This window comes from Streptomyces sp. NPDC014656 (assembly GCF_043084305.1).
Classification (GTDB): domain Bacteria; phylum Actinomycetota; class Actinomycetes; order Streptomycetales; family Streptomycetaceae; genus Streptomyces.
Map to the genome: position 1 here is coordinate 166,051 of NZ_JBIBZN010000003.1, position 55,609 is coordinate 221,659.

Here is a 55,609-nt window from a genome sequence, read left to right on the forward strand (position 1 = left end):
CCGACGAGGAGGCCGTCGTCAGGGCCCCGCCGATCGCTGCGCCAGCCCCGCGCCCGTCCAGGAGGTCGAGCACCACGGTGACGGCGATGAGCGCCGGCAGCACACTGGCCGGCCGGAGCGTGAGGGGTCGCGCGTATGCCGGGCAGAGCCTGGGGCCGCTCAGCACCGGCGGCCGGGCCGCGTGTCCGGCGGCGGGCCGGACGGCTCCACCTCGGTGAGCGCGTCACGCTCGGTCTCGCCGGGATCGGCCGGGCCGAAGGCCCCGACGGGGGCGCGCAGTTCATCGGCCGTGTCGTCGCGCCGGCCGGCGGCCTCGACCCGTACCTGTTCCACTCGCCGACGAGCGGTCCCTGTTTCTCCGGAGGGCGCAGCAGCCGGGGCGGGGTGTTGCGCCGTCGACGACGATCCCCCGGCCGCATCGAGCGTCTCCAGGAGGGCGTAGCCGTATGGTGGTACGCCCTCTCCGCATGCCCTCCCGGAGCCGGCCGCCCACATTGCCCGGGGTCAGCGCGGGGCGAGGAGGCAGAATTCGTTGCCCTCCGGGTCGGCCAGAACCGTCCAGGGGATCGCGGACTGGTCGATGCCCGGGTCGGTGGCGCCCAGAGCGCGCAGCCGGGCCGCCTCCGCCGCCAGGTCGTCACCGGGGTAGGGGCGGACGTCGAGGTGGACTCGGTTCCACACGCTCTTGGGGTCGGAGGTGCGGACGAACTCCAGGTAGGGACCGACCTCCTTGGCGGAGCGCATGCGCGCGTGGTCGTCGGTGACTTCGTGCAGCGTCCAGTCCATCGCCGCGTCCCAGAACCGGGCCATCTCCCGCGGGTCGGTGCAGTCGACGACGACCGCGGCGATCGGCCCGGTGCCCCGATAGAGCGGACGAGGTTCCAGGACGCAGAACTCGTTGCCTTCCGGGTCGGCCATGACGGTCCACGGGACGTCGCCCTGGCCCACGTCGGCGGGCGTCGCGCCGAGAGCCTTCAGGCGTGCGACCAGCTCAGCCTGATGGGCGGCCGAGGTGGTGGCCAGATCAAGGTGCACGCGGTTCTTCACCGTTTTGGGTTCCGGGTGGGCGATGATGTCGACGCACACGGCGGCGGGGTCGGGGTACGCGAAGCCGGCGGGTTCGAGGTTGGTCACGCCGGGCCCCTCGCTGTCGACTTCCCAGCCGAGCGCCTCCGCCCAGAACCGGCCGAGCGCGGAGTGGTCCTGGGCCTTCATGTTGATCTGTACAAGTCGTGTCGCCATGCCGCAGATCCTAGAAGTCGCCGGCGGTCCGGGCCGTGGCGATCGGGCACACACGCCCAGGCGGCAGCGCACGGCCCTCGGCCGGAAGGGACGGGGACGGGGAGACGGCGCGGACAGGGGGAGGGGGGGGCGGACAGGGGGACGCGGACGGGCGGACGGGCGGACAAGAGGACGACGTGGAAGATCCCCGTTCCGGACTCCGCCCACGCGTCAGGTCGCGGTGGGGGTGTAGCGGGCTGCCGCGAGCCCGGCCATCGTCCGGAGTCTCCCGAAGTAGGAAGCGCAGTACTCCGAGTCGATCGGGGCCACGACCTTGTCGAGGTCGGCGATGCAAGCCCAGAGAACGGCAACGCCGTTGTCGTCGAGCCCACCGTTCAGCTCTTCCTGGACGAGGCCGGCGACGTCGGCGTCCAGGAGGATCAGTTCCACGCCCTCGACGGCAACGCCGCGGAAGCTGTCCGGGTAGAGGGCGCGCCGGTGTTCCTCCCACAGTCGGGCGAGTCGGTCCTCAGGCCGCGCCCCGCTCGCGCCGACGGCTGCCGCGTCCGTCGCGGAGGGTGGGCGAAGGAGCAGGGACACGGCGTCGAAGACGGCACGCACCGTGGCGACGGCCTTGACCGGGCCGAGAGCGGCACTCGTCACAGTGCCCTGCGCCAGCTTGTCGCGCAGCAGTCGGCCACGGTCCAGGTCGTCGGCGAGTCCGACCGGGACGAGCCCCGCGTCGACGGCCCGCTCGATGAGCACCTGGACCGGCTCATCGACGGCCAGACGCTCGGCGAGGGCGTGCTCCAAGGCGAACAGGGAATGCGTGACGGCAACGGTGGCGAACTCGTACCGGTAGTAGGAGTGCCGAATGAGTTCGCGGGACGTCTCCATCACGCTCATGAGGTACATCGACGCGCCGCCGGGCACGACCAGGCCGGCCACCAAGGCTTCCATGCCCGCGTAGTCGACAGCGACGTCACGGACGCGCGGGTCCGGTGCCGGCGCGGGGAGCGGGCCGGGCGACGGCGGAAGGATGTTCACCGGCGCAGTCTTGTCGGCCGAGGGCTCTGGCACCATCGGTTTTGCCCGGGACGGTCGGCGGCCGGTGCCATACGTCGCCACCGGCCCGCCCGGCTCAGCCCGGCCCGACTCAGTCCACCCGACCCGACCCGCCCGACTCAGCCCGCCCGACCCGGCCCGCCCGGCTCAGCCAGCCCGGCTCAGCCCAGCCCGGCTCAGCCCGGCTCAGCCCGCCCGGCTCAGCCCGGCCTCGAGAACGAGCCGTGGTGCTGGGCCTTCCTCCTCTGCCGAGAGAACCCGGGAGGTCGTGGACGTCCCGTGGGCGCGGCGCCCGGCCGCGGGGCTCGGCGGGGCGGGCCGTAGGGTTCTGCCTCGTGCACCAGCTTGAGATTTCCGACCTGATCACGGCGGTGGACCCGCGCAGCGGCCGTCGGATCCCGGTCCGGCGCGCCGAAGTGGTCCAGCGGCTCCTCGGGAGCGGAGACGAGCGCGGGTCCCGGATCGTCGCCGGGCTGCCCGCGGACCAGGACGGCGTACTCGACCCGCACGCCGTGGACCGCCTGCTCATCAGCGTGCACACCGAGCTCCAGCGCCTGAGCGAGGAGCTACGGATCGGCGAACGCCTGGTCCATCTGCTCCGCCCGCTCTTCGCCGCGATCCGGTCGGCCGGCGAGCGGCCCGGGCCGTACCGGCTGGTCGACGTCGGTTGCGGCTTGGGCTACACGGTCCGCTGGCTGGCGGCCACCAACGCCCTCGGAGCGGACGTCGAGCTGGTGGGGGTCGACCTCGACGCCGCGCTGGTCGGCGAAGCGGAGCGGCTGGCCCGGGCGGAGGGGCTCGGCTGCCGCTTCGTCCACGGAAACGCCTTCGACGTGCCGGAGGCGGCGACCGTCTACGTCTCCACCGGCGTGCTGCACCATTTCCGCGGGCCGGCCCTGGGCGAGTTCTTCCGGGCCCAGGCGGCCTCTCCGGCGCTCGCCTTCTGCCACTTCGACATCGTCGCGACCCGCCTGGCCCCCATCGGCGCCTGGGTGTTCCACCGCGCCCGGATGCGCCATCCCCTCGGCCGCCACGACGGCGTCGTCTCCGCGCGGCGCGCGCACAGCGACGAGACACTGCTGCGCGCCGCCGCCGCGCCCGGCATCCAGCCGCTGCTGTACGAGCCGCGCGGCTCGGTGAATCCGTTCTGCACCACGCTGCGGCCGGTCATCGGAGTGCGCCCGCACCTGGAGGCGCCGCTCCGTCTGGCGCTGGGGCGGGCCGCACGCCGGCTGGTCGGGCCGGAGCACCTGGCGGAGGCCGTCGGATGACGCCCGCGATACCGCTGGTGCTGCTCGGCCTGATCGACGCGTCGTTCAGCGGGTTCCGCGCCTACGCCGGCCGGGACGCCCGTATCCGCAAGCACCGGGCCACGGCGCGAGCGGCCCTGCGCGGGCTGGCCGTCGGGGCGGTCCTGCTGCTCGCCCCCGCGCTGACCGCCGTCCTCGTGCTCCTGACCGCCTCCGACCGGGCCGAGGCCTTCGGCACGCTGACCGCCGGAGGGCTCGGTTACCTGTTCCCGCTCGCCCTCTACACCGCCGTCGTGACGGTCTCGCTCGCGGCGTACCTGGCCCTGCCCTTCCGGGCCGCCACTCTTGCGGTGGTCATCGGCCTCGGCCCGCTGACCCTGCTGCGCCCGCTCGCCATCGCCGCAGCCTGCCTCGGCGCGCTCGTCAACGGGGGCGGAGCCCCGGCCCTCCTGGTCGGCGCGATCGCGGGCGCCGCCGTGCTGTGCGTCGAACCCGTGGTGCACCGACGCTGGTACCACCACGTGCGGTAGTCCCCTTGGGCACCGGGACGGCACGGCCCCGGCCCCCTCCCCTCTGGCGGCGCCTGCCCTGATGCGTCCGGCGCCGCTTTCCGGGAAGGACCTAGCGGGCGACCGAGGCCAGATCCTCCCCCGACAGGGAAGGGTCGGCCAGCAGGAAGCGGTGGACGGTCTCCAGGAGGGGCAGTTCGGCGGTCCCGGTGGCCAGGGCCACGTCCTTGGCGGCGAGGGCCACGGGGAAGTGGGAGCCGGTGGCGGTGACCCGGCCGACGGCGCCGCCGAGCGGCCCCGCCCCGAGGGTACGCAGGGCGAGGTCGCGGGGCAGACCGAGCGCGTCGGCGAGGGCGAGGCTCTCGGCGACCAGGGCGACCCCGCCGATGGCCGCGTTGATGAGGACGAGCTTGAGCGCCGCGCCGTCGCCGGGTCCGCCGCAGGCGGTGACCGTACCGAGCCGGGCGAGGACGTCCGCCACCGGCGCGGTGTCGCCGCCGGCCAGGATCAGCAGTTCGCCGGCGGCGGCACGGTCGACGCTGCCCATGACGGGCGCGTCGATCAGCGTGACCCCCTCGGGGAGGCGGGCGGCGAGCTCGCGGGTGGCGTCCGGGCCGATGGTGGAGGTGTCGATCCAGTGGGTGCCCGGGCGCAGGGCGGGGACCAGGAGGTCGGCGACGGCGCGGGCGGCGGCCGGGTCGGCCAGCATGGTGATCACGACGTCGGCGTCCCGGACGGCGTCGGCGGGGGTCTCGGCGAGGACGGCCCCGGCGTCGAGGAGCGGCGCGGCCTTGGCGGCGGTGCGGTTCCAGACGGTGAGCGGGTACCCGGCGTCGAGGAGGCGGCGGGCCATGGGCAGCCCCATGGATCCGAGTCCGAGAAAGGCGGTCTTCCGCGAGGCGGCGGCGGTGGTGTCCATGCGCCCGACGCTAGAACGCCCCCCTCCATGCGACAAGCGAATGTCTAGCATGGCATCCATGCTCCTGACGCATGCCTCGTACGAGGCCTTCCTCGCCGTCGCCCGCACCGGTTCCTTCACGTCCGCCGCCCGGTCCCTCGGCTACACGCAGTCCGCCGTCTCCCGCCAGGTGCGGTCCCTGGAGGAGGAGTGGGGGGCGGAGCTGTTCGAGCGGCTGCCGCGCGGGGTGCGGCTCACCGAGGCGGGCCGCGTGCTGTTGCCGCACGCGGAGGCGGTACGGGACCGACTGGCCGCCGCCCGGGCCGAGTTGGCGGCGCTGCGCACCCTGAACGGCGGGCTGCTGCGGCTCGGCGCCTTCTCCAGTGCGAGCGCCGCCCTCGTACCGCGCGCCCAGGCGGCGTTCCGGAAGCGGCATCCGGGGGTGGTGGTGACCAGGGTGGAGGGCCCGTCGGTGAAGCACCTGGGGCTGGTGGCGGCGGGAGAGGAGGACCTGGCGGTGGTCACCCCGGCACAGGGCACTCCCCCGCCGCCGGGGGTGACGCTCCACCACCTCCTGGAAGAGCCGGTGCTGGTGGCCCTGGAACACCGGCATCCGTACGCGGGCCGACGGGACGTGCGGCTGGCGGAACTGGCCGACGAGGAGTGGATCGTGGGCGACGAACGGCTGGAGGACACCTTGTTCCGTCCGGCCCTGGAGGCGGGCCTCCGCCCCCGCACCGGCCTCCTGGCCCAGGACTGGATCGCCAAACTGGGCGCGGTGGCGGCGGGCCTGGGCGTCACCCTGGTTCCCGCGCTGGCGGCGGCGTCGGTCCGCCCCGACGTCACCCTGGTCACGATCCACCCCGAGGACGTCCCGTACCGCCGGATCTGCGCGGCCGCCCCGAGCACGCCGACGGCGGCGGCGAAGGCCTTCCTGACCCTGCTCCGGGAGACGGCGGAGGAACTGAGCAAGGAACTCCCCTGAAAGGCCGCCCTACGCCGTACCCGGGAGCGCCGGTGAGGAGCGGGCGCCGGCGGTGGCGGCCCGTCGGTCGTGCGCCGAGGGGACAGCCCGCGTGTCCGGAGTGCCGAAGAGCCCCGGACGCCGCCCGGCGCGCCGGGTCCGGGGCTCGGGGGCAGGGTCAGGGGGCGGAAGCAGGGGCGGAAGCAGAGGCGGGATCAAGGGGCAGGTGGTCGTCGGCTGTTCCTCGGCTCCTCGTCACTCGTCGCCCGGGACCAGAGCTGTGCGGTCGGGAGGGGAGGGGTCGTGGGGCGGGTGGGGCGGAGGACCGCCAGGGCTTCGTCGACGCGATCGAGGTCGATGAGGTGCGTGGCCAGGCCGTGGCCGCTCCCGCCGCCCTGTTCCTGGAGGACGGCGGCGCTTCCGCGGTGCGTCCGGCATCGGCGAGGAGGCGTGCGATGTGCTCCGCCGCGTACCAAGTGCCGCCTTCGGGGTGGGCTCGCGCCCGTTCGACCGCCTCGTCCACCCCGCCGCGGGCGGCGATCAGTGACAGCCGCGTCCAGAAGACCTCCCGCTCGGCCTCGGGCCCGGTGGCGAGGGCGTCGAGGTGGGCCAGGCCGTCAGCGGGGCGGCCCAGGTCGAGGCACAGCTCGGACAGGGCGTGCAGGATCCAGTCGTCCCCCCGGTGGGCATCGGCCTGGGCCCGCATCATGTCGATCGCCTCGTCGCCCCGGCCGTGCCCGGCCAGCAGGCGTGCGCACGCGTGGGCCAGGTTCGGATCCCGGCCCGAGCGCCCGACGGCCTCCACGAGAACCGTCATCGCGCCCTCCGGGTCCCCGCGCTCCTCCAGCAGCTCCGCCAGCCGCTGCACGGCCTCCTCGTGCCCGTCGCTCGCGGCGTAGGCGCGCAGTTCCTCGATCCGGCCGTGTCGGGCCAGCAGATCGGCGAGGTGGTCCCGGCTGTCGATCGAGGTGATCTGCCGGCGCCCGAGCAGGGCGACCGCCTCGTCGACGCGGCCCTGGCGCTCGCGGACCGTGGCCGGCAGACCGAGCGCCGTATCGGAGTCGAGGCCACGGCAGCACCACGGGCCGTCGCAGTGGTGACCGGCCCGGACCCGGGCGGTGAGCAGCTCGGCGGCCTCCTCGTCGCGGCCGGCGACACCGGCGACGTCGACCAGAGCGGTGGCGAGCGCCCAGTCGTCGGCGTGCGGGGCCAACAGCGCGAAGGCCTCCTCGGCGCGGCCGTGCCGGGCGAGAAGGCGGGTGTAGGACTCCAGCGCCGCCGGGTGCCCGGCCTCCATGCGGATCCGGACGGTCTCGATCGCCTCGTCGGCCCGGCCCCATTCCTCCAGCAGCTCGGCCGCGGCTTCGACGGCCGTCCACCAGCCGGTCGCCACGTAGGGGGCGAGCAGTTCCCACGCGTCCGCCTGGCGGCCCTGCCCACCCAGCGACCGCGCACACGCCACCGCGCAGAACCACTCCCCGCGCCCGGCTTCCGATTCCACCACGGCGACGTGGCCCCGTTCGAGCAGCCGGGAGACCAGCTCCGGCGGGATGCAGCCGGACAGCGTCCGGGCCCGGTGGTCGAGATCAGCGGCGTCCACGGCCACGCACGATAGCGCCCGCCCCTGGAATTCGCCGCCTGCCCGTTCGGGCGCCTCGGGCGCCTCGGGCGCCTCGGGCGGAGAACGACGGGGACGGGGAATCCGCAGGCCCGACGCGTCCTCGCACTTCGGATTCGGCATTCGGCATTCGGCATTCGGCATTCGGCGCCGGTTCCCCCGATGGTTCGGCGAGTGCCGAACCGTCCGGCCCGTAGCGTGCGGTTTCCCGCGCGGGAGGTGCCCGCGCTCATGAGGCGGGAGGTCCCTGTGCCGGAGACGGACTTGAAACAGCAGCTTGCCGAACGGTTCCACCAGGTCAACGGCGTCCATCCGATGACCGATGCGGACGACGTGTACGTCAGCGCGCAGTTCGTCGTCCTGGAAGAACTGTGCGCCGGCCACGGTCGCGATGTCGACGAGGTCCGCCGTCTGATGCTGGGAGGGCGTCTGCCGCTCCCGGGATACCTGCGCTCCGACGGTGCCGAGATGGTGCCGGCCGACCTGTTCGCGCTCGCGGACGGGGCCGGCGGCGCGGAAGTGCTCGAAGCGTGGTTCACCGCTCACTGGGCCGACCCGGCCATCGGGAAGGCGGAGTGGAACGCGTATCTCAGCGGCCAGTACGTGTGTCTGCACTCGGTGACGCCGGCCACCATCCAGCGCAAGGAACACCTGACGGCCGCGATCGGTGCCGCGGCGAACGAGCCGGATGCCGGTTCCGCTCCGTGGCGTACGCGGCTGCACGCCCTGGTCGACGAACTCGACGCACTGGAACCGGACTTCACGGCCTACGACCGTCTTCGGTTCGGCGGCCCCACGTCCAGGGACACCTGCGTCGACGCCATGCGCGCCCGCTTCCCGCGCCCCTGACCCGGATCGCGGGGGGGGGGGAGGGCGGGCAGGCGGGGGCGGGGGAAGGCGGGGGCGACGGCGGAACGTCCGCCGGCCGGCGTTGTCCGGCAGGAGGCGCGCCCCCTCAGTTGTCTCGGATCCGACGGGCCTTGGCGACGAGTCTTCGAGACAGCTTCGGCCCTGCGCAGGCGTAGTCGATCAGCAGGTTCCGGTAAGCGGTGTTCGTGAGCTCTGGTGCCAGGGCGATCAGGGTTTTCAGGTCGCCGGACGAGCCGGCGAGGCGTGTGCGGTAGGCGGCGCTCGCCGCGCGCAGGGTGACTTCCCGGGGTTCGTGCTCCAGGCCCTGTGCGACGAGGCTCGCGGCTGCGGCGAAGTCGCCCTGCGCGGCACGCACGTCCGCCAGGTCCAGGTGGAGGGACCAGTTGTCGGGTTCTATGCGCAGGGCGTCCTCGAAGGCTCCGGCGGCCTGGTCCAGGTCACCCTTCACACGCCAGGTGGCCGCTCGTGCGACCGCGGTCCACATGACCCGGTCGACGGCATCGGCCCGGTCGCACAGGGCGAGGGCCAGTTCGTACCGGCCGCAGGCCCGGGGCAGTCGGGACATCGCGGCCAGCGATTCCGGAACGGGATCCCGTTCGGAGACCACGTCGATGGCACGGAACCAGGGCGCGAACCGCGCCCGCGTCTCGTCGCCGTCCAGGGCGTGGCCGTGGTCCAGCGTCCGCAGACACGCCTCGGCCATCGCCCCGGCGCTCACCGCGCCGAGAAAGCGCGCATCGCCGAACCAGGGCGCGTCGCCCCAGGCCACGTCGGGCCGCACGCCCGAGACCGAGCCGAGGGACATCACCGCGTCGTCCATGTCCCCGTCGAGGAACAGGAAGTACGCCTGCGTCGCCACGGCGCTCAAGGAACCGTCCTCGTCGAGGATCTCCTCCAGCTCCGGGCGCCGGTCCGCCCACAGCTCGGCAAGGGTCGCGTACGGCTCCGGTGCCGCCGGCGCCGAGGCCATCGCCCCCACCAGGAGCTCCACCGCGCCCGCCAGGCTTCCGCCGCAGTGCGCCATCACACCGGCGAGGCCGACTCCCGCCACCATTGATTCGTTCGACATCGCCAGAGGCTACCCGCGGCCGGCCCGCGGGGAGCACCATCGCTCGGAGAACAGCACCGCCGGCGGCGCCGCGTCCGTCCGCCGTTCGGGATCTCGGAGTCGTCCGCCGCCCGCGCCGGGCAGTGGACTCCCCTACTCGCCGGCGCGGGCCACGAGCAGCGGCTGGAAGAAATCCGTCCTCCTGCGGCGTCCGCCACTCAGGGACGACGGATCCGGCCTCGGTCGCGAGGGCCGGCCAGCCGGTTCCGGCCGAGTGCCCGGTACGTGGTCCGACGGGCCTGGACGCGCCGTTCTCCGCCTGCCGGGAGGAGGAGTTGGAAGTGCTCCAGGTCGTCGTGCTCGCCATCGGCATGCCGATGGCGATCCCGGTGCCAGTGCTAGTGCCAGAGCTGAGAGGTGACGGTTCGCTCTCCGCCGTCAGTGTCGTCAGCGCCGTCAACGTCGTCGACGGACCTACGGAAGCTGTGCTCCGCATCGCCGGTGTACGCGCGCCGGGCCGCCGCATGACGGCCCCGGTCTCCCCCAGGCGGCGGACCGGCCCGCCGGGGTGAACACGATGGCGAGCGGTCCCCACGGGCGCGGCCGGTGCCCACGAAAGCTCGGCGCGGAAGGCTGCCGCGGGAGGCCGGGCGCCGTACGGAGGGGTCCGCGTGCGGCGGTCGGCGGTCTACGCCGAGGCCGCACCGCGCAGGTACGTGGCCAGGACGGTCCGCGGTGAGGCGGTCTCGTCGATGGCGGTCCGGTAGAACACCAGAGATTCCGTGAGGGCGATCAGTTCCTCGACGTGCCCGTCCGAGGCGGGGAGTCCCGCTCCGGCGAGGGCCGACGCCGTCACCTGCCGGGTGAGGGCGTGCACTTCGGAGTCCGCCGTCAGCTTCGCTCGTACCTGGGGCGCGTCGTCGAGTTCGAGAATGAGGGCGTAACGGGCCCTCATGTCGTCGCGGCGGGACGCGAGGGTCTCGACGAGTCCCGCGATCAGCGCGGCGAGCTCGTCGACTTCGATCCGGCCTTCGCGCTCGAACCTCGCGTTCAGAGCCACGGCGAGTTCTCCGGCGTCGGCCTTCGAACGGGCGGCGAGCGCGTCGACGATGAGCTCCACCAGCGCGAGCCGCGTCTTCGCGTGATAGGAGGTCGACCCCTGGGGGATCCCCGCTTCGCGGTCGACGGCTCGATGGGTCAGGGCACGGACACCGTCGCGGGCGATGATGCGAATGCCGCTCTCGGCGATCGCCTCCCGTCGTTCACTGCCACTCGCCACGTTCGTAGACACCACTCGATGCTACAGGTGTAGAGTCCTCACCCAGAAGGCTCTACACCTGTAGTGGCACGGGGAAGCCAGGCCCGACCGGCTGTGGCGCAGACCGAAGGAGAGCGCGATGACCGGCTTCGTTCCCGACCCGGCCCTGTACCCCTTCGATTCGCGATGGTTCGACTCGTCCGCCGGGCGGGTCCACTACATCGACGAGGGGAGCGGGCCGGCGATCGTGTTCTGCCACGGCTCCCCCACCTGGAGCTTCCTCTACCGGCACATCGTGAGGGGGCTTCGTGACCGGTACCGCTGCATCGCCGTCGACTACCTGGGGTTCGGCCTCTCGGAGCGGCCGGCCGGCTTCGGCTACACGATCGCGGAGCACACGGCGGTGGTGGGTGAGCTGATCGACCATCTGCGGCTCGACGACTTCGTGCTGATGGGCCAGGACTGGGGCGGCCCCATCGGACTCGGCGCGGCGACCACGCGCGCGGACCGCGTCAAGGGCGTCGTCCTGGGCAACACCGCGTTCTGGCCGATCGAGCAGCCGGCGAACCTGGCGTTCAGCGTGATCATGAGCAGCCGCCCCATGCGGCGGCGCATCCTCGAACAGAACCTCCTCGTGGAGAAGTTCCTGCTCGGCCGGACGGGCCCTCACCTGACCAGGGCCGAGGCCGACCACTACCGCATGGCGCAGCCCACCAAGGAGTCCCGACGCGGACTCGCGGTCATGCCCGGCGAGATCCGTGCCGCTCGCCCACTGCTCGAAGACCTCGCCCGGGACGTGCCCGCCCGTCTGGGCTCCAAGCCGGCCCTCGCGATATGGGGCATGCGGGACATGGTGTTCCGCCCGAAGGCGTGCCTCCCCCGGATCCGCTCCGCGTTCACCGCACTCGAGGTCGTCGAACTCCGCCGGGCGAAGCACTTCATCCAGGAGGACGCACCGGACCGGATCGTGACCGCGATCACCGAACACTTCCCACGATGACGGATGGCGGGTGACGGACGGCGGGAAGCCGGCGGCCCGTACCCGTCGGGGCCCGGTCCCTCGGCAAGTCGCTTCCGGGGCGCGGGCGGACGGTGTACGGCGTTCCTCCCGGCCGGTTCCGTCACCGGGCTCGTCGAGGCCGGCTGCCCGTACAACCTCCGCTCCCGGTCGATCGTCATACGGGTCGGTCCGCGCGTAGGGGCGGGCCGACCCGTCTTCGTCTGGAGAGCCCGTGCTTCCTGTACGCGTAGCTCGGCGTCGTACCGCCGCTGCCGTCGCCACCGTCCTCGCCGTCACCCTCGGCGCCGGAGCGCTGACCGTCCCCGCCGCCGTGGCGGACTCCGCGCCCGGCACCGCCGCGGCGGGCGCGGAGGCGCGGGAGGCCGTCCCGCGGATGCCCGTGAACCACGTCATCGAGGCGGGTGGCGGCGCCGGGTTCTTCAGCACCTACTTCGGCGACCCGGGAGGGGTCGTCTGGACGAGCTACGAGGGCGGCACGACAGGCCTTCCCGCCGGGAGCTACCTGATGGCGGCCGGAGGCGACCTGTACGTCGACGAACTCTCCAAGAACGTGGTCGACATGGCGAGCGGGGCCCGCTACCGCCTTCCCGAGAACAACGACCGGGCGGTGGGCATCGCCGGACCGTACGCCTTCACCGCCCTCACCCTCGACTCCACCTCCACCTCCACCTCTACCTCTACCTCCGCCTCCGACACCGGCACCGTCACCGGTTCCGTTCCCGGCACCACTCTCTGGGCCCACACCGCCCAGGGCGCGCGCCTGATCACCGGACTGCCGGCCGGCGCCGGGGAGTTCGAGGTCCGGCCCGGCACCGCCGAGCACGGCGTCGTCGCCTTCACCGGCGCCGACGGCGCTCGGTACCACGGTCTCGTGGACCTCGAAGCGGGGAAGGTCACCGAGACCTACAGGACCCCGGCCGACGACCGGTTCACCGTCTCGGACACCCGGGTCGCCTGGGTGGAGGACGACGTCTCCGGCATCGACCGGGCGGTCGTCGTCACCCGGGGCGCGCCGGCCGAGCGGAAGCTCGTCGAACTCGGGCCGGCGGGTTCCCGGCCCGTGATCGGCCTGGTCGGCGACTGGCTCCTCGACGGCGTGGCCCCCCGGTTCGCGAAGAAGACCACGCCCTACCCCGGTCTGCGCGCCCGGAGCCTCACCGACGCCACCGCCGCGCCGGTCGAACTGCTCGACCGCTTCACGGAGCTGGTGCCGGACGGCAGCGGCGGCATGCTGGCCGGCGGCGGCCGGCTCGGGACAGGCGACGGCGCCTACCGCGTCGCCGCGGACGCGGACGGCAAGCCCTCCGCCGCCTTCGTCGCGGCCAACGGCTCGCCCACGGAGACGGCGGAGTCGAAGCCGGCCTCGGTGCCCACGGGCACGGTGAACCTGGATGACGTTCGGTTCGTCCCGTTCCACTGGTACCTGAACCACTGGGACTCGAAGGTCACGGTGCGGCTGCGGCACGTCCGCACCGGCAGGACCTACGACTGGGTGATGGACGGCTACGACGAGGCCGGCGGCTGGGACAGCGACTACCGCCAGGGCTTCCCCTTCGGCCCGTCGTGGTCGGGAACGCTCGGCGACGGGAACAGGTACGGCGGGCCCGACACCCGCATGGCCTACAACGGCGCGTACACCTGGGAGATGACCGCCGAGCCGTGGACCGGCGTCGGACCGGCCCTGAAGAGGTCCGGTTCCTTCACCGTCACCCGGTCGGCGAAGCCGCACGACTTCGACGACGACGGCGCGCCCGACCTGCTGGCCCGGGACGCCTCCGGTGTCCTCTGGTCGGACACCGGCTTCCGCGACAGCCGGTACCGCAGCGAGGTCGACGTGCCGAAGACCCGGATCGGCGGCGGCTGGCAGATCTACGACCGCGTCGAGGCCACCGGCCACATCGCGGGCTCCGCCCACGCGGACGTCGTCGCCCGCGACAAGGCCGGTGTCCTCTGGCTCTACCAGGGCAACGGGCTCGGCGGCTTCGCCCGACGCGTCCAGGTCGGCGGCGGCTGGCAGACGTACGACAGGCTCACCGGCGGCTCCGACTTCACCGGCGACGGCCGCCCGGACCTCCTCGCCGCAGACAAGACGGGCGTCCTGTGGCTCTACAAGGCCACCGGCAGCGCTGCCAAGCCCTTCGAGCCCCGGAAGAGGATCGGCTCCGGCTGGGGCGTCTACAACCAGCTCACCGCCACCGGCGACATCGCCGGCGCCGCCCCCGGCGACCTGGTCGCCCGCGACAAGGACGGCGTGCTGTGGATGTACCTCGGCAAGGGCGACGGCACCTTCACCCGGCGCAGCCTCATCGGCGGCGGGTTCGGGCGCTACGGCGAACTCGTCGGCGCGGGCGACTACGACAGCGACGGCAAGAACGACCTCCTCGCCTACGAGAGCGCCACCGGGAGGACGTACTACTTCTCCGGCACGGGCGGGCGTGACGTGCCGTTCCTCCTGGCCCGCGTCAGCACGACCCTCTACGGGGCGGGCTCGTACAACCTGTTCGGCTGAGCGCGGCCCCGCCCCCGGTGGCGGGCGACCCGCGGGCACGGCCCGCCCGGTACCCCGGGCGGGCCGTGCCCCGCGTGTCAGCGGCCGTCGGCCGGACTCGGCGGCTCGATCTCCCGCTTGAGGATCTTCCCGGTGGCTCCCTTGGGGAGTTCGTCGAGGAGCCAGACCACACGGGGGTACTTGTACGCGGCGACCTGGGCGCGCACGTACTCGCGGAGTTCACCGGGGGTGGTGGTGGCGCCTTCGTGGAGGGCGACGGCCGCGCCGACCTCCTCGCCGAGTTCGGTGTGGGGCAGGCCGACGACGGCCGCCTCGGCCACGTCGGGGTGCTCGTAGAGGACCTCTTCGATCTCGCGCGGGTAGACGTTGTAGCCGCCGCGGATGATCAGGTCCTTCTTGCGGTCGACGACGGAGAGGTAGCCGTCCTCGTCGACGCGGCCGAGGTCGCCGGTGTGCAGCCAGCCGTCCACGAGGGCCTCGGCGGTGGCGTCCGGGCGGTTCCAGTAGCCCTTCATGACGTTGTGGCCGCGTACGCAGATCTCGCCGATGCCGTCCTCCACGGCGTCCAGGCGGACCTCGACGCCGTGGAGCGGGGTGCCGACGGTGCCGGCCTTGCGGGGGAGGCCGGGGTGGTTGAAGGTGACGACCGGCGAGGTCTCCGACAGTCCGTAGCCTTCGAGGACGGGGCTGTCGAAGGCCTTCTCGAAGCCGTGCAGGACCTCCACCGGCAGGGACGAGCCGCCGGAGGCGCACAGGCGCAGGGCGGAGACGTCGTGGGTGCCGGGGGCGCGGTGGCGGGCGGCGAGGAGCGCGGCGAACATGGTGGGCACGCCCAGGAAGACGGTGACCCCGCTGGTTTCGAGGGCGCCGAGGGCCGCCTGGGGTTCGAAGCGGGGCAGCAGGGTGAGGCGGGCGCCGGCCGAGACGGCCGTGTTCATCCCGCAGGTCTGGCCGAAGGTGTGGAACAGCGGCAGGCAGCCGAGGACGACGTCCTGCGGCCGCAGGTCGAAGAGGTCGCGGGCGCACAGTTCGGTGTTGCGGGCGATGTTGTCGTGGGACAGCTCGGCGCCCTTGGGCTTGCCGGTGGTGCCGGAGGTGTAGAGGATCACGGCGGTGTCCCGGCCGCCGCCCACCGGGGCCGTGACAGGGTCGGGGTGGTCGGCGAGGAGGCCGGCGAGGGCGCCGGGTGCCACGGGGACGACCGCGGTGTCGCAGCCCTCGGCGCCCTTGGCGGCCTCGCCGGCGACCGCGTCGAAGACGAAGAGCAGCTTGGCGCCGGAGTCCTGGAGGTAGTGGGCGATCTCCCGGGCCTTCAGGAGCGGGTTCATCGGGACGACGACCGCGCCGGCCCGCAGCGCGCCGTAGTACAGGGCGGGGAACTCGGTCAGGTTGGGCAGCATCACGCCGACCCGGTCGCCGGGTCGCACGCCGCGGGCGCCGAGCAGGGCGGCGACGCGGCCGACGGTCGCGTCGAGCTCGGCGTAGGAGATCCGGGTGGTGCCCAGCTCGACGGCGGTGCGGTCGCCGTGCTCGGCCGCGCTGCGGCTGACGAGGTCGGCAAGGTTCATCGGGGGTCCTCTCGGGACGGTGAGGGGAGCGGGAGGTCGTGGGAGGCGGTGGGCGGGATGGTGGGAGGCGGTGGGCGGGGTGGTGGAGGGTGCGGCGCGGGGTCAGCCCCGCAGCGCGGACGCGAAGATCCCGGGCAGCTTGGCGAGGGAGGGCGCCGCGGTGAAGGCGGTGACGCGGCGGATCGTGGGGAGGGCGGTCCTGTGGGTGACGTAGAACGGCGGGCGCGGGGAGATCGAGGGCGATCCGGTGAACAGGCCGCGCGGCGCGGGGGCGAAGGGGGCCCGCAGCACGGTCTTCTCCACGTCCTCCAGCATGAAGGCGTTGTGTACGAAACCGATGCCGGAGCCGATGGCGCGCCGGGTGTGCCCGGGGTGGGCGCCCCAGGGGGTGTAGCCGAGCAGGAAGCCGATCGCGGACCAGCAGTTGACGCCGAGGGTGCCGTAGCGGAGGGCTTCGACGGCCTCGGTCACCTGCCGGGGGTGGCTCTTCTCGGTCCGGGGGTGGACGAGGAGGGTGGCGCCGAGGGTTCCGGGGAGGACGTCGTTGGCGAAGGCGACGGCCTCCTTGAGGAAGGCGCCCGGGTCGGCGCCCGGCAGCCGGACGACGGCGAGGGCGCTGCCGAAGACCTCGTCGGTGAGCAGCGGGTCGTTCCGGTCGGTGACGTCGGGGACGAGGAGGCGGCAGCCGTCGGAGCCGAGCACTTCGGCCTCCGGGTGCGCGGCGCGGACGGCGGCGAGGCGGTCCTGGGCGCCGGGGTAGTAGTCGGTGCGGGGCGGGAGGGCCCGCATCACGGCGCGTATCTCGGTGAGGAGCTTCTCCGTGCCGTCCCACTCGGCCGGCACGACGAGGACCTGGCTGGCGATGCAGTTGTGGCCGGAGTTGTTCATCTTGCTGGTGACGATGTGCTCGGCCTGGTGGCGGAAGTCGGCCGGGGTCCAGGGGCCGGGAGTGACGATGCAGGGGCTGACGCCGCCGAGTTCGCTGGTGAACTCCTTGTCGAGGAGGGGCGCGTCGTCGCGGCGGCGTTCCTCGGCCCGGTCGTCGGTTCCCCACACCAGCGCGTCGTGGGTGCGTTCGCTTCCGGTGACGTGCAGGGTGTCGATCCCGTCGTGGGCGGCGAGGTAGGCGCCCTCGGCGGCCCCTCCGGCGACGAAGCGGACCCAGCCGCGGTCGATGAACTCGGCGAACACGGCGGCGAAGTGGGGGCGCAGGTAGTCGTTGACCGGGTTCATCTTGGCGACGACGACCTGGTTCTCCGCGTACAGCTTGTGGAGGATGTCCAGGGCGGTGATCGCGGCGACGTTGCCCGCGCCGAGGACGAGGGAGACCCGGGGCCGGGGCGCCCGGCCCCGGTAGGGGGCGGCCGCGCGGTCGCGCACCTGGCGCGGGGTGGTGCCCGGCCGGATGCGCACCTCGGCGGTGAAGCCGTTGAGCAGGAGGCGGTCCCAGCCGGTGGCGGGGAAGACGTCGACGACGGTGCGGCCTCGGCGCTCGCGGACGGCGCGGGCGGGCAGGGGCTCCCGCCCGGCGGCGAGCCGGCGCAGCACGTGCAGCAGCGCGCCGACGTTCTGGGTCATGGCCCAGGGCGCGCCGATCCAGTCCTCGGCGGCGACGGGGGAATCGGGGCCGTAGCCCTTCGCGCGGGCGCCGGCCGCGGCCATCTCGGCGGCCCTGGCGGTGATGCGCGGCAGCATCCGCTCCAGCAGGGCGATGCGTTCGGCGAGCGGGGTGGCGGCCCAGCCGTCCTGGCCGGCGCGCAGGTCGGCGACGGCACGGTCGAGGGCGTCGGTGTCGACGAGGGGGGTGGTCACGAGGGCTCCAAGGGGGCGGTGCGGTTCACTTGCGAAGGCCGGGGCCGGGGCGGGCGGGGTCGAGACGGGCGGCGTCGCGGGCGGGGTCGACGAGGGTGAGCGAGGCGAGGGCGCCGAGGGTGAGCAGGGCACCGGAGAGGAGGACGGCGCTTTGGTAGCCGGCGTCGCCCTGGGTGTCGACGAACCTGCCGACGACGACCGGTGCGATCAGGCCGGCGGTGGTGACCACCGCGTTCATCGTGCCGAGGGCGCCGCCGCGACGGCGGGGCGGGGCGAGTTCGGCGACGGTGGTCGCCGCGATGGTGGCGTAGGAGCCCCCCGTGCCGAGGCCGAGGGCGAGCAGTGCCGTCTTCGCGGTGGTGGTGTCGGCGAGCGGGACGCAGAACAGGCTGACGGCGCCGATCAGGAGCATGGCGCCGCCGATCCGGCCGCGGGCCGTGCGGCTGCTGACGCCCCGTCGCATCAGCCGGCCGGTGAGCACCGCCTGGCCGAGCAGGACCACCGCCCCGACGGCCCACGGCGACACCACGAGCGTGCCGGCCGTGTCGGCCGAGTAGCCGAGCCCGTTGCGCAGGTAGGACGGGAGCCAGGCGACCATCAGGCCGACGATCCAGTAGCTGCTGAAGTAGGCGAGGGTGACGCCGGCCCAGGTCCGGGTGGCGAGGACGCGGCGGTACCCGGGAACGGCCCCGGCCGCCGTCACGGCCGGGGCCGGGGCCGGGACCGTGGCCGGGACCGGGACTGTGCCGGCGGGCTCCGGTGACGTACGCCTCGGGGGATCCGCGCCGGGGGCGGTGCCGGGGGTGCTGGAACCGCCGGGGACGTCGTCGCTCCGGAAGGGGCCGTCGCCTCCGAGCAGCAGCCACAGCACCGCCCAGATCGCGCCGACCGCGCCGACGACCCAGAGGGCGGCGCGCCAGCCGTGCTCCTGGATGACCCAGGTCAGGCCGGGTGCGGCGGTGATGACACCGAGGGTGACGCCGAGGGTGACCAGGGCGCCGGGGAGGTTGCGGCGGTGGTCGGGGAACCAGGAGAGGGCTGCCTGTTGGGCGACGGGGAAGGCGGGTCCTTCCGCCGCGCCGAGGACCAGTCGGGAGCCGATCAGGACGGCGAGGCCGCCGCCGATCGCCGGCGGGATCTGCGCCAGCGACCACAGCACGGCCATGGCCAGGAGGAGCCGGCGGGTGGGGACGCGGTCGGCGAGCAGGAGGCCGACCAGGGCGCCTGAGACGGAGAACAGCAGGAAGAAGGCGCTGTTGGCCAGGCCGAACTCGGTCGCGGTCAGGCCGAGGTCCGCCCGGATCTCGTCGGCCGCGAGACCGAGTACGGACTTGTCCGCGAAGTTGACCATCATGAAGACCACGAGCAGACCGGTGACGGTCCAGGCGCGGCGGTTCGGGTGCTTCGTGGCCGGGTGCGTCGTGGCCGGGTGCGTCGTAGCCGGATGCTTGGTGGCCGGGTGCGTCGTAGCCGGGTGCGTCGTGGTCGGGTGCGTCGTGGTCGGGGCGGCACCGCTCAGCGGTGGGGGGTCGGTCTCTGCAGCGGTCACGGGGTCCTCCGGGGGTGCCGGGCTGCGGGTGCGCGGGAGGGCTTCCGGCGGCGGGTGCCGCCGCCGGAAGCCCTGGTGGGGCGGGGGGTTGGGGCGAGGGGCTGGGGCGGAAGGGTGGAGCGAGGGGCGGCAGCGCGGGTCAGGACAGGGGGACGCCCGCGATGGCGATGCGCTCCATGACGCGGCGCTGCGGGAAGTAGTCGTTGACCGCGTAGTGCTGGGTGGCGATGTTGTCCCAGACGACGAGGGAGCCGGGCTCCCAGCGGAAGCGGATCTGGAACTCGGGGATGCGCGCCTGGAGGACGAGGATGTCGAGGAGGTCGCGGTTCTCGGCTTCGGACAGGCCCTTGATGAAGCGGGTGAAGGGCTCGTTGACGTAGAGGGTCTTGCGGCCGCTGCGGGGGTGGCGGACCACGACGGGGTGCTCGACCCGCGGCCAGTCGGCGCGGAAGGCGGCCTTCTGCTCGTCGTTCATCAGCGCGCCCCAGCTGGCCTCCCAGTCGTGGACGGCGGTGAGGTCCTCGATGCGCGCCTTCAGCTCCTCGGGCAGGTTGTCGTAGGCGGCGGCCATGTCGGCCCACATGGTGTCGCCGCCGGCGGCGGGCACCTCGACGGCGCGCAGGACCGCGCCGAGGGACGGGTTGGCCATGAAGGAGTGGTCGCTGTGCCAGATGTTCTTGTTGCCCGCGGCCTTGCCGTCCTTGGCCAGGCGGGAGATGCCGGCGTCACCGGTCTTCGGGAAGAAGGGGTTGGGCTCGGTGGGGCCCCAGACGGCGGAGAGGGCCTGGTGGTGGTCGGCGGTGAAGCCGTGCTGGTCCCGGAAGAAGATCACCTTCCATTCGAGGAGTGCCTGGCGCAGCTCCTCGGCGAGGTCGTCGGTGATCGGGCGGGTCAGGTCGATGCCGGTCAGGACGGCGCCGAAGTGCGGGGTCATCGGCTTGACGCCGAAGAGGGTGTAGGCGGTGGGGGCGGTCCCGGGCGCGGTGCGGTTCAGCTCGCGCCGCCCGTAGTGCATCAGGGGCTTGTCGAGGACGGGCCTGGGGGCGGAGACGGCGTCGGTGATCATGCGGTTCCTCTTCGGGGGAGGCGGGGTGGTGGGCCGGCGCGGCGCGACCCACGGCGGGCGGCGGCCGGGGGCAGCCGGGTAGCGGTGCGCGTGAACGGCGGCTCACCAAATTCGTTACCCGGAGTATCGATATTCGAGCGCGGCTCGGCAAGGGGGTACGGCCGAAAATGTGCGGGGCGTCCGCGGGGAGGACTCTCCCGCGAGGATCACCGAGTCCCTTGACGGCACGTGGTGCCACCTCATGGCACGCAGCGCCTTACGGGAGGAAGCGGGACCACTCCCCCGAAAACCCTTCGGCGCGCCCGACGTCCGGGGCGCGGCTGCCGAGCTTCGTCCTACCTGCCGCCCCGCGGACCCCCCGCTCCCCCGCGAGCCGCCCTCGGCCGCATGCGCCGCCGCCAGACCGGCCAAGGGGCCGGCCGGGATGCCTTGAAGCCGTCAGGACGACTGGGGGGCTTGACGGCTTCAGGGAGGCCGGGCGGCTTGACGGCTTCAGGGAGACTGGGTGGCTTGACGGCTTCAGGGAGGCCGGGCGGCTTGACGGCTTCAGGACGGCCGGGAGGCCCCGAAGGCCCCACCGCCCCCGGCGACGACCGTCAGTCCTCCGCTCCGACGGCCCGGGCGACCATGTCGACCACCGCGTCCACCAGCCCCGCGTCCGGCGCGTCCTGCTCCGCCAGCATGCGGAACAGCAGCGAGCCGGCGACGAGCGTCGCCGCCGCCGCCACGTCCGTGTCGGGCCGTACGTCGCCGCGGGCGATTCCGCGCTCCAGGATGCGCCGGGTCTCGCCGGTGACCCGGCCGGTGTAGGCGCCGTACGCGCTCCGCTCCGCGCCCGCCTCTGCCGCGGAACCGATCACGCCCGCGAGGAGCCGGTCGACGCCGGGCGCACGGTACTGCCGCAGCCGGGCGGTGAGCAGCTCCCGCAGCTCGTCCCGGAAGTTCCCCAGGTCCGGCACGGTCAGGGCGCCGACCCGGGCCTCGGCGGCCGCGATGACCAGGTCCTGCTTGGTGGGCCACCGCCGGTAGATGGCGGGCTTGCTGACCCGCGCCCTGGCGGCGACGGCCGCCATGGTCAGCTCCCCCATGCCGCGCTCCGCGACCAGCTCGACGACGGCGTCCAGCACGGCACCGGTCATCCGCTCGTCCCGCGGCCGGCCCGGCCCCTTGCCCTCGGTGTCCGCGCCGGACTGCCTGTTGGTCATGGCCCGACCCTACGAGGCGGACGGCCGGGCCCATAACCCGGCGCAGGGCGCCGGGAAACACAGGGCTCCGTCGGAATGTCCCGGAATATCCTCGCCGGTTTCCCGGCTGCCGCGCCCGAGCCCGCCCGGAGGTCTCGGCGCGGGGCCGTCGTCGCCTTGCGGGCTGTGGCCAGGCAGTTCGGCCGGTGGCCGAAGTCCCCGCTTCCGCGCTCAGAGCCGGTGCGCGGCCGTGATGTCCCGCTCCGGGTCCAGCGCGTCCGGGGCGTGCCGCGCAGGTCGCGGAGCCCGGCGTCGGAGATCTGGAACACCCCGCGTTACGGCTGCCATCGGTGTCGGGCAGGACGTGGAGGAGATCCAGGAACGACCGGCAGTCGGCGACGCGCACGGCGAGGTCCGGGCCGAACTGTCCGTCGACGGCCGTCTCCGCGCCGTGGCCGACGAGGAGTTCCCGGACCTCGGCCACACACTCCTCCCGCTGCCCCGTCGTGACGGGCTCGCCGCACTCGGGACCGAGCGGTTTCCGGCCGGACCCGGGACGTTCCGCACCGGAGGCCGCGGTGGGTCTCGGCACGGCTCGCGCAGGTCGCGGGCGTCGACCGCTCCCGTACGTTCCAGGTGATCAGGGCGGTGACCAGCGCGCCCACAGCCGGCGCGGTCACGGCCAGGGCCGCCACAGCCAGGACCGCCGAGATCCAGGGGCCCCGGCGCCGCGGCTCCAAGGCCGGGGCGGAGGCGGCCGCTCGGGGTCCCCTGCCGGCGGGACGGCCATGACGGTCGTGACGGCTTCGGTGGACGCGCCGCCAGACTGCTCCCGGCACGAGGACTGCGCCGCCGCGCCCGTGACCTTGGGCCCTTCCGGCCCTTCCGGCCCCTCCGGCTCTGAGGCACGCCGTAGCACCGAAGCACCGGAGCACCGGAACGGCTGGGCCTCTTCAAGACCGCCGTGCAGCGGGGACACAGCGCTGCCGAGGTCAGGCGGCCTGTCTCTCCGGGCCCGGCAGGCCGTCGCCGTGCCTCTGCTCGCGGCTTTCCCGGGTGCGTTCAGTCCAGGTCCGGGTGGAGCTCCGGGCGGGACTCCCACCAGGAGCGGTAGAAGGTGTTGCGGGGGACGCTGTCGAGGTACGCGAGTCCTGCCGCGCGGTACAGCAGCCGGGCCCGGTCGTCGGGGAGCGCGGATCGGTTCCAGGCGAGGCGGATGCGGCCGGTGAGCGGGTCGCCGGCCAGCGGGCGCAGTACCGTGCCCTCCGCGTGCGGTGAGGTCGGCTGGCTCAGGGAGACGGCCCGTCCGGAGGCGATCAGGTCGTAGCGCAGCTTGCGGTCGGCGATCCGGTAGCGCAGCTTCGGTGTGAAGCCGGCTTTGCGACAGGCGTCGATCATGGCTTCCGGGCCGCCGTCGTCGTCCTCGACGATCGTCAGCCAGGTTTCCTCCGCCAGGTCGGCGAGGTGGATCCGGTCCCGTCCCGCAAGCGGGTGGGCGGCCGACAGGCGTACGCACGCCGGTTCCTTGGGTATCAGGGTGCGTACCGCCATGCCGTCGGGGAGCGGCACCTCGTGGTCGGCGACCTCCCCGTACATGATCGCGTCGTACTGTCCGGCGCCGAGCATGCGGGTGAGGGTGGTCACCGACTGCTCGATGCCGGCCTCGATCTCGTGGCCGGGCAGTTCCTGCTCCAGGCGTCCGAAGAGCTGGTCGGTCAGGACGAGCAGGATGGAGCCGAGCCGCAGGGTCGGATGCGGTGCGGCGGCCCGGGCGCCTGCCGCGAGGGCATCCATCTCGCGCAGGACCCTGCGCGCCTTGGAGAGCACGAATTCGCCCAGTGGCGTCGGCTCCACACCGCGCTGGTCGCGGACGAACAGCTCTCCGCCCGCGGCGCGTTCGATTCGCCGGAGCTGGGCGGACAGGCCCGGCTGGGACACCCCGAGCAGTGCCGCCGCACGGCTCAGACTGCCTGCTTCCGCTATCCGGCAGACAGCTTCGAGATGTCTCAATTCCAGCTGCACGTCGGCAGCATATGCGGGGAGGGGGCTGACGGAGGGGGTCGGTCACTGCCCGGACGCCTCCTCGGACATCCGAGCTGACCGTCCCGACCGGGCCGACCGACCCGAGCGACCGACCGAGCGTCCCGAACGTCCCGAGCGGCCTGTCGGGTCCGGCGGCGCTCGTCGGTTCTCAGCCGGTGGGGGTCTTCTCGATGGTGCAGGTGGTGGAGGAGGCGGGGCACCAGTGCGTGCGGCCTCCGACGAGGCGGAGCTGCAGGTCGGCGTCGCTCATGCCGGCCCGGTCGAGTGCCGCGCGCAGGGCGGTGGGGGCGGGCTGGGGCGGGAGGCCGAGAACGCCGATGAGGACGACGCCGTTGCGGGCGTCGACCGAGGCGATCTGCCAGGCACCGGCGGAGGCCCAGCGGTCCGCGACGGGACGGGCGTCGGCCGCCAGGGCGCGGTCGCGGGCCACCGAGAGCGTGCCGGTGGTCAGCGGGACGGCCACGAGGAGGACCACGGCCGCCACCGCGACGAGGGTCCGGCCGTGGAACGCGCCCACCGTGAGCCCCGCGGCCCGTGCGGCGTCGCGGACGCGGTACGCGAGGAAGACGAGGGTGCCGGTGGCCACGATGGCGGCGACGTTCGTGGCGAACAGGAGCGCCGACTCCCCCGCGTCGTGGAAACGCCGCACCGTGAGCAGCAGCCCGGTGACGGCCAGCGGCGGGACGAGCGAAATGGCGATCGCGACCCCCGGCAGGGTGTCGGAGATGTCGGTGCGGATCAGGGCGAACGCGCCGACGGTTCCGGTGGCCAGAGCGGCGAGCAGGTCGATCAGGCGCGGGCTGATCCGCGAGGACACCTGGCTGTTGCTCGCGAAGGCGTCGGGCGGAGCGGCGACCCAGCCCAGCAGCATGCCGATCAGCACGACCGCCACCGCACCGCCCAGCACGAGCAGCGCGCTGCGCGTGACGTGCGCCCGGTCGGCCAGGACGAGCGCCAGCGCGGTTCCGAGGATGGGCGTCATCAACGGGGCCACGATCATCGCTCCGATGACCGTGGCGGTGGAGTCACCGACCACACCCGCGCTCGCGATGACGGCCGCCAGGATCAGCAGCACCCAGAACCGGGAGGCGCTGCGGCTGCGCCAGGCCCGCTCGATGAACAGGGCTTCGGCCATCCGCCGTGCGGCCGCCACGTCGACGCTTCCCAAGAGTGCCTGCCTTCCCGACCGGAGTGAGGGCATCACCCTGCCCCACCGGATCGGGACGATCTGTGACGACACGCCCTTCTTCCCGGAGTGGCGGTGCACGGCGGAGGCGACGGCCGGAGGCGATTGCCGGAGTTGATGGCCGGAGTCGATGGCCGGACCGGTGCGATGTCTGGATCCTGTCAGCCTCCGGCCAGGTCTGACGCCGCGATGGTGCCGGCGGGGCTCGTGTCGGGAGGCTCCGCGCGGGACGTCTCGCAGGCCGTTTCCACCGTGAGCCCGACAGCGGCGGGAACCACGCGGGCCGTGCCTGGTCCCGCGTGCGCGGGGAGCGGTGGGGAGCGGTCGCGGCGGCTTGGCGGCAGGCGCCACGACGCGTCGGTCAGCTCTTCCGGGACGGCGGCCTGGGTGCCGGGGGAACCGGGCCTGCGGTCCGGGCGGCGGCGCGCAGCGCTGCTTCGACCCGGCGGTTGTCGGTCATGGAGGCCGTGACGGCCGTCATCGCCAGGAGGAGGCCGGCGGCGGCGTACAGCGGGGTGCGGATGTCGTAGGTGGTGGCCAGCCAGCCGCCGAGGAACGCGCCGACGGGGGCGGCGCACATGGCCAGCATGCGGGAGGTGGAGGCGACGCGGCCCATGAGGTGGGCCGGGACGATCGCCTGCCGGAGGGAGGGCCCGAGCACCATCGTGGCGCCCATGCCGGCCCCGCACACGGCGAGCGCCCATCCGGCCGCGTACGGGTTCGGGGCGGCGGCCAGGCCCAGGATGGCCAGCCCTTCGACAGCGGCTGTGCAGGTCAGCGCGGTTCCGGTGCCGAGTTTCCGGCCCAGGAAGGAGGCGATGCCGGCACCGATGAGGCCGCCGGTGGCCTCCGCCGCGAGGAGCAGGCCGAAGCCGTAGGTGTCGATGCCGAGGCGGTCGTGCGCGAAGAGGGCGAGGACGGTCTCCACGGCGAGGAAGGCGACGTTCCCGACCGCCGGGCGGAGCGCGAGTCCCAGCAGCAGCCGGTTCCGGAAGACGTACGATGCGCCGGCCCGCGCCTGCCGGAGCAGCGACTCGTGGGTCTCCGGCACCGGCCGGGGCAGGGCGGGGAGCGACCGGACGAGCAGGGCGGAGACCAGGAACGACACCGCGTCGGCGAGCAGCGGAACCGCCCGCCCGAGCGCGAGCAGCGCACTGCCCGCGGGCGGCCCCGCGAAGCCGGACATGGCGGTCTGGGCTCCGCGCAGACGGGAGTTGGCTCGCTCCAGGAGGACGGGGTCCCGGCCTAGCAGATCCGGCAGATAGGCGGTGGCGGCCGTGTCGAAGAAGAGTCCGCCGAGGCCCAGCAGGAACGCGACGGCCGCGAGCAGCGGAATGCTCAGCACGTCGAACGCCGCCGCTGCCGCCGGTATCGCGAGCAGCACCGCGCGCGCCGCGTCCACGACCCACATCGTGCGCCGGCGGTCCCAGCGGTCCACCAAAGCGCCGCCCAGCACGCCGAAGAGCAGCCACGGCAGCGTCCCTGCGGCGGTGACGACGGCGAGCGCCATCGGATCCCGCGTCAACGTCAACGCGAGCAGCGGCAGCGCGGCGTGCGACACCCCGTCGCCGAGCGAGGACACCGTCTGTGCGGTCCACAGCCGTCCGAAACCGGTCGGCGACTTCCGGGGGTCCGACGTCATTCGGCGGCCCCTTCGGCCTGCTCGCCCGGCGCCGGGTGGAACAGCGCGAAGACGAGTGACGCGTCCGGCAGGGTCGGGTCGGACAGCTCCCGGTACTCGGCCACCAGGGCCCGCAGCCGTGCCCCCAGCTGCGCGAACTGCTCCTCGGTGAGCCGCAGGTGAGCCATCCCCACGTGCCGCTGGTCCACCGGCGACGCCTCCAGGTCCGCCACCGCGTGGCGCATCAGCACATCCGGCCCTCCCTCGCCCGGATCCGGCAGCGCGATCGTCCGCGCGGCCATCGCGTAGTACCGCTCGGTGACGCCCCGCACCTTCCGGGTCCGCACCACCTTCACCAGGCCGGCCCGCTCCAGCAGCCGCACGTGGTAGCTGGAACTCCCCTTCGCGAGGCCCACCCGCTCGGCGATCTGCGTGATCGTCGCCGGCTCGAAGCGGAGGACGACCATGATCCGGTGGCGCGTGAGGTTGGAGACGGCGCGCAACTGCTCGTCCGTGGTGACGTGAAACGTCTCGGGAAGGTCGTCGGAAGTCATGCGCCCAATGGTCAACGACTCTTGACCATTGAGCAAGGGAATTCCACGAAGACGCGAGCCCGCGTCCGCCTGCCGCACGCCGACGGGTGCGGCTGCCGCGAGTGCTCAGCGGGCGGTGCGGCGCGCGGAGTTCGCGTGCCACTCCCTGCCGATCGACCGCATCAGCGCCGGGTACACCCCCAGGTACCGGAACGGCTTGATGCCGAGCATGTACAGGGAGCCGAGACGGCCGTTGGGCTTCACCAGGACGGCCATCTGGCCGCGGTGTCCGCCGTTCCCGTCGGGGACCCAGCCGATGTGCATCACGCCGTGCATGGTCTTGTTGGCGTACTCGGCGGCCCACTCGTCGTGCGTCTGGAAGACCGAGGTGAAGGGGGCCGAGGCGAGGTCCGGCCCCGGGGGCGCCTCGCGCAGGTCTTCCGGAAGCCGGTCGCGGAGGGTCTCCACCCGGCCGCCGACGCCCGAGTCCGGCGCGTCCCAGCCGAGCAGTGCCCCGAGCTTCCAGCGCACCGCGAAGAGGAAACGGCCCACGGGGTTGCCGCCGTCCGGACCGTCCGTGCCGCCCGCCATCTGCTCGACCAGGTGGTGCAGGTCGTCGGGGCCGCCCGGAGTCGGCAGCGCCCAGAGGTCCTCGAGCCGGAAGTCGCCGGCGATCTCGTGGATCCGCCAGGGCCGGGACGTGTGGTCGCTCGCGGGAAGACGCAGCGCGTTCATGACGAACCCCTGTCTATACGGTGGCGTATAGATCGAGCATAACCCCTTCATATACGGCGCCGTATACTCGGGTCCGGAACGACGTGAGGGGAGACCTGGCATGGGTGCGATCCGCACGCCGCGGGCCCACTGGATCGAGGAAGGGCTGCGGGCGCTCGCCGCCGGCGGACCCGAGGCCGTCCGGGTCGAGGTCCTCGCCCAGGCCCTCGGCGTCAGCAAGGGCGGCTTCTACGGCTACTTCCGCAACCGCGCCGCCCTCCTCGACGAGATGCTCGACACCTGGGAGCGCGGGGTCACCGAGGAGGTCATCGAGCGGATCGAGCGCGACGGCGGCGACGCCCGCGAACGGCTCGGGCGGCTCTTCGACGTCGTCGGATCGGCCGACACCCCCGTGACCGCCGCGGGGGTCGAGCTCGCCGTCCGGGACTGGGCCCGGCGCGACGAGGAGGTCGCGGGCCGCCTCCGCCGGGCGGACAACCGGCGCATGGACTACCTGCGCGCGCTCTACGGCGCCTTCTGTCCCGACGAGGACGATGTCGAGGCCCGCTGCCTCATCACCTTCTCCTTGCGGATCGGCGACCACCTCATCGCGGCCGACAACGGCCCGCGCCCCCGATCCGAGGTCCTCGCCGCGGTCAGGGAGCGCTTGCTGACCCGTCCGGGACTCCCCGAGGACACGGCCGCCCGTCCGCCGGAACCGGCACAGGCCCCCTCGGGATGAGGGGCGGGGCCCTCCTGGTGCTCGTACGCCGTCCTGGTCGGTCGCCGTGATCAGTCGGCCTGGTGGGTCGCCCTGGTCAGTCGCGCTCGGACGACGGGTGGGTCGTGGCCAGGACGCCGATCTTGTCGATGCGGTGTTCGGGGTTGCCCTGGGCGTCGCGCCAGAAGTTTCCCGCCGCGTCGTCCTCCGGGGTGGCGCAGGTGGAGAGCGTGATCATGGCGCGGGTCGGCCGTTCGCCGGGCTTCCCGGGGACGGCGGCCCGCTGCTCGGCCAGCGAGCGGTCGGAGCGGAACGAGGTGGTGCGGGTCGCGACGATCCGGTACGTGTACGTGGCGCCTTCGGCGGTGACGCGCACCTCGTCGCCGACGTCGACGTCGGGCAGGTCGCGGAGCGGTCCCCCGGCGGAGAGCCGGTGGGCGGTCACCTGGTAGTTGCCGATGTCGCCCGGGCCGACGCCGCCGTGCTTCCCGTACGGGCTGGCCGCGACGCCCCGGTCCTGTATGCGGGTGCCCGCCCGGTCGTCCGTCCTCCCCTCGTACGGCACCACCCGCAGGTCCCCCACCCCGATCGAAGGGATGTCGAGCTCGGCGGGGCGCGGGCGCGGGGTGGGGGTGGCGGCCACCGGTTCGGGCGCCTCGGAGCCGCGGGCGGCCGGCGGCGCGACGGCGGCGGTGGACGCGGGTTCCGGCGAGGTGGCGTCCGAGGACGCGGCGGGAGCCCCCGCGCCGGAGGCGGCGCAGCCCCCGAGCAGGACCAGGAGCGCCGTCGCGGCGGCGGCACGGCGGGCTGGGCGGACGTGACGGGCACGGGTCATGGCTCTCGACCGCCTGAGGGTGGACGGCACCTGCGTGCTGCGACAAACGACGCACCGGCGGATCGTATTCCCCTGCCCGGACGGAAAGCGGCTCCGGCTCCGGCTCCGGCTCCGGCTCCGGCTCCGGCTCCGGCTCCGGCTCCGGCTCCGACGGTCGGCGGCGACGACGACGAGGACGACGGTGCGGAACCGGAGCTTCGGGGCACACGTTCTTCGAGCACCCGGAGCAGGAAGAGCCGGAGCGGGAAGAGGAGGACCGGATGGACGGCGTGAGCGGCTACTGGTGGGCGATCGCCGCGGTGGTCTTCGCCGCGACCCTCGTGGTGGCCGTCGTACTGGCCGTCCGGCTGTTCCGGGCTCGCAGGATGCTCGGCGACTCCGGTGTTCCGATGTCGCGCAAGGTGCTCTTCTGGGGCGCCCTGCTCTACCTGGTCAGTCCCGCGGACCTGCTCCCCGATCCCGTCCTCCTCGACGACATCGGCGTCCTGCTGGCGGCGCTGCGCTCCCTGCACCGGGCCGGGGCGCGGGTGCGGGCGGAGGAGCCCGGCGGAACTGCCTGACGGCACCGGGGCACCCGGAGCGGGTCACGGCCGTCCTGGCCCGGCGCGAGGCGCGCCGGGTGAGCCGTGCACACGGTTCGCCCGGTTCAGCGGCGGACGCCCGCGTACGCCGCCGGGGAGATGCCGCCCTCCGCGCCGGCGGTGCCGCCGACGGTCCAGATCCGGCCCGTCGCGTCGGTCGCCGCTCCGTACAGGTATCCGGCCCCGGGCGGTTCCTCGGTGCGGGTGAGGAAGCCCTGGGGGCCGGGCGTGAGGACGTAGTTGCCGTCCGGGTTGACCTCGGGGTTCATGGTCTCCCCCACCACCACCGGCCGGCCGGAGCCGTCGAAGGCGATGTCGTACAGCTGGCCCGTCTCTGCGGGAGTGCGGACGGTGCGCCACGCACGGCCGTCGAAGCGCACGATCACGGGTCGGCGCCACAGCTTCTCGTCCCTGATGTGGCCGACGGCCCAGACATCGTTCGCCGCCCGGGTCTCGATGCCGTCGAAGAGCGCCCCGTCGAGCGCGGGCGGCAGGCTCTGCTTGGTCCATGACGTGCCGTCGAAGCGGGAGACGCCGTCACCGACGGCCTGGAGGACGCCGTCGGGACGGGCCTCCAGCTGGGAGACCCAGTTGAGCCCGGTGTCCGCGGGCAACCGGGTCCAGTCGCCGCCGCCGTCCGCCTCCCCGCGGAACAGGGCCGGTACGTACTCCCCGGCCGCGTCGGCGTAGCCGCCGTACACCCAGACCGAGCCGCCCTCGTCCACGGCGACGGCGGACAGCGACGTCTCGCTCGCCCCCTCCGGGAAGGGCAGGGCGACCTCGCTCCACGCGGTGCCGCCCCAGTGCTGGAGCAGGGCGCGGCCCCGGTCCCAGTCCGTGTCGCCCACGGCTTCGTGGCGCGTACCGACCGCCCACACCTCGTCGGGCGCGCCGGCGGCGAGGTCGTCCAGGCGGCCGTGGTCGGCGGGCTGCGGGGGCGACTGCCAGCCCGTGCCATTCCAGCGCATGGCCACCGGCGCGAAGGGGCGGGTGGTCGCGTCGCTGCGGAAGCCGACCGCCCAGGTCGTGCCCCGCGTGGTCTCGACGTCGAACAGCACGCTGCCGTCGCCGCCGGACGGGCTGACGTCCCGCCATTTCCCGTCGTGGGCGGCGGCGGGCGAGACGGCGGTGGCGACGACGGCGGCCAGCCCGACGGCGAGGGCCGTGGCCGACCTGGGGAGCGTCAAGAACATGAGGGAACGTCCTCTGATCGGAGCGGAGGTGACGGTGTGTGCGGTCTCAGTACCTCCGACGCACCGGGCCCGCGGAAATGTTTCACCTCCCAGAGCGGTCGGGAGGCGGCCCCACCTTCGACCAGGTGGCGGGGCACGTCGGTCCCCGCGAGGGCAAACGCCATGTCTGACCTCCGACCTCCGACCTCCGACCTCCGATGCCGGGATACCCGCCCGCTTTCGCCGGTGTCAGAGGATGTTCCACCGCAGGAACGGATCCTCGCTCCGCAGCCCGGCCACACGGCGTTGGACCTCCTCCAGACCGGCCGGGGCGTGGTGGACCTTCCGCGCGTTCGTGGTGATCATGCGCAGTTCCCGGATGGCGGCGAGGGTCGGACGGCCGGGCCAGCGGGTGACGTCCCAGCCGTAGGCCCCGGCGAAGGCCTCGTAGTGCCGCTCTCCGTATCCGAAGCGCCTGCAATGGACCTCCACCGTGACCAGGTCCCATTCCGGCTGCCCGAACGCCACCGTGTCCCAGTCGCACAGGACGGCGCCGCCGTCGAGGTGCAGGGCGTTGCGGTGCTGCGGATCGCCCTGGATCACGCCCTCGGGGAGGGAGAACTCCACGGTGGCGAGGGCGGCGTCGAGCCGGTCGGCGCGGTCGCCCAGGAAGGCCAGTGTCTCCGGGGGCAGGCAGGTGATCGCTCCGAGCGAGCGCCGGATCGCCGCGAGGTCGTCGTGGGCGGGCAGGGCCACGGGCGGGGCCGGCAGGGTGCGGAGCGCGCGCAGCGGCGCGGCCAGCTGGTGGGCGGCGACGGGAAGCGGCGGCTGGGGCAGATGGCGCCAGAACGTGACGGCCTGCCCGTCGATGACGACCGGCTGCTCGACGGGGTGGAGGGGGACGGTGGGAAAGCCCGCGTCGGTGAGCCACCGGACGAACTCGACCGTCCGCGCGACGTCGTCGGCCCGGGACCCCTTCCGGGCGATCTTGGCGACGACTCCGTCCTCTTCGAGGAGGACGACCGCGTTGGTCTGTCCGCGCAGCAGACGGGTTCCGGAACAACCGAGCCCGACGGCGCCGGCCGCCCGTTCCAGGATCCGGTACATCTCGGTCTCGGTGAACCCGCCCGGGGCGTCGTGGGTCATGGGGTCCACACTCCCCGATCGCCGGAGGCGCCGTCAGTCCGTCCGGGAAGCAGGACGGGCCTCGCCGGCCGACGCCGTGGGACGACTCCCCGCGGAACGATGACCCGATCCCGGCCAGGGCCGTGCCCGAAGACCTTCACCGGCGTGGATACCGCGGGGACGGCGGGCGGTCACTCGTCCCAGTCCCAGGTGCCGAAGTAGGCCGCCGTCCCGGACCGGCGGGCTTCCATGACGGCGGTGAGCCTGGCGAAGTCCCGCTCCGGCATCAGTCCCCGCCACTGGGCGAGGGGCAGAACCCGGACCTCGTCGTGTTCCTCGGGCGCCAGGGTGATCCCCGCGAGCTGCCGTTCGGTGAGCCGGCCGCCGTCGAAGACCAGTCCTGACGTCGCCAGCGGCCATCCGGTGCCCGGCAGGCCGAACACGGCCGCCAGCAGCCGTGGCGGGCCGGTCACCAGCAGACCCGTCTCTTCCGAGGTCTCCCGCACCGCGGTCTCCCACGGGCGTTCGCCCGCCTCGCTGGTGCCTCCGGGCCACTGCCAGGGGTGCTCGGGGCTGTAGACGCTGTGGAGCTGTACCGGCCGGTCGTGCTCGTCGGTGAAGAACACGCTGCCGAACAAGGTGGCCTTGGGCAGCGTGGCCGCGTACTCCTCCGTGGAGAGCCAGGTGGAGCTCATGCCGTCTCCTCACCCGCCCCGGGGGCGAGCCGCGTCATCCTCATCAGAGCCGGGCTGCTCGCGAACCCCAGCGCCTCGTACAGCGGGGCCGCCTCCTCGCTCGCGTGCAGTTCGAAGAGCGTGGCCCCCTCCCGCCGCACGTGGTCCAGCAGCGCCGACACCGTCGCCCGGGCGTAGCCGCGGCGCCGGAATCCGGGCTCCGTCGCCACGACGTGGATGCGGGCGGCCAGTCCCCGGGGGTAGCGCGGGGCCGGCAGGAGGTGATGCAACAGGCCCAGGGCGCAGGCGGCGAGTCCGCCGGTCGGGGCGTCGACGACATAGGCGCGGGCGTCGCCCGCGGGCCCGAGCCGCCCCGCCAGCTGCTCGCGGCAGAGGGTGAGCCATTCCGCGTCGAGGGGTTCCGACAGGACGAACTCGGAGCGCAGCCGGGTGATCTCGCCGGCGTCGTCGGGCGTGGCCTGCCGGACCGCGCGAACCGTGGGGAACGGGCCGGGTGCGTGGGTCATGACCGGGTACCTCCGTCGGTCGGCCGGTGGGTGGGTGTGGGGGCGTGGAAGGGGCGTGCCGGAGTGGTGGCGGGAGCGTTCCGTACGGGGAGGAACGGCGGGGGCGTCATGGACGGCCCTCCCTGGGGCGGCGGGCGAGGGTGTGCACGAGGCGCGCCATGTCCCGTGTCGGGGAGCGCCAGGACGCGGCCCACTCCACCGCGGCCGCCGCCGCGTACGCGTCCTGGTCGGGCTCCCAGCCCACCAGGTGGTCGGTGAAGATCCTCACGCCCTGCCAGTGCAACGGCCTCAGCCCGTGACCCGCCGCCAGGCGGTCGAGGGCCTCGGCGGTGTCCCCCCGGCTGTGGATGCCGAGGTTGCCGAGGCTGGTGGTGGCGCCGCTCTCGATGAGCCGGAGCGCGGTCCCGTAGTCGCCGGCGAGGGCCTCGCGTACGCCGACGGCAGAGCGGTTCTTCGCGAGGATGCTCAACAGACCCCCGGGGGCGACGAGTTCGGTGAGGCGGGCGACCGCCCGGTCGGGCCCGTCCAGGTACATGAGGACGCCGTGGCAGCAGACCGCGTCGAACCGTTCCCAGGTGAAGGGGAGGGTTTCCACGCCGGCCTCGACCAGGCGCACGCGGTCGCCGAGCCCGGGCCGTGCGGCGAGGCGGCGGGCCGTGACGGCCAGCATGCGGGGGTCCGGGTCGGCGCCGGTCACGTGGTGTCCGGCGGCGGCGAGCCGCAGGGTCATCTCGCCGTTCCCGCAGCCCACGTCCAGGACCCGCACCGGGGAAGGGCCGAGCTCCGCGCGGAGGCGGCGCTCGACGAGGTCGTGGCGCAGCCGGCCGCGGGCGCTGTCGGAGTGGGCGGCGTAGGCGGCGCCGGCGGCGGCGAAGTCGGTCACCGCGACCGTCCCGTCTCCGTGCGGGGTCGGCCGGCGGGGGCGTCGCGCCCGCCGGGGTGCCGTTCGAGGCGGTCGGTGACCAGGGCGCGCACGTGGTCGGGGAACGGGGGCATCTCAGCACCTCACCGGGTTCGGGACGGAGGACGGGCGGTTGGGACGTCGACCGGCTCAACGACCGGGGCCCTCGTACCGAGCACATGTGATTCGGACGGTGTTCGAAGCCCCGGGACATGCGGGGCGGGTGCGTTCGCCGCGCGTCGGTCCGTGCGGGACGCGGGTCGTGGCCGATGCCGCGCGTGGCCGAAAAGCCGCTGCCGCGAGGGGGCGTCAGCCGATCTGTTCGGCCAGGGCGACGATGATGCCCGAGGGGCCCCGGAGGTAGCAGAGGCGGTAGACGTCCTCGTACCGGGCGACCTCGCCGAGGAGTTCGGCGCCGTGGTCGCGCAGGCGGGCGACGGTGTCGTCGATGTCGTCGACGGCGAACATGACCCGGTGCAGGCCCACCGTGTTCGGCGGCGGGTTGTGCGAGCCGTCGCCGATGGCCGCGGGGTGGTGGTACCGCGCGAGTTCCAGCTTGCCGTGGCCGTCCGGGGTGCGCATCATCGCGATGTCGCTGCGGACTCCGTCGAGTCCGACGGCCAGGTCGGCGAAGCGGCCCTCGATGCTCGCCCTGCCCTCGACCTCCATGCCCAGTTCGGTGAAGAAGGCGACGGCGGCGTCCAGGTCCTCGACGACGATCCCGACGTTGTCCATCCGCTGCAGCGTCATGACGGTTCTCCCTCTGTGGTGCGTGGCCCTTCGACGCCACCGGTATACCGGGCACGGGCCCCCGGCCCGTGCCCGACACCCGCGGGCCGGTCGGTTTCCGGAAGCCCGCACATGCTGAAGCGGCCTCCCCCACCGTCCCTGTGGGAGAGGCCGCTGCCGGGCGGCGGGCGGTACGCAGGCGTCCGCCGCCCGGGGCTGTCAGGCCGTCTCGGCGTGCTCCGCCGGGGTGGACGCGCCGGCCCGGGGCGGGACGCCCTCGGCCTTCTGTCCGGTGGCGGCGGATTCCTCGGCGAGGCGTTCCATGCCGCTCGTGGTCTTCAGCGGCTTCTCCTTGACGAAGAGGACGGCGACGAGCGCGAGGAGGGCGAAGGGGGTGGCGACGAGGAAGAGTTCGCCGGTGGCGACGCCGTAGGCGTGCTCCACGATCTCGCGGATGGGGGCGGGCAGGGTCGTCATGTCCGGTACCGCTCCGTGCCCGGCCGCGCCTCCCCCGGCGGGGACGCCCGCGTCCTGGAGGCCCTTGCTCATCTCCGCGGCCACCCGGTTGGCGAGGATGGCGCCGAGGACGCTGGTGCCGATGGTGCCGCCGAGGCTGCGGAAGAAGGAGAGGACCGAGGTGGCCGCGCCCAGTTCGGAGGCGGGCACGTCGTTCTGCGCGGCCAGGACCAGGTTCTGCATCAGCATGCCGACGCCGACGCCCATGACCGCCATGTAGAGGCTGAGCAGACCGAAGTGGGTGTCGGCGCCGATGGTGGCGAGCAGGCCGAGGCCGGCGGTCATCAGCACGCCGCCGGCGACGAGGAACGCCTTCCAGCGGCCGGTCTTGCTGATGAACTGTCCGGCGACCGTGGAGGACACCAGAAGTCCCATGATCATCGGCAGGCTCATCAGACCGGCGACCGTCGGGGACTTGCCCAGCGAGATCTGGAAGTACTGGGACAGGAAGACCGTGCCGCCGAACATGGCCAGGCCGACGAAGAGGCTGGCGACGGTGGTCAGGGTGACGGTGCGGTTGCGGAAGATGCCGAGCGGGATGATCGGCTCGGGCACCCGGGACTCGACGAGGACGGCGGCGGCGAGCAGGACCAGTCCGCCGCCGGTCAGGGCCGCGGTCTGCCAGGAGGCCCAGTCGAAGCTGTTGCCCGCCAGCGAGACCCAGATCAGGAGCGCGCAGACGCCGGCGACGATGAGGAAGGCGCCCAGGTAGTCGATCTTCGCCTCGCGGCGCGTGACCGGCAGCTTCAGGGTGCGCTGGAGCAGCACGATGGCGAGCAGGGCGAAGGGGACGCCGATGAAGAAGCACCAGCGCCAGCCGAGCCAGGAGGTGTCGACGAGCACACCGCCGATGAGGGGGCCCGCGACGGTGCCGACGGCGAAGACGGCGCCGAAGAGTCCGGCGTACTTGCCGAGCCTGCGGGGCGGGATGATCGCCGCCATCACGACCTGCGCCAGGGCCGTCAGGCCGCCGGCGCCGATGCCCTGCGCGACGCGGCTGAAGATGAGCAGCCCGACGTCGTGGGAGAAGCCGGCGAGCAGCGAGCCGACCACGAACAGGCCGAGCGAGATCTGCAGGAGGAGCTTCTGGTTGTAGAGGTCGGCGAGCTTGCCCCAGAGCGGGACCGTCGCCGTCATGGCGAGCAGTTCGGCGGTGACGACCCAGGTGTACGAGGACTGGCTGGCGCCGAGGTCGGCGATGATCCTGGGCAGGGCGTTCGCGACCACGGTGCCGGCCAGGATCGACACGAACATGCCCGCCATCAGGCCGGACATGGCCTGGAGTATCTGTCGGTCCGACATGGAGGTCGGTGGCGCCTGGACCGGCGCCGTCGTTGAGGTCACAACATCCTTCTCAAGTGGTTCGTTGTCCGGAGGACCGCTGGCGCGGGTGCGGGTCGCGGTGCTACGGGGAGGATCCGTTCGGCGGAGCGGGGGGTTCGGAAAGGCCCGCGGCCAGGTGCTCGAACGTCTCCCGGAAGACGTCGGCGAAGGGCGTCTCGGCCTGTCGCACGCACCAGTGCTCGACGGCGATGCGGACGGCGGTGCCGCCGACGGCCGCCAGGAGGCGGGGGTAGAGCGGCAGCGCGTGTCTGCGCTCCCGCTCCTGCGGTGACCCGTGGGCGGGGCGGTCCTCGGTGAAGAGCGGCGAGCCCGCCCCGACGCGCTCGGCGAGCGCCTCCGCGAGGAGGAGCTCGTCGGCCATGTGGGCGCCGAGGGTCCGGGCGAGCAGCTGGGGGTGGGTGCCGAGGACTTCCGCGTGGAGCCGCCACAGCTCGTGCTGCTGCTCGACCTCCTCCAGCTCCGCGGCCAGGGCCTCGCGGAGCGCGTCCAGCGGGGCGAGTCCGGCCGGGGCGGCGAGGACGGCGCGGCGGACGCGGGTACCGGAGTCCGCCCCGATCATCACGAAGACTTCGTCACGGGAGTCGAAGTAGTTGAAGAAGGTGCGGGTGGACACGCCGGCGGCCGCGCTGATGGCGTCGACGGTGACGTTCTCGACGCCGTGCTCGGCCGCCAGGCGCACGGCCGCCTCCGCCAGGGCGGCGCGTGTCGCCTTCTTCTTGCGTTCCCTGAGCCCGCCGCGGGCGGGCACCCCCTCTGCCATGCGTGCATGCTACGCAAAAATGCAGGGACTGCAAAAATTGCGCCGACCCCGCCCGGCGCCCGTCAGGGGGTGAAGACGGCGGGGCGCGGCGCCGCGGGCATGGCGGCGCCGATGAAGAAGCTGGGGTGCGGGGGCTGGTTGTAGGCGGTGTTCTGCCAGGCGAGGGCGGTGCGGTACTGGGTGTCGTGGAGCAGGGTGGTGATCCTGGTGGTCGTCGGGTGGGGCGTCGAGTAGATGCGCAGGGCGGTGTTGTCGCTGGTCCGCCAGACGACTTCTTCGCGCCAGTCGCCGAGGATGTCGCCGGAGAGGGCGGGGGTGGCCTTGGTGGTGTTGTTGGAGGAGACGCCGGAGCCGGTGAGGAGGCGGGTGTCGCCGGAGGGGCCGTACTTGTCGACGCGGGTGCCGTCGAGGAGTTCGCGGACGGGGTCGCCGTCCCACCAGGAGAGGAAGTTGACGCTGGACGGCTCCCGCCCGAGGGAGGCTCCGGCCGCCGATCGGAGGGTGGTGTCGGAGGCCGACCACGCCTCCGCGCCCGGGCTCCCGGCGTAGACGTCGCCGGCGACGCCCCTGCCGTTGTCGGCGCCCGAGGCCGTCTGCCAGAGGATCTGACCGGTGCGGGCGTCGGCCATCCACGAGCCCGGCCTGCTCTTGTCCTCGGAGACCTTGAAGTACTCCAGGCCCGGCCGGGAGGGATCGAGGTCGCCCACGTGGCCGGCGTCGCCGTGGCCCAGCTTGGTGGTCCACAGGCCGGCGCCGTCGTCGTCGACGGTCATCGCGCCGTAGACGATCTCGTCCTTGCCGTCGGCGTCGACGTCCGCGATCGACAGGCTGTGGTTGCCCTGCCCGTCGTAGCCCTTGCCGACGTTGGTGGAGGAGCTGGTGTCGAAGGTCCAGCGGCGGGTGAACCGCCCGTTCCGCCAGTCCCAGGCGGCGACGACGGTACGGGTGTAATAGCCGCGGGCCATGATCAGGGACGGGCGGGCGCCGTCCAGGTAGGCGGTGCCGGCGAGGAAGCGGTCGACGCGGTTGCCGTAGGAGTCTCCCCAGGAGGAGACCGTGCCGCGGGCGGGGACGTAGTCCACCGTGCCCATCGCCCTGCCGGTCTGGCCGTGGAACATGGTGAGGAACTCGGGGCCGGAGAGGACGTAGCCGCTCGTGTTGCGGTGGTCGGCCGCGGAGTCGCCGATCACCGCGCCGGTGCCGTCGCGGGTGCCGTCGGCCGTCTTCATCGCGACCTCGGCCCGGCCGTCGCCGTCGTAGTCGTACACCTGGAACTGCGTGTAGTGCGCGCCGGAGCGGATGTTGCGGCCGAGGTCGATCCGCCAGAGCCGGGTGCCGTCGAGCCGTATGCCGTCGACGATCGTGTTGCCGGTGTAGCCGGACTGCGAGTTGTCCTTGGCGTTGGTCGGCTGCCATTTGAGGACCAGGTCGAGCCTGCCGTCGCCGTCGAGGTCTCCGGTGGAGGCGTCGTTGGCCTCGTAGGTGTACGCCACCCCGTCCGGGGTCGTCCCGCCGGCGGGCGGCGAGATCGGCACGTCCAGGTACCCGGAACGGAACTTCAGCGCGGCCTCGGAGGCGGGCTGTTCGACGCCGCCGATCACGGCGCGGACCGTGTAGTCGGCCGAGTCCGACGCACCGGTGTCGAAGTAGTTCGTCGAGGTGGTGAGAGGCGAGGAGTTGACCCTGGTGGCGCCCCGGTAGACGTTGAACGCCACCTGGTCCGGGTCGGTGGCGAGCCAGCGCCACGAGACGAGGTTTCCGCTGCCCGTATGGGTACTGGTCAGCCCCCGGTCGAGGCGTTCCACCTGGCGGGCGGTGGCGGCGTGCGCCGTCCGCGGCAGGACGACGAGCGCGGAGACGGCGAGGGCGGCGGCCGTGACGCCGCACGTCAGGCGGCTCCTGGACCGGCCCCGCCCACGGAGGGGCGGCGGTGCGGGGCGGGGGCTGCGGTGTGCGTCGGTCATGGAGACCTCCGTGGCATGGGGGCGGTGTCCCTCGGGGCAGGAGGAGCGCGAAGGCCACCCCCGAAGGGCGTGGGAACGCTCCCATGCGGTGCGAGCGTAGGAAGGCACTGACGCCCGGTCAAGGTTCCTGTCGCATCTTGTTGTTCGCCGGTGTTCGGATTCGTGGCTTTCGGGTCGGCTGCTCGCACGACCTCGCTACCGCCAGGTCCGGCCCGCTCCCCGGCCCGCCCCCCGGGGCGGGTCCGCCGGCGGGTCAGAACTCGACCTCGTCGCGGATCAGGGGGCAGGTCATGCAGTGGCCGCCGCCGCGGCCGCGGCCCAGTTCGGCGCCGACGATGGTGATGACCTCCACCCCGGCCTTGCGCAGCAGGGTGTTGGTCTGGGTGTTGCGGTCGTAGGTGAAGACCACTCCGGGTTCCAGGGCGACGGCGTTGTTGCCGCTGTCCCACTGCTGGCGTTCGGAGGCGTACACGTCGCCGCCGGTCCGGACCACCCGCAGCTCCGGCAGGCCGAGGGCCTTGGCGACGACGTCGACGAAGGGGGTCGAACCCTCGTCGGTGATCTCCACTCCCGGTGCCCGGTCGGCGGGCCGCAGGGAGAAGGTGCGGACGGAGTCCATGATCGCCGGGTAGAGGGTGACGATGTCGCGGTCGGCGAAGGTGAAGACGGTGTCGAGGTGCATGGCCGAACGCAGCTTGGGCATGCCGGCCACGACGACGTGCTGGGCGGCGCCGTTCTCGAAGAGGGCGCGGGCCACCTGGGTGATGGCCTGGCGGGAGGTGCGCTCGCTCATGCCCATGAGGACGACGCCGTTGCCGACGGGCATGATGTCGCCGCCCTCGAAGGTGGCCCGGCCCCAGTCCTGTTCGGGGTCGCCCCACCAGACGGTGGCGTCCTCGAAGTCGGGGTGGTGGGTGTAGATCGCCTTCATCAGCAGCGTCTCGCCGTGTCGGGCCGGCCAGTAGAGCGGGTTCAGGGTGACGCCGCCGTAGAGCCAGCACGTGGTGTCGCGGGTGTAGAGCGTGTTCGGCAGGGGCGGCATCAGGTACTCCCGGGCCCCCACGCCTTCCCGGGCCAGTGCCGCGTATCCGGACCGGAAGTCGTCCGGCAGGTCGGCGGTGGACAGGCCGCCGATGAGGAACTCCGCCAGGGCGCGGGGGGCGAGGGAGTCGAGGAACGCCCGGGTCTCCCGCACGAGGCCGAGGCCGACCTCGTTGGCGGTGATCTTGCGGTCGAGGAGCCATTCCCTGGCCGCCGGGACGGACATGGTCTCCGAGAGCAGGTTGTGCAGTTCGACGACCTCGACCCCGCGCTGGACCAGCTTGTTCACGAAGTCGGCGTGGTCGCGCTGGGCGTTCTCCACCCACATCACGTCGTCGAAGAGCAGGTCGTCGGAGTTGGTCGGGGTCAGCCGGCGGTGGGCGAGGCCGGGTGAGCAGACGAGGACCTTGCGGAGCCGTCCCACCTCGGAGTGGACGCCCAGGGCGGGCTTGGCGGGACCGGAGTCGCTGGTGGTCATGATCGGCCTTTCTGGTGGCGCGGGACGGCGGTGGGGTCAGAGCTCGATCCAGCCGGCCGCCAGGGCGGCGACGCCCGCCACGGCACCGGCGACGGAGACGGCACAGATGACGGCCTCCCCCGGGGAGAACGGGCGGCGGTTCTGCTCCCGGCGGGTCTTCACGAACAGGAGGGTGGCGGGGGCGTAGACGATGAAGGAGACGAGGACGAACTTGAGCCCCGCGGCGTAGAGGAGGAAGGCCGTGTAGAGGGTGGCGAGAACGGCGACGACGAGGTCCCGGCGGGTCGTCCGTCCCGTCACCCCCTCCTGGCGGGGCCTCAGGGCGATCTTCACCGCGAAGCCGGCGGCCAGCAGGAACGGAATGAGGCTGAGGGCGCTGGTGAGGTCGAGGGCGAAGTTGAACGCGTCGTCGGAGAAGGCCGTGACGACGAGGACCACCTGGCTCAGGGCCGTCGTCAACAGCAGGGCCGGGACGGGGACGTCGTCACCGCTGGAGCGGCCGAGGAAGCGCGGCATGTCCCTGTCCTTGGCGGCGACGAACAGCACCTCCGCCGCCATCAGCGTCCAGGCCAGGTACGCGCCGAGGACCGACACGATCAGGCCGACGCTGACGAAGACCTTGCCCCAGGTGCCGACGGCCGCCTCCAGCACGCCCGCCATGGACGGCTGGCGGAGCTCGGCGATCTCGCTCATCGGCAGGACGCCGTACGACACGATGGTGACCGAGGCGAAGATCGCGAAGACGCTCAGGAAGCCCAGGACGGTCGCCCGGCCGACGTCCTCGCGGCGCCTGGCGTGCCGGGAGTAGACGCTGGCGCCCTCGACGCCGAGGAAGACGAAGACCGTGGCCAGCATCGTGCCGCGGACCTGGTCGAAGAGGGAGCCGGCGTAGTCCGCGCCGCCGAAGTTGTCCGCGAACACGGAGGGTTCGAAGAGGAAGAGCGCCAGGACGACGAAGACGAGGATGGGGACGAGTTTGGCGACGGTCACGATCCGGTTGATCGCCGTCGCCTCCTTCACTCCGCGCCGGATGAGCAGGAAGAAGCCCCACAGGCCCACCGAGGACAGGACGATCGCGAGGGCCGTGTCGCCGTCGCCGAGGGCGGGGGCGAGGGCGCCGACCGTCGACATGATGAGCACCCAGTAGGTGACGTTGCCGACGCAGGCGCTCGCCCAGTAGCCGAAGGCCGAGAAGAAGCCGAGGTACTCGCCGAAGCCCGCCTTGGCGTACGCGTACACGCCGGCGTCCAGGTCGGGGCGGCGTACGGCGAGGGTCTGGAACACGAACGCGAGCATCAGCATGCCGACGCCGGCGATGGCCCAGGCGATCAGCGCTCCCGCGACGCCCGTCTCCTGGGCGAACCGCCGGGGCAGCGAGAACACCCCGGCGCCCACCATGGACCCGACGACCATCGCGGTGAGGGTCACCAGGGTGAGCTTGGCCGTCGGCGCGGCTCCCCCGGAGACGGTCTCGGCGCCCGCCGGCACGTCCTTCTTCACGTGGACCCCCTCCGAGGAGCTGACAGACCGTGGCGCATGAGCGCCCGCCAAGACGAGAAAATATCCAGGTTTAGTATGTTTTGCTCACATATGGAGCCGCGTCGCCCGAAACTCGCGCGACGGTCGGGGCTTCACGCCGTGACGGCGCTCCTCACACGGACGTCCCGCTCGCGCCCTGTCGGGCCACGAGCGGGACGCCGCCGGCCGCTCCCGGCGCGGAGGCCGGGACGCCGGTCGCCGTGCCGGTCGGCCCGGCGGAGGCCGGGTACCGGGCGGCGGCCGTCCGGGGCGCTCCGGCCTCGCACCGCCCCGCGCCGTCCGGGGCGCGGGGCGGTGCGAGCCGGGCTCAGGCGGTGTGGAGCCGCAGGCCGTAGCGGGCGAGGATCTCGTTGACGGGCTGGAACCACGTCTCGCCGCCGGAGGAGCAGTTGCCCCAGCCGCCGGAGGTGACGCCCTGGGCCTGGTCACCGCTGAGGAACGAGCCGCCGGAGTCGCCGCCCTCGGCGCAGACGCTGGTCTTGGTCATCTGGTACACCGCGCCCTGGCTGTAGTTGACCGTCTGGTTCTTGGCCAGGACGGTGCCGCAGTGCCAGCGCGTGGTCGAACCGGAGCGGCAGACCGAGGCGCCCACCGGGGCCTCCGCCGAGCCGCGTACCAGCTGGTCGGGGACGGTGCCCCAGCCGAGCACGACGGGCACGGTCCACCAGCCGCTGTGGATCGAGACGTAGGCGTAGTCGTCGCCGGGGAACGACGAGCCCTGGAAGGTGCCCATCGCGGACCCGTCCCAGCCGCGCACCGCCGCGCCGGCCCGCCCGCAGTGACCGGCGGTCACGAAGCCGCCGTGCACGGAGAAGCCGATCGAGCAGCGGACGTTGCCCGTGTAGTACGGATCGCCGCCCACGGTGCCCGCCGCGTACGTGCGGGGCGCCTCGGCCGTCTCGGCGACGGTGACGGGGCCGTCGGCGCGGGCCCGGTCGACGAAGGCCCGCACGGCGGGGGTCTGCCGCTCGGCACGGACGACGTCGACCACGACGCTGTTGGTCCTCGGATCGACGTGCCAGCCGGCGACGCCGGCGGGCGCGCGGAGCGCGTCCAGGCGCGCCTTGGCGCGGTCCAGTTCGGCGGCGCTGTGCCGGACCAGCCGGGTGTCGGCGCCCAGTGCCCGCACCTCCGCCTCCTCGGCGCGGTCGGTCACGGCGACGACGAGCCGGCCCGCCGCCGGGTCGAACCACGAACCGCCGTAGGCGGCGCCGGCACGCTCCCTGGCCGTCTTCTCCACCTCGGCGGCCGTCTTCTCGGCGCGCAGCCGCGCTTCGGCCCGCTCCGCGGTCAGGCCGAGGTCCTGCCGCATCGCGTCGAGCAGCCCGGCGGACGCCGACGGCGGCGCGGCGCGCTCCGGAAGGGGGGCGGCGTTCGCCGAGGCGGCGCCGAGACAGACCGTCAGGAGCAGGGCGCCGATGGCGGCGCGCAGGGGGGTGGTGCGTTTCACGGGACCTCCTGGTGTGGGGGAATCCGAACGCTGAGAGCGCTCTCAGAGAGCGCTCTCAATCACGTTAGCGGCCCTCCCTTGTCAGGTCCATACCAACACCGGCCGTCCTTCGGCGCGGCCTCGCCGGAGGCCGGCGTCCTCCGCGGTGGCGTTCGCGCCCCACGGGCGCACCGTCGCGGCGGGCGGTGCCTCCGCCCCCGTCGTCTCGGAGCTCGACGGCCTAGACGTAGCCCCTGGCCACGAGCAGCGCGGCGACGCCGGCGGTGACCACGGCCATGACGGGCAAACAGACGGCGGGGGCCTGTCGTCTGCCGCCGGAGGCGAAGGCGGGGCCGGAAGCGGAGGCGGGGGCGGAGGCGAGGGCGTCGGCCGGTCCGGTCTGCCACCACATGAAAACCACGAGGAGGAGTACGGAGGCCGGGGCCAGGGCGACGGGCGCGCCCGTGAAGTGCGCGACGGCCCCGGGGGCGCCCGCGATCCCGTAGGAGGCGAGCAGCAGTCCGCGGCCGTCGAAGCGGGCACCGGCGCGGCCCGGGCGGTCCTGGACCCGGACGGCCGCTCCGATCAGGGCGACGAGGGCGAAGGGGATTCCGGCGAACAGACTGAAGTGCCAGTTCGGGTGCGCGGAGAGGAACCAGCCGGCCGGCAGGCCGAGCGCCGGGCCGCTGCCGGCGATCGCGAGGTGGGCCCCGAAGGCCCCGCGGCGCTCCCGGGCCCCGGTGAAGGAGGCGGACAGCAGGGCCGGGACGGCGACCGTGCGTCCCAGGTCGGAGCGGCCCGGGCAGACCAGCCCCATGCCGCCCGCGCCGAGGCGGGCGATGAGCCGGTAGGGGCCGATGTGCGCGGGGTCCTCCCCCGTCAGCTGTTCCACGGCGGGGAGGTCAGCCCTTCCGGTCCTGACGCAAGGGCGGGAGGGGGTCGCTCCGGAGGTGCCGCCCGTCGCGGCGCGCGGCGCCGCGCGCGGCGGCCGGGGCGGGCGGCACCTCCGGCCGGAACCTGCTGTGGACCATGCGGTGCCCCCTTGGGCCGATGCGAGGACCCCAAGGTAGACCAACCCCCAAGGCGCCTACACCGAGGGCGAGTTCGGGGAACGGAGGCGGCGGCGCCGGCCGCTCCCGAAGCGTCAGCGGTCGGCAGCCAGGCCGAGGGCGATGTCCACGATCATGTCCTCCTGGCCGCCGACCAGGCGCCGCCGCCCGCATTCCATCAGGATGTCGCGCACGTCGACCCCGTAGCGCCGGGCGGCGGTCTCCGCGTGCCGCAGGAAGCTGGAGTAGACGCCCGCGTAACCCAGCGTCAGGGTCTCCCGGTCCACCCGGACGGGGCGGTCCTGGAGGGGGCGGACGATGTCGTCGGCGGCGTCCTGGAGCTTGGCGAGGTCGCAGCCGTGCCGGAAGCCCGACAGGTCGGCGACGGCGACGAAGGCCTCGATGGGGCAGTTTCCGGCGCCCGCGCCGTGTCCGGCGAGGGAGGCGTCGACCCGGCGGACGCCGTTCTCGACCGCGACGACCGAGTTGGCGACGGACAGCGAGAGGTTCTCGTGGGCGTGGATGCCGATCTCGGTGTCCGGGTCGAGGACGTCGCGGTAGGCGCGCACCCGGGCGGCGACGCCGTTCATCGTCAGCCGGCCGCCGGAGTCGGTGACGTACACGCACTGGGCGCCGTACGACTCCATCAACTTGGCCTGCCGCGCCAGCTGTTCGGGCTCGGCCATGTGGGAGAGCATCAGGAAGCCCGAGACGTCCATGCCCAGCTCGCGGGCGGCGGCGATGTGCTGCGCGGAGACGTCGGCCTCGGTGCAGTGGGTGGCCACGCGCACCGACCGCACGCCGAGGCCGTAGGCGTGCCTCAGGTCGTGGACGGTGCCCACGCCCGGCAGCAGCAGGGTGGTGAGCCGGGCGCGCGTCAGGACCGAGGCGGCGGCCTCGATCCACTCCCAGTCGGTGTGGGAGCCCGGGCCGTAGTTGACCGAGCCGCCGGCGAGGCCGTCGCCGTGGGCGACCTCGATCGCGTCGACGCCGGCCTCGTCCAGGGCGACGACGACGCGCCGGACGTCCTCGGGCGTGATGCGGTGCCGGACGGCGTGCATGCCGTCGCGGAGGGTGACGTCCTGCACGAAGATGGGGGTGCTCACTTCGCGGCCTCCTTCACGGGAGCGGGCTTCTCGGCGGGCTCGGGGGCGAAGCCGGGAGCGGACTCCGGGGCGGAGCCGGAGGCGGACTCCGGGGCGGAGGCGGACTCCGGGGCGGAGGCGGGCTTCGGGGCGGTCGTCCCGGCCGTCTTCTCGGCGATCTTCTCGGCCATCCGCACGGCGGCGGAGGTCATGATGTCGAGGTTGCCGGCGTACGCCGGGAGGTACATGCCCGCGCCCTCGACCTTGAGGAAGACCGACACCTGATGGGTCGGCCGCGTGGCCGCGCCCTCCGCGAGCAGCGTCCCGACGGGCTGGTCGGCGGGGATCTCGGTGATCTGCACCTCCTGGACCATGCGGTAGCCGGGGACGTACGCCGACACCTCGGCGACCATCCTCCGGACCGACTCGGTGATCCGCGCCTTCGCGCTCCCGGCGTCCTCGCCCCCGTCCAGGGTGACCAGGGCGAAGACGGTGTCGCGCATCATCAGCGGTGGCTCGGCCGGGTTGAGGATGATGATCGCCTTGCCGCGGCGGGCGCCGCCGACCTTCACGATCGCCTCGGAGGTCGTCTCGGTGAACTCGTCGATGTTGGCCCGGGTGCCGGGGCCGGCCGACTTGGAGGCGATGGAGGCGACGATCTCGGCGTACGCCACCGGGACGACCCGGCTGATCGCGGCCACGACCGGGATCGTGGCCTGGCCGCCGCAGGTGACCATGTTGACGTTCGGCGCGTCGAGGTGCTCGTCGAGGTTGACGGCCGGGACGACGTACGGGCCGATCGCGGCCGGGGTCAGGTCGATCATCCGGATGCCGAGCGGGCGCAGCTTCGCGTCGTTGGCCCGGTGCGCTCCGGCGGAGGTGGCGTCGAAGACGATGCCGATCTCGTCGATCAGGGGCGACTTCAGCAGCCCGTCGACGCCTTCGGCGGTGGTCTCGAAGCCGAGGCGCGCGGCGCGGGCCAGTCCGTCGGAGGCCGGGTCGATGCCGACCATGACGCCCATCTCGAGGTGCTGCGCGGTGCGCATGATCTTGATCATCAGGTCGGTGCCGATGTTGCCCGACCCGATGACGGCGACCTTGGTCCTGCTCATGGCCGTTTCCTTACGCGGAGAAGGTGAGCGACACCGTGCCGAGGCCGGTGACGGTGGCGTGGACGGTGGCGCCCGGCGTCACGGGACGCATCGGGCCGAGGGCGCCGGAGAGGATCACCTGGCCGGCGCGGAGCGGTTCGCCCAGGTCGCGGGCCTGGCGGGCGAGCCAGACGACGGCGTTGACCGGGTCGCCGAGGCAGGCGGCACCGCTGCCGGTGGAGACGGTCTCGCCGTCGACGGTCATGGTCATCTGGGCGGCGACGGGGTCGAAGCCGGTGAGGGGGACGCGCCGGGCGCCGAGGACGTAGCCGCCGGCAGAGGCGTTGTCGGCGACCGTGTCGCCGAAGCTGATGTCCCAGTCGGCCACCCGGCTGCCGCAGATCTCGATCGCGGCGACGGCGTGGTCGATGGCCTCGCGGACCTGGGCGTCGTCGAGGGGGCCCTCGGCGAGGTCCGCTCCGAGGACGAAGGCGATCTCGGCCTCGACGCGGGGCTGGAGGACGGCGTCGGCGGGCACGGTCGAGCCGTCGGCGTGCGCCATGTCGTCGAAGAGGACGCCGAAGTCGGGCCGGTCGACGCCGAGCTGCTGCTGCACGGCCGCGGAGGTCAGGCCGATCTTCCGGCCGACGACCGTGGCGCCGGCCCGGATCCGCTCGGCGGTGAGCAGCCGCTGCACGGCGTACGCGGCGGTGACGTCGTCGCGGCCGATCAGGTCGCGGACGGGGGCGGCGGGGGTGCCGGTGGCGGCGGCCTCGCGGAGGCGGGCGGCGGCGGCGTCGATGCTGTCGGTGGCGACAGCGCGGGGGTTCCGGGGCATGAGGTCCAATCTGCGGCACGGGGGGCGGCGGGCTCCATGAAGGCGTTCCACTCAGCGGTACGCTCTTTCGCATGGAGGACAGCGACACCGTCCTGGGCAAGGCACTGGGGATCCTGCGCGCGTTCGGCCCTGCCGATTCCGTGCTGCCGCTCGCCGAGCTGGTCCGGCGCACCGGTCTGGCGAAGGGCAGCGTCTACCGGATCGCCGGGGACCTGGTGCGCCACCGGCTGCTGGACAAGACGGACCACGGGTACCGGCTCTCGGGCGGCCTGTTCGAGCTGGGCATGCGGGCGGCGGCCGAGCGCACCCTGCTGGAGGTGGCGATGCCGTTCCTGCAGGATCTGTACGAGCGCACCCACGAGACGGTGCACCTCGGGGTGCGCGAGGGGCGCGAGGTCGTCTACGTCGCCAAGATCGGCGGCCACCGGCAGGCCAAGGCGCCGTCCCGCGCGGGCGGCCGGATGCCCCTGCACTGCACGGCGATCGGCAAGGTGCTGCTCGCGCACGCCGGGGAGGACGAGTGGGCGGCCGTGCTGACCGCCCCGCTGGAGCGCCGCACCCCGCACACGGTGATCGCGCCGGGGCTGCTGCGCGGCCAGCTGGCGCGGGCGGTCGAGGCGGGCGTCGCCTACGAGCGGGAGGAGTCGACGCCGGGCCTGCTGTGCGTGGCCGCGCCGGTCCTGGCTCCCGACGGGCTGACGGCGGTCGCCGCGGTCAGCGTGACCGGTCCGGTGGGACGCTTCCGTCCCGATTCCCACGCCAACGCCGTACGGGCCGCGGCCACGGCCCTGGGCGCGACCCTCGCCCGCCGCCGGCCCTGACCGCCCGGTCCGGCGCACGCGCGGGTGGCCCGGGGGCGGATACGGCCCCGCCGACCGGGTAGCCGGACGGCATGGACACTCTCGAGCCGACTCCGCTCCGCGCTGTCGCCCTGGTCTGCACCCTCTCGCCCGCCCCGGCCCCGTCCAGCTCGCAGCTGCTCGCGGAACAGACGATGGCCGCCCTCGCCGCGCACGGGGTCACGGGGACGACGATCAGAATCGCCGACCACGACGTGAAACCCGGAGTGAAGACCGACATGGGCCACGGCGACGCCTGGCCGGAGATCCGGGCGGCCGTCCTCGACGCGGACATCCTCGTCCTGTCCACCCCGATCTGGCTCGGCCATCCCTCCAGCCTCGCCCAGCGGGTCCTGGAACGGCTGGACGCCGAGCTCTCCGAGTCCGACGACGAGGGCCGCATGCTCACCTACGGCAAGGTCGCCGCGGTCTGCGTGGTCGGGAACGAGGACGGCGCCCACAAGGTCAGCGCCGACCTCTTCCAGGGACTGAACGACGTGGGCTTCTCCCTCGCGCCCAACGCCGTCACCTACTGGGTGGGCGAGGCCATGCACGGAACCGACTTCCAGGACCTGGACGAGACCCCCGAGGCCACCGCCGGCACCACCCGCACCCTCGCCGCGAACACCGCCCACCTGGCCCGCCGCCTCAAGTCCGCCCCGTACCCGCCCTCCTCCTGACGGCGCCGCGTCCCGCCCGCCGCCCCGGAGCGCGTCAGTCCTGGGAGGGGACGTCCAGGGCGGTGCCGTACAGGCGGGAGACCCGGATCAGGATGGTCACGCGCCGGTCCGGCAGGGGCTTCTCGCCGGGGGCCGCCCCGTCGGCCGGGTCGAGGATCTCCGCCTCGCCCTCCGCCACGGCGAACGACCAGACGTCCGGGCCGCCGACGTGCAGCGAGACGTGCGGGTCGCGGCGCAGCAGGCGGACCTTGAGCCGGTCGGCGGTGGAGGAGACGCGCAGGACGCGCTCCTCCGGGTCCCAGTGGTGGAGGACGGTCGACAGGTGCGGGTGGCCGGTGCTCCGGACGCTCGCGAGCACGCCGAACCGCTGCCGGCCCAGGAGTCCGGAGAGCTCGTCGCCGGTGAGCGCCCGGGGCGCCGGGCCGTCGTTCGGGGTGGTGCCGGGCGCGGCCTCCGAGACGGTGTCGACCGTGGTGGCGGTGGTGTCGAGGGCGGTGGCGTTCTGGCTCATGGGGATCAGTCCTTCGGGAGCTGGCGGAGCGGCCAGAAAAGACATTAGCAGATAGTTTTGTTGTAGACGATCTGCGTAGGGTGGACTTCGCTCGCGACCCGGGCCCGGCGGTCGGCAGTCGGCAGTCGGCAGTCGGCAGTCGGCAGTCGGCAGTCGGCAGTCGGCAGTCGGCAGTCGGCAGTCGGCGGCCGCTCCCCGGGCGATGATGGGAGGGAACACCAGCACGCGGAGACAGGAGCTTTCATGGCGAAGCGGGTTCACCAGCCCCGCGAGGACGCGGAGTTCGACTTCGTCCTCGGCAGGACCGAAGGACCGGTCCTCGCCTACTTCATCGGGACCTGGCCCAAGGCGATCGAGCCCTGCCGGGCCATGGACCTCGTCGTGGGCGCCGTCGCCGACGAGTACGCGGGCCGCCTCACCGCCCTCCGGGCCGACATCGCGCGCTGTCCCGCCGCGACCAGGCGCTACGGGATCACGGAAGCCCCGTCCTGCGTCCTGCTGAAGGACGGGGAGGCGCTGGCGCACGGCACGGGGCCGCTGACCCACGCCGAGGTGCGGGAGCTCGTCGAAGCCCACCTCTGAACGGCCGCCCGCGTACCCCTCAGGCACCGCTCGCGGACGGGACGGCGGCCGGCTCGCCGCGCCGCTGTTCGCGCACCGCGATGCGGGCGAGCTTCGTCAGCATCATGCCGTTCCGGATGGAGACGAGGTAGTCGACGGGCAGTCCGTGCATCCGGGTGCCGGGGCCCCGCAGGGGGTGCCATTCCAGGAGGAAGAGGGTGTGCTCGCCCCAGGGGACCAGGTGCATGGCGATGCGGGCGGCGCCGAAGGGGTCCGCCTTCGCCTCCAGTTCGAGGCGGCGCTGCGGCTCGCAGATGCGGACGACGCAGGTGTCGTCGAGGGCGAGGGGGCCGATGCCCACCCGGACCCGGAGCCGGGCGCCCACCTCGGGCCACCGCGGGTCGGCGGCGATGACCCGCTGCGTCCCCGAGACCCACTCCCCGTACCGGAGGCCGTCGGCGAGCAGGCTCCACACGCGTGACGGCGGACTCAGGATCAAGCGCCTGTTACGGGACACCACGACCGCCTTCGCTCATTTCCGCACGGAACGACATCAATGGCCTTCGGTGAGGCTATCCGTGGCCCGCCTCCCCCGCACGCACGGACGACCGCGTGTTTCGGCGGACGCGGTCCCGGCCGCCCCGGCGCGGGGGAGCGGCCGGGGCCCGCTGCGGCTCAGGGCGCCTGCCGTGCCGTCACCAGGCCCGACTCGTAGGCGGCGATGACGGCCTGGGCGCGGTCGCGGACGCCGAGCTTGGCGAAGAGGCCGGTGATGTGGTTCTTCACGGTGGAGGGGCTCACGGCCAGCCGGTCTGCGATCTCGGTGTTGTCCAGGCCGCCGGCGATCAGCCTCCAGACCTCCCGTTCGCGCGGGGTGAGTCCGTCGGTGCCGGGAGGAGCCGGCGGCGCCGCCGGCCGGCCGGGACGCGTGACGTGCGTGGAGATGAGCCGGGTCAGGAGCCGGGGGGCGAGGATCGCCTCGCCGTCGTGGACGACGCGCAGGGCGGCGACGAGGTCCTCGGGCGAGATGTCCTTGGGCAGGAAGCCGCACGCCCCCGCCCGCAGGGCGCCGATCACGTGCTCGTCCATGTCGAAGGTGCTCAGGGCCAGGACGCGGCAGTCGGGCAGTTCGGCGGAGAGGCGTTCGGTGGCGGCGATGCCGTCGAGGACCGGCATGCGGATGTCCATGATGACCACGTCGGGCCGGTGCTCATGGGCCAGGCGGACCGCCTCGGCGCCGTCCGGGGCCTCGGCCACGACCTGGAAGCCGGGTTCGGGCGCGAGCATCAGGGCGAGGCCGTGGCGGACGAGGGGCTGGTCGTCGGCGATGAGGACCTTCACGGTGGCGTTCACGCGCGCGTCTCCTGACGGTCGGCGGGGAGGGGCAGGCGGGCGCGGACGGCGAAGCCCTCGCCCTCCGGTCCGGTGCGCAGGCTGCCGCCGTGCAGGGCGACGCGTTCGCGCATCCCCATGAGGCCGTAGCCCGAGCCCCGTGCGGCGGGGTGGCCCCGACCGGGGCCCGCGTCGGTGACGGCGACGCGCACCTCGTGGGCGGCGAAGGCGAGCCGTACGTCGACGTGCGCGCCGGGGCCCGCGTGCTTGCGGCTGTTGGTGAGGGCCTCCTGGACGATGCGGAAGACGGTGAGCGCGACGCCGGGCGGGAGGGTCCCGGGATCGCCGTCGGTGGTGAGGGTGGTGGGGAGGCCGGCGCGGCGGCTGTCCTCGACGACGCGGTCGAGGTCGCCGACGCCGGGCTGCGGGGAGGTCGTCTCGCCCCCGTCGTCCTCGTCGCCGGCCCGCAGCACGTCGAGCAGGTGGCGCATCTCGCGCAGGGCGGTGCGACCGGAGCCCTCCAGGGTGACGAGCGCCTCCCGGGCCGTCTCCGGGGACCGGTCGAGGTTGGCCCGGGCCCCTCCGGCGAGCAGCTGCATCGTGGTGAGGTGATGGGCGACGATGTCGTGCAGCTCGCGGGCGACGCGGCGGCGTTCCTCGGCGACGGCGCGCTCGGCGAGCAGCTGTCGTTGGGCCTCGGCGTTGCGCTGCCAGTGTCCGACGGCGATGGCGGTGCCGACGACGAAGAGCGCGGACGCGACGTTGGCGGCGAGCTCGACGGCGCTCGGGGCGACCGCCGCGGGGCGGACGAACTGGATCGCCACGACGCACCCCGCGACGGCCGCCGCGCCGACCGCGGGACGGTGGTGGCGGATGACGGTGTACAGCGCGACGACGGTCGCGGCACCGTAGTGCTGGCCGACCGAACTCAGCCAGCCGAGCGACAGGTTCACGGCGAGGACGCCGGCAAGGATGGCCAGCGGGGCGCGGCGGCGGGCCAGCAGCAGCAGTGCGGCGGCCACCGTGACCAGGCACCCGGCCACCGGCACGCGCCCCTGGTCCATCTGGCTGGTGATGGTGAACCCGACGAGGTCGAGGGCCGCCGCGCCGGCGGCGACGAGCCCGTCCTGCCGGCTCCACACCCTCGGCCCACCCCGCCGGCTCCCGGCCCGGCGGCCCGGCTGCCCGGAGCCGGACGGGTCCGCCCCGTGCCCCGCCCGGCCGGGGCGCGTCTCGTCCGCCCGCCGTCCCATCTCCGCCTCCCTCGTCCCTGGCCGCGCCTGTGCACGGACCGTCGTGGCGGCCCGATGACGTGCGGTTCTTTCCGTCGAGTCTCCCATGGTGCCGGTGCGCCGGAGCCGGGGCGTCGGGTCCGGGAGGGAGCGGGTACCAGGAGCGTGCTCCCAGACGGCGGGTGGTGCGGGGCCGTGCTCCCAGAGGGTTTCTCGTCCCCGCCTCCGAGGCCCGGGTGCGATGCCGCTGATGTGCTGGAGGCGTGCCGGGATCACCCGGCCGGAGCGCTTCCCCGGACCTCCGTGGTGCCGGGAGGCGCTCTCCCGTACTCGCCCTGGAGGCCTTTCCGTGATCCGTGCCCTGACCGGGTTCTCGACCCGCAGACCCTGGCGGGTCATCGCCGTGTGGGCGGTGGTCGGCGTCTTCGCGGCCATCGTGGGACAGTCGCTCGTCTTCCGCGTGACGCACACCGACAGCGCCGGCTTCCTGCCCCAGGAGTACGACGCGGCCGCGGCGCTGCGGGTCGCCCGGGAGGAGTTCGGCGCGGAGCCCGACGCCGACGCGGTGACGGTGCTGGTGGCCCGGCGCGACGGCAGGCCGCTGGAGGACTCCGACAAAGAGCGGGCGGCGGGGGTGGCGCGTGATCTGAGCGTCACCCGCATGAAGATGCCGTGGACGGACGAACAGATACCGGGGCTTTCCACGGACTACTCCCAGGTCCCCCGGGTGACGATGACGACGACCGCCCCCGACGGGTCGTTCGCCCTGCTCGGCGTACAACTGCGGGGCAACTCCACGGACCCCGGCATGCACTCCCTGTACCGGGTCTTCCAGGACCGTGCCGAGCAGGAGTTCGGCGCGGCCGGGCTGCGGACCGGCTTCACCGGGGGCCTGGCGGACGTGGTGGACCGCGCCGACGCGGAGAAGACCACGCAGACCGTGGTCGGTCTGCTGATGGTCGGCCTGATCGTGCTGGTCAACGTGCTGGTGTTCCGCAGCGTCCTGGCCGCCGTCGTGCCGCTGCTCGCGGTGTCCGTGGTGGGCGGCGCCGCCGTCGGCACGGTCGTGGGAGCGGCCCTGCTGACCGGTCTCGAACTGGACCCGGGCACCCCGGGCATGATCGGCACCGTGCTGATCGGCATCGGCGTCGACTACTTCCTCTTCCTGCTGTTCCGGTTCCGCGAGGAGCTGCGGAGGCGCCCGGAGGAGCACCACCGCGCGGTGGCCGCCGACGTGGCCGGACGGGTGGGCACGGCGGTGACCTCGGCGGCGCTGACGATCGTGGCGGCCTTCGCGACGCTGGGCGTGGCGACCTTCGGGCAGTTCCGGGTGCTCGGGCCCTCGGTGGCGGTGTCGGTGCTGGTGATGCTGCTGGCGAGCCTGACGCTGATGCCCGCGCTGCTCGCGGTCGGCGGGCGGCGGATGTTCTGGCCGTCGAAGAGCCTGGCGAAGGCCGAACGGCACGGTCTGGCGGGCCGTACGGGCGAGCTGGTGGCACGCCGTCCGCTGCTGGTGTTCGTGGCGTCGGCCGCCCTGCTCGGCGCGCTCGCCACCGGCGTGGCGGGCATCCGCATGGACTTCGGCATCGGCGGCACGCCGAGCGACACCGCGGCCGCGGAGACGGCACGCGAGATCGCCGGCGCCCTGCCGCCCGGGGTGTCCGATCCGACCACCGTGTACGTGACCTCCGACGACGGCCGCGCCCTGGACCCCGCCGGACTGGACGTCCTCCGGGGGGCCCTGTCCGAGGTGGCCGGGGTGGGCTCGGTGGCCGCGCCCGTGTTCGACGCCGACCGCACGGCCGCCCGGCTGGACGCGTACCTGACGGTCGGCAGCCAGACCGAGCGCGCGCGTGCCCTGGTGGCGGGGCCGGTGCGCGAGGCCGTCCGGGAAGCGACGCCGGCCGGGCTGACCGCGCACGTCGGCGGTACGGCGGCGGTGTTCGCCGATGTGGCGACGGCGGTGGACCGGGACCTGCGGACGGTGTTCCCGGTGGCCGCGGCGCTGATCGCGCTGATCCTGGTGGTGCTGCTGCGCAGCCTGGCGGCCCCGGTGGTGCTGATGCTCGCGGTCGGGCTCTGCTTCGCGGCGACCCTCGGCGCCGCCGCGCTGGTCTTCCAGCACCTGGGCGGCGAGCCGGGCGTGAACTTCGTCCTGCCCCTGGTGCTGTTCCTCTTCGTGGTGGCCCTGGGCACCGACTACAACATCCTCGTCAGCGACCGTCTGCGCGAGGAGATGGCCCGCGGTGGTCCGGCCCGCGCGGCCGTGGCCCGCGCGGTGCGGCACACGGCGCCGGCGGTCGCGACGGCCGGGGTGGTGCTCGCGGCCTCCTTCGGGGCCCTCGCGGTGAACGCGGACCCCTCCACCCGTCAGCTGGGCTTCGCCACCGCGCTGGGCATCCTCCTGTCCGCCTTCGTGCTGTCGCTCCTGCTGGTGCCGGCCGCCTCGGCGCTGCTGGGCCGGGGCATGTGGTGGCCGGTGCGCGCCACCGTGGCGGGCGGGAGGAAGGAGCCCTCGTCCCCGGGGGTGCCCGAGGACGAGCTGGTC

Annotated in this window: 51 protein-coding genes (2 of these 51 running past the window's edge); 12 read left to right on the forward strand and 39 right to left on the reverse strand. The window is 73.7% G+C overall.

Annotation, left to right across the window (positions count from 1 at the left end):
• Nucleotides 1–159: 159 nt before the first annotated feature.
• From ACF1ED_RS08235 to ACF1ED_RS08245, 3 genes are all read right to left on the reverse strand, one after another.
• Nucleotides 160–333 (reverse strand): hypothetical protein, encoded by a 174-nt coding sequence (locus ACF1ED_RS08235; RefSeq protein ID WP_391757819.1) that lies wholly within the window; start codon nt 331–333, stop codon nt 160–162.
• A gap of 171 nt (nt 334–504) precedes the next feature.
• Nucleotides 505–1,242, reverse strand: a complete 738-nt coding sequence (locus ACF1ED_RS08240; protein WP_391757821.1) for a VOC family protein — start codon at nt 1,240–1,242, stop codon at nt 505–507.
• A 210-nt stretch (nt 1,243–1,452) separates the two neighbouring features.
• A complete protein-coding gene (locus ACF1ED_RS08245; RefSeq protein ID WP_391757823.1) occupies nt 1,453–2,268 on the reverse strand; it encodes a hypothetical protein in 816 nt (271 codons plus the stop codon).
• Between the two features lie 353 nt (nt 2,269–2,621).
• On the opposite strand from ACF1ED_RS08245, the gene ACF1ED_RS08250 reads away from it, so the two are divergent.
• Both ACF1ED_RS08250 and ACF1ED_RS08255 read left to right on the forward strand, forming a co-directional pair.
• On the forward strand, nt 2,622–3,557 hold the full coding sequence (locus tag ACF1ED_RS08250) for a class I SAM-dependent methyltransferase (protein WP_391757825.1): 936 nt from the start codon (nt 2,622–2,624) through the stop codon (nt 3,555–3,557).
• Complete coding sequence (locus ACF1ED_RS08255) at nt 3,554–4,066, forward strand: hypothetical protein (RefSeq protein ID WP_391757827.1); 513 nt, start codon at nt 3,554–3,556, stop codon at nt 4,064–4,066. The genes ACF1ED_RS08250 and ACF1ED_RS08255 overlap by 4 nt, the downstream gene beginning before the upstream one ends.
• 91 nt (nt 4,067–4,157) lie before the next feature.
• Here the strand turns inward: ACF1ED_RS08255 and ACF1ED_RS08260 are convergent, their stop codons facing one another.
• Nucleotides 4,158–4,964 carry an NAD(P)-dependent oxidoreductase gene (locus ACF1ED_RS08260; protein ID WP_391757829.1) on the reverse strand — a complete coding sequence of 269 codons (807 nt, stop codon included), beginning with the start codon at nt 4,962–4,964 and terminating at the stop codon, nt 4,158–4,160.
• 58 nt (nt 4,965–5,022) lie between these two features.
• Here ACF1ED_RS08260 and ACF1ED_RS08265 point away from each other — a divergent pair, with 58 nt between their 5' ends.
• Nucleotides 5,023–5,928, forward strand: coding sequence for a LysR family transcriptional regulator (locus ACF1ED_RS08265; protein WP_391757831.1), 906 nt, complete (start codon nt 5,023–5,025; stop codon nt 5,926–5,928).
• Nucleotides 5,929–6,085: 157 nt separating this feature from the next.
• Here ACF1ED_RS08265 and ACF1ED_RS08270 read toward each other — a convergent pair whose 3' ends face one another.
• Nucleotides 6,086–7,507, reverse strand: a complete 1,422-nt coding sequence (locus ACF1ED_RS08270) for a hypothetical protein (protein WP_391757833.1) — start codon at nt 7,505–7,507, stop codon at nt 6,086–6,088.
• A 249-nt stretch (nt 7,508–7,756) separates the two neighbouring features.
• Between ACF1ED_RS08270 and ACF1ED_RS08275 the strand changes: the two genes are divergently transcribed.
• On the forward strand, nt 7,757–8,374 hold the full coding sequence (locus ACF1ED_RS08275; RefSeq protein ID WP_391757835.1) for a DUF6058 family natural product biosynthesis protein: 618 nt from the start codon (nt 7,757–7,759) through the stop codon (nt 8,372–8,374).
• 106 nt (nt 8,375–8,480) lie between these two features.
• On the opposite strand, the gene ACF1ED_RS08280 is transcribed toward ACF1ED_RS08275, so the two are convergent.
• Both ACF1ED_RS08280 and ACF1ED_RS08285 read right to left on the reverse strand, forming a co-directional pair.
• Nucleotides 8,481–9,464 (reverse strand): tetratricopeptide repeat protein, encoded by a 984-nt coding sequence (locus ACF1ED_RS08280; RefSeq protein ID WP_391757837.1) that lies wholly within the window; start codon nt 9,462–9,464, stop codon nt 8,481–8,483.
• Nucleotides 9,465–10,131: 667 nt separating this feature from the next.
• On the reverse strand, nt 10,132–10,734 hold the full coding sequence (locus tag ACF1ED_RS08285) for a TetR/AcrR family transcriptional regulator (protein WP_391757839.1): 603 nt from the start codon (nt 10,732–10,734) through the stop codon (nt 10,132–10,134).
• A 106-nt stretch (nt 10,735–10,840) separates the two neighbouring features.
• Between ACF1ED_RS08285 and ACF1ED_RS08290 the strand changes: the two genes are divergently transcribed.
• On the forward strand, nt 10,841–11,701 hold the full coding sequence (locus tag ACF1ED_RS08290) for a haloalkane dehalogenase (RefSeq protein ID WP_391757841.1): 861 nt from the start codon (nt 10,841–10,843) through the stop codon (nt 11,699–11,701).
• A 232-nt stretch (nt 11,702–11,933) separates the two neighbouring features.
• Complete coding sequence (locus ACF1ED_RS08295) at nt 11,934–14,231, forward strand: FG-GAP repeat domain-containing protein (RefSeq protein ID WP_391757843.1); 2,298 nt, start codon at nt 11,934–11,936, stop codon at nt 14,229–14,231.
• Between the two features lie 77 nt (nt 14,232–14,308).
• Here the strand turns inward: ACF1ED_RS08295 and ACF1ED_RS08300 are convergent, their stop codons facing one another.
• From ACF1ED_RS08300 to ACF1ED_RS08345, 10 genes are all read right to left on the reverse strand, one after another.
• Nucleotides 14,309–15,799, reverse strand: coding sequence for a long-chain fatty acid--CoA ligase (locus ACF1ED_RS08300; RefSeq protein ID WP_391757845.1), 1,491 nt, complete (start codon nt 15,797–15,799; stop codon nt 14,309–14,311).
• A gap of 102 nt (nt 15,800–15,901) precedes the next feature.
• Nucleotides 15,902–17,611, reverse strand: coding sequence for an aldehyde dehydrogenase family protein (locus ACF1ED_RS08305; RefSeq protein ID WP_391757847.1), 1,710 nt, complete (start codon nt 17,609–17,611; stop codon nt 15,902–15,904).
• A gap of 25 nt (nt 17,612–17,636) precedes the next feature.
• On the reverse strand, nt 17,637–19,160 hold the full coding sequence (locus tag ACF1ED_RS08310; RefSeq protein WP_391757849.1) for an MFS transporter: 1,524 nt from the start codon (nt 19,158–19,160) through the stop codon (nt 17,637–17,639).
• A gap of 139 nt (nt 19,161–19,299) precedes the next feature.
• Complete coding sequence (locus ACF1ED_RS08315; protein ID WP_391757851.1) at nt 19,300–20,226, reverse strand: TauD/TfdA dioxygenase family protein; 927 nt, start codon at nt 20,224–20,226, stop codon at nt 19,300–19,302.
• Between the two features lie 596 nt (nt 20,227–20,822).
• Nucleotides 20,823–21,431 carry a TetR/AcrR family transcriptional regulator gene (locus ACF1ED_RS08320; RefSeq protein ID WP_391757853.1) on the reverse strand — a complete coding sequence of 203 codons (609 nt, stop codon included), beginning with the start codon at nt 21,429–21,431 and terminating at the stop codon, nt 20,823–20,825.
• Between the two features lie 1,041 nt (nt 21,432–22,472).
• On the reverse strand, nt 22,473–23,432 hold the full coding sequence (locus ACF1ED_RS08325; RefSeq protein WP_391757855.1) for a LysR family transcriptional regulator: 960 nt from the start codon (nt 23,430–23,432) through the stop codon (nt 22,473–22,475).
• 169 nt (nt 23,433–23,601) lie between these two features.
• Nucleotides 23,602–24,621, reverse strand: coding sequence for a DUF389 domain-containing protein (locus ACF1ED_RS08330; RefSeq protein ID WP_391757857.1), 1,020 nt, complete (start codon nt 24,619–24,621; stop codon nt 23,602–23,604).
• A gap of 379 nt (nt 24,622–25,000) precedes the next feature.
• The gene (locus tag ACF1ED_RS08335; protein ID WP_391757859.1) at nt 25,001–26,281 is read right to left on the reverse strand and encodes an MFS transporter; all 1,281 of its coding nucleotides are present in this window, start codon (nt 26,279–26,281) and stop codon (nt 25,001–25,003) included.
• Nucleotides 26,278–26,814, reverse strand: coding sequence for an ArsR/SmtB family transcription factor (locus ACF1ED_RS08340; RefSeq protein WP_391757861.1), 537 nt, complete (start codon nt 26,812–26,814; stop codon nt 26,278–26,280). Before ACF1ED_RS08340 ends, ACF1ED_RS08335 begins: the two co-directional genes overlap by 4 nt.
• A gap of 105 nt (nt 26,815–26,919) precedes the next feature.
• Entirely contained in the window at nt 26,920–27,528 is a 609-nt protein-coding gene (locus ACF1ED_RS08345) for a DUF2867 domain-containing protein (protein ID WP_391757863.1), read from the reverse strand.
• A 100-nt stretch (nt 27,529–27,628) separates the two neighbouring features.
• On the opposite strand from ACF1ED_RS08345, the gene ACF1ED_RS08350 reads away from it, so the two are divergent.
• Nucleotides 27,629–28,249 carry a TetR/AcrR family transcriptional regulator gene (locus ACF1ED_RS08350; RefSeq protein ID WP_391757865.1) on the forward strand — a complete coding sequence of 207 codons (621 nt, stop codon included), beginning with the start codon at nt 27,629–27,631 and terminating at the stop codon, nt 28,247–28,249.
• 76 nt (nt 28,250–28,325) lie between these two features.
• Here ACF1ED_RS08350 and ACF1ED_RS08355 read toward each other — a convergent pair whose 3' ends face one another.
• Entirely contained in the window at nt 28,326–29,063 is a 738-nt protein-coding gene (locus tag ACF1ED_RS08355) for a class E sortase (RefSeq protein ID WP_391757867.1), read from the reverse strand.
• A gap of 260 nt (nt 29,064–29,323) precedes the next feature.
• On the opposite strand from ACF1ED_RS08355, the gene ACF1ED_RS08360 reads away from it, so the two are divergent.
• Entirely contained in the window at nt 29,324–29,623 is a 300-nt protein-coding gene (locus ACF1ED_RS08360) for a YkvA family protein (RefSeq protein WP_391757869.1), read from the forward strand.
• Between the two features lie 86 nt (nt 29,624–29,709).
• Here ACF1ED_RS08360 and ACF1ED_RS08365 read toward each other — a convergent pair whose 3' ends face one another.
• The 16 genes from ACF1ED_RS08365 to ACF1ED_RS08440 all read right to left on the reverse strand — a co-directional run bounded on the left by ACF1ED_RS08365 (nt 29,710) and on the right by ACF1ED_RS08440 (nt 47,906).
• A complete protein-coding gene (locus ACF1ED_RS08365) occupies nt 29,710–30,837 on the reverse strand; it encodes a hypothetical protein (protein ID WP_391757871.1) in 1,128 nt (375 codons plus the stop codon).
• Nucleotides 30,838–31,065: 228 nt separating this feature from the next.
• Nucleotides 31,066–31,962, reverse strand: coding sequence for a phosphotransferase (locus ACF1ED_RS08370; protein WP_391757873.1), 897 nt, complete (start codon nt 31,960–31,962; stop codon nt 31,066–31,068).
• A 170-nt stretch (nt 31,963–32,132) separates the two neighbouring features.
• Nucleotides 32,133–32,636, reverse strand: a complete 504-nt coding sequence (locus ACF1ED_RS08375) for an NUDIX domain-containing protein (protein WP_391757875.1) — start codon at nt 32,634–32,636, stop codon at nt 32,133–32,135.
• Nucleotides 32,633–33,142, reverse strand: a complete 510-nt coding sequence (locus tag ACF1ED_RS08380) for a GNAT family N-acetyltransferase (protein WP_391757877.1) — start codon at nt 33,140–33,142, stop codon at nt 32,633–32,635. The genes ACF1ED_RS08375 and ACF1ED_RS08380 overlap by 4 nt, the downstream gene beginning before the upstream one ends.
• 106 nt (nt 33,143–33,248) lie before the next feature.
• Nucleotides 33,249–34,025 carry a class I SAM-dependent methyltransferase gene (locus tag ACF1ED_RS08385; protein WP_391757879.1) on the reverse strand — a complete coding sequence of 259 codons (777 nt, stop codon included), beginning with the start codon at nt 34,023–34,025 and terminating at the stop codon, nt 33,249–33,251.
• Nucleotides 34,026–34,352: 327 nt separating this feature from the next.
• Complete coding sequence (locus ACF1ED_RS08390; RefSeq protein ID WP_391757881.1) at nt 34,353–34,793, reverse strand: VOC family protein; 441 nt, start codon at nt 34,791–34,793, stop codon at nt 34,353–34,355.
• A 198-nt stretch (nt 34,794–34,991) separates the two neighbouring features.
• Nucleotides 34,992–36,590 (reverse strand): MDR family MFS transporter, encoded by a 1,599-nt coding sequence (locus ACF1ED_RS08395; RefSeq protein WP_391757883.1) that lies wholly within the window; start codon nt 36,588–36,590, stop codon nt 34,992–34,994.
• Between the two features lie 103 nt (nt 36,591–36,693).
• The gene (locus tag ACF1ED_RS08400; RefSeq protein ID WP_391757885.1) at nt 36,694–37,392 is read right to left on the reverse strand and encodes a TetR family transcriptional regulator; all 699 of its coding nucleotides are present in this window, start codon (nt 37,390–37,392) and stop codon (nt 36,694–36,696) included.
• A 62-nt stretch (nt 37,393–37,454) separates the two neighbouring features.
• Entirely contained in the window at nt 37,455–39,356 is a 1,902-nt protein-coding gene (locus tag ACF1ED_RS08405) for a rhamnogalacturonan lyase (protein WP_391757887.1), read from the reverse strand.
• Nucleotides 39,357–39,609: 253 nt separating this feature from the next.
• Nucleotides 39,610–40,875, reverse strand: a complete 1,266-nt coding sequence (locus ACF1ED_RS08410) for an arginine deiminase (protein ID WP_391757889.1) — start codon at nt 40,873–40,875, stop codon at nt 39,610–39,612.
• Nucleotides 40,876–40,911: 36 nt separating this feature from the next.
• Nucleotides 40,912–42,375 carry a basic amino acid/polyamine antiporter gene (locus ACF1ED_RS08415; RefSeq protein ID WP_391757891.1) on the reverse strand — a complete coding sequence of 488 codons (1,464 nt, stop codon included), beginning with the start codon at nt 42,373–42,375 and terminating at the stop codon, nt 40,912–40,914.
• A 346-nt stretch (nt 42,376–42,721) separates the two neighbouring features.
• A complete protein-coding gene (locus ACF1ED_RS08420) occupies nt 42,722–43,864 on the reverse strand; it encodes a S1 family peptidase (protein ID WP_391757893.1) in 1,143 nt (380 codons plus the stop codon).
• Nucleotides 43,865–44,084: 220 nt separating this feature from the next.
• Complete coding sequence (locus ACF1ED_RS08425) at nt 44,085–44,735, reverse strand: hypothetical protein (protein ID WP_391757895.1); 651 nt, start codon at nt 44,733–44,735, stop codon at nt 44,085–44,087.
• A gap of 252 nt (nt 44,736–44,987) precedes the next feature.
• Nucleotides 44,988–45,998 carry a 4-hydroxy-2-oxovalerate aldolase gene (gene dmpG, locus ACF1ED_RS08430; protein ID WP_391757897.1) on the reverse strand — a complete coding sequence of 337 codons (1,011 nt, stop codon included), beginning with the start codon at nt 45,996–45,998 and terminating at the stop codon, nt 44,988–44,990.
• Nucleotides 45,995–47,089: an acetaldehyde dehydrogenase (acetylating) gene (locus ACF1ED_RS08435; RefSeq protein WP_391757899.1), complete on the reverse strand. Its 1,095-nt coding sequence runs from the start codon at nt 47,087–47,089 to the stop codon at nt 45,995–45,997. The genes dmpG and ACF1ED_RS08435 overlap by 4 nt, the downstream gene beginning before the upstream one ends.
• A 10-nt stretch (nt 47,090–47,099) precedes the next feature.
• Nucleotides 47,100–47,906: a 2-keto-4-pentenoate hydratase gene (locus ACF1ED_RS08440; RefSeq protein ID WP_391757901.1), complete on the reverse strand. Its 807-nt coding sequence runs from the start codon at nt 47,904–47,906 to the stop codon at nt 47,100–47,102.
• A gap of 71 nt (nt 47,907–47,977) precedes the next feature.
• Between ACF1ED_RS08440 and ACF1ED_RS08445 the strand changes: the two genes are divergently transcribed.
• Both ACF1ED_RS08445 and ACF1ED_RS08450 read left to right on the forward strand, forming a co-directional pair.
• The gene (locus tag ACF1ED_RS08445) at nt 47,978–48,727 is read left to right on the forward strand and encodes an IclR family transcriptional regulator (protein WP_391757903.1); all 750 of its coding nucleotides are present in this window, start codon (nt 47,978–47,980) and stop codon (nt 48,725–48,727) included.
• Between the two features lie 71 nt (nt 48,728–48,798).
• Nucleotides 48,799–49,425 carry a flavodoxin family protein gene (locus ACF1ED_RS08450; protein WP_391757905.1) on the forward strand — a complete coding sequence of 209 codons (627 nt, stop codon included), beginning with the start codon at nt 48,799–48,801 and terminating at the stop codon, nt 49,423–49,425.
• A gap of 34 nt (nt 49,426–49,459) precedes the next feature.
• On the opposite strand, the gene ACF1ED_RS08455 is transcribed toward ACF1ED_RS08450, so the two are convergent.
• Nucleotides 49,460–49,936 carry a pyridoxamine 5'-phosphate oxidase family protein gene (locus ACF1ED_RS08455; protein WP_391757907.1) on the reverse strand — a complete coding sequence of 159 codons (477 nt, stop codon included), beginning with the start codon at nt 49,934–49,936 and terminating at the stop codon, nt 49,460–49,462.
• 243 nt (nt 49,937–50,179) lie between these two features.
• Here ACF1ED_RS08455 and ACF1ED_RS08460 point away from each other — a divergent pair, with 243 nt between their 5' ends.
• A complete protein-coding gene (locus tag ACF1ED_RS08460; protein ID WP_391757909.1) occupies nt 50,180–50,518 on the forward strand; it encodes a thioredoxin family protein in 339 nt (112 codons plus the stop codon).
• Between the two features lie 19 nt (nt 50,519–50,537).
• Here ACF1ED_RS08460 and ACF1ED_RS08465 read toward each other — a convergent pair whose 3' ends face one another.
• The 3 genes from ACF1ED_RS08465 to ACF1ED_RS08475 all read right to left on the reverse strand — a co-directional run bounded on the left by ACF1ED_RS08465 (nt 50,538) and on the right by ACF1ED_RS08475 (nt 52,971).
• Entirely contained in the window at nt 50,538–51,014 is a 477-nt protein-coding gene (locus ACF1ED_RS08465; RefSeq protein ID WP_391757911.1) for an SRPBCC family protein, read from the reverse strand.
• A 158-nt stretch (nt 51,015–51,172) separates the two neighbouring features.
• Nucleotides 51,173–51,850 (reverse strand): response regulator, encoded by a 678-nt coding sequence (locus ACF1ED_RS08470; RefSeq protein WP_391757913.1) that lies wholly within the window; start codon nt 51,848–51,850, stop codon nt 51,173–51,175.
• Nucleotides 51,847–52,971 (reverse strand): sensor histidine kinase, encoded by a 1,125-nt coding sequence (locus ACF1ED_RS08475; RefSeq protein ID WP_391757915.1) that lies wholly within the window; start codon nt 52,969–52,971, stop codon nt 51,847–51,849. The genes ACF1ED_RS08470 and ACF1ED_RS08475 overlap by 4 nt, the downstream gene beginning before the upstream one ends.
• Before the next feature lie 439 nt (nt 52,972–53,410).
• Between ACF1ED_RS08475 and ACF1ED_RS08480 the strand changes: the two genes are divergently transcribed.
• Nucleotides 53,411–55,609, forward strand: partial view of an MMPL family transporter gene (locus ACF1ED_RS08480; RefSeq protein WP_391757917.1) — the 5' portion only. 9 nt of this gene lie beyond the right edge of the window; the window shows 2,199 of its 2,208 coding nt (coding positions 1–2,199); it begins with the start codon at nt 53,411–53,413; the stop codon falls past the right edge of the window.
• Nucleotides 55,608–55,609 carry a 2-nt sliver of a GNAT family N-acetyltransferase gene (locus ACF1ED_RS08485; RefSeq protein WP_391757919.1) on the reverse strand. 592 nt of this gene lie beyond the right edge of the window, so a 2-nt sliver of its 594-nt coding sequence is all that appears in the window; the start codon falls outside the window, past its right edge — the gene reads right to left on this strand; only part of the stop codon is in view: it crosses the right edge, with 2 bases visible at nt 55,608–55,609. The genes ACF1ED_RS08480 and ACF1ED_RS08485 overlap by 11 nt on opposite strands.

What these genes read in the sequence shown, in the direction of transcription:
- ACF1ED_RS08450 (WP_391757905.1), top strand. Translation starts at nt 48,799, where the DNA reads ATGGACACTCTCGAGCCGACTCCGCTCCGCGCTGTCGCCCTGGTCTGC.
- ACF1ED_RS08370 (WP_391757873.1), bottom strand. Translation starts at nt 31,962, where the DNA reads ATGACCCACGACGCCCCGGGCGGGTTCACCGAGACCGAGATGTACCGG.
- ACF1ED_RS08240 (WP_391757821.1), bottom strand. Translation starts at nt 1,242, where the DNA reads ATGGCGACACGACTTGTACAGATCAACATGAAGGCCCAGGACCACTCC.
- ACF1ED_RS08275 (WP_391757835.1), top strand. Translation starts at nt 7,757, where the DNA reads ATGAGGCGGGAGGTCCCTGTGCCGGAGACGGACTTGAAACAGCAGCTT.
- ACF1ED_RS08265 (WP_391757831.1), top strand. Translation starts at nt 5,023, where the DNA reads ATGCTCCTGACGCATGCCTCGTACGAGGCCTTCCTCGCCGTCGCCCGC.
- ACF1ED_RS08405 (WP_391757887.1), bottom strand. Translation starts at nt 39,356, where the DNA reads ATGACCGACGCACACCGCAGCCCCCGCCCCGCACCGCCGCCCCTCCGT.
- ACF1ED_RS08315 (WP_391757851.1), bottom strand. Translation starts at nt 20,226, where the DNA reads ATGATCACCGACGCCGTCTCCGCCCCCAGGCCCGTCCTCGACAAGCCC.
- ACF1ED_RS08435 (WP_391757899.1), bottom strand. Translation starts at nt 47,089, where the DNA reads ATGAGCAGGACCAAGGTCGCCGTCATCGGGTCGGGCAACATCGGCACC.
- ACF1ED_RS08360 (WP_391757869.1), top strand. Translation starts at nt 29,324, where the DNA reads ATGGACGGCGTGAGCGGCTACTGGTGGGCGATCGCCGCGGTGGTCTTC.
- ACF1ED_RS08440 (WP_391757901.1), bottom strand. Translation starts at nt 47,906, where the DNA reads ATGCCCCGGAACCCCCGCGCTGTCGCCACCGACAGCATCGACGCCGCC.
- ACF1ED_RS08390 (WP_391757881.1), bottom strand. Translation starts at nt 34,793, where the DNA reads ATGACGCTGCAGCGGATGGACAACGTCGGGATCGTCGTCGAGGACCTG.
- ACF1ED_RS08320 (WP_391757853.1), bottom strand. Translation starts at nt 21,431, where the DNA reads ATGACCAACAGGCAGTCCGGCGCGGACACCGAGGGCAAGGGGCCGGGC.
- ACF1ED_RS08280 (WP_391757837.1), bottom strand. Translation starts at nt 9,464, where the DNA reads ATGTCGAACGAATCAATGGTGGCGGGAGTCGGCCTCGCCGGTGTGATG.
- ACF1ED_RS08290 (WP_391757841.1), top strand. Translation starts at nt 10,841, where the DNA reads ATGACCGGCTTCGTTCCCGACCCGGCCCTGTACCCCTTCGATTCGCGA.
- ACF1ED_RS08365 (WP_391757871.1), bottom strand. Translation starts at nt 30,837, where the DNA reads ATGTTCTTGACGCTCCCCAGGTCGGCCACGGCCCTCGCCGTCGGGCTG.
- ACF1ED_RS08335 (WP_391757859.1), bottom strand. Translation starts at nt 26,281, where the DNA reads ATGACGTCGGACCCCCGGAAGTCGCCGACCGGTTTCGGACGGCTGTGG.
- ACF1ED_RS08380 (WP_391757877.1), bottom strand. Translation starts at nt 33,142, where the DNA reads ATGACCCACGCACCCGGCCCGTTCCCCACGGTTCGCGCGGTCCGGCAG.
- ACF1ED_RS08445 (WP_391757903.1), top strand. Translation starts at nt 47,978, where the DNA reads ATGGAGGACAGCGACACCGTCCTGGGCAAGGCACTGGGGATCCTGCGC.
- ACF1ED_RS08375 (WP_391757875.1), bottom strand. Translation starts at nt 32,636, where the DNA reads ATGAGCTCCACCTGGCTCTCCACGGAGGAGTACGCGGCCACGCTGCCC.
- ACF1ED_RS08355 (WP_391757867.1), bottom strand. Translation starts at nt 29,063, where the DNA reads ATGACCCGTGCCCGTCACGTCCGCCCAGCCCGCCGTGCCGCCGCCGCG.
- ACF1ED_RS08255 (WP_391757827.1), top strand. Translation starts at nt 3,554, where the DNA reads ATGACGCCCGCGATACCGCTGGTGCTGCTCGGCCTGATCGACGCGTCG.
- ACF1ED_RS08460 (WP_391757909.1), top strand. Translation starts at nt 50,180, where the DNA reads ATGGCGAAGCGGGTTCACCAGCCCCGCGAGGACGCGGAGTTCGACTTC.
- ACF1ED_RS08340 (WP_391757861.1), bottom strand. Translation starts at nt 26,814, where the DNA reads ATGACTTCCGACGACCTTCCCGAGACGTTTCACGTCACCACGGACGAG.
- ACF1ED_RS08455 (WP_391757907.1), bottom strand. Translation starts at nt 49,936, where the DNA reads ATGAGCCAGAACGCCACCGCCCTCGACACCACCGCCACCACGGTCGAC.
- ACF1ED_RS08300 (WP_391757845.1), bottom strand. Translation starts at nt 15,799, where the DNA reads ATGAACCTTGCCGACCTCGTCAGCCGCAGCGCGGCCGAGCACGGCGAC.
- ACF1ED_RS08395 (WP_391757883.1), bottom strand. Translation starts at nt 36,590, where the DNA reads ATGTCGGACCGACAGATACTCCAGGCCATGTCCGGCCTGATGGCGGGC.
- ACF1ED_RS08400 (WP_391757885.1), bottom strand. Translation starts at nt 37,392, where the DNA reads ATGGCAGAGGGGGTGCCCGCCCGCGGCGGGCTCAGGGAACGCAAGAAG.
- ACF1ED_RS08260 (WP_391757829.1), bottom strand. Translation starts at nt 4,964, where the DNA reads ATGGACACCACCGCCGCCGCCTCGCGGAAGACCGCCTTTCTCGGACTC.
- ACF1ED_RS08410 (WP_391757889.1), bottom strand. Translation starts at nt 40,875, where the DNA reads ATGACCACCAGCGACTCCGGTCCCGCCAAGCCCGCCCTGGGCGTCCAC.
- ACF1ED_RS08345 (WP_391757863.1), bottom strand. Translation starts at nt 27,528, where the DNA reads ATGAACGCGCTGCGTCTTCCCGCGAGCGACCACACGTCCCGGCCCTGG.
- ACF1ED_RS08350 (WP_391757865.1), top strand. Translation starts at nt 27,629, where the DNA reads ATGGGTGCGATCCGCACGCCGCGGGCCCACTGGATCGAGGAAGGGCTG.